Annotated in this window: 53 protein-coding genes, 1 tRNA gene and 1 riboswitch (2 of these 55 running past the window's edge); of the genes, 24 read left to right on the top strand and 30 right to left on the bottom strand. The window is 56.2% G+C overall.

Annotated elements, in window-relative coordinates; all coding sequences use genetic code 11:
- On the bottom strand, positions 1-1,854 hold the 5' portion of the coding sequence (gene recQ / locus C1A08_RS08005; RefSeq protein WP_055204859.1) for a DNA helicase RecQ. 339 nt of this gene lie to the left of the window's left edge; the window shows 1,854 of its 2,193 coding nt (coding positions 1-1,854); its start codon is at positions 1,852-1,854; its stop codon lies off the left edge, out of view.
- A 112-nt stretch (positions 1,855-1,966) separates the two neighbouring features.
- Between recQ and lptB the strand changes: the two genes are divergently transcribed.
- From lptB to C1A08_RS07965, 8 genes are all read left to right on the top strand, one after another.
- Positions 1,967-2,689, top strand: coding sequence for an LPS export ABC transporter ATP-binding protein (lptB, locus tag C1A08_RS08000; RefSeq protein ID WP_055204857.1), 723 nt, complete (start codon positions 1,967-1,969; stop codon positions 2,687-2,689).
- Between the two features lie 3 nt (positions 2,690-2,692).
- The gene (gene aroA, locus C1A08_RS07995; RefSeq protein WP_101572614.1) at positions 2,693-3,955 is read left to right on the top strand and encodes a 3-phosphoshikimate 1-carboxyvinyltransferase; all 1,263 of its coding nucleotides are present in this window, start codon (positions 2,693-2,695) and stop codon (positions 3,953-3,955) included.
- Positions 3,956-4,019: 64 nt separating this feature from the next.
- On the top strand, positions 4,020-5,015 hold the full coding sequence (locus C1A08_RS07990) for a chorismate synthase (protein WP_101572612.1): 996 nt from the start codon (positions 4,020-4,022) through the stop codon (positions 5,013-5,015).
- Between the two features lie 162 nt (positions 5,016-5,177).
- Positions 5,178-5,729 carry a YceD family protein gene (locus C1A08_RS07985; RefSeq protein WP_101572610.1) on the top strand — a complete coding sequence of 184 codons (552 nt, stop codon included), beginning with the start codon at positions 5,178-5,180 and terminating at the stop codon, positions 5,727-5,729.
- Positions 5,730-5,763: 34 nt separating this feature from the next.
- Positions 5,764-5,946 carry a 50S ribosomal protein L32 gene (rpmF, locus tag C1A08_RS07980; protein WP_081032593.1) on the top strand — a complete coding sequence of 61 codons (183 nt, stop codon included), beginning with the start codon at positions 5,764-5,766 and terminating at the stop codon, positions 5,944-5,946.
- 20 nt (positions 5,947-5,966) lie between these two features.
- Positions 5,967-6,911: a phosphate acyltransferase PlsX gene (gene plsX / locus C1A08_RS07975; protein ID WP_081032592.1), complete on the top strand. Its 945-nt coding sequence runs from the start codon at positions 5,967-5,969 to the stop codon at positions 6,909-6,911.
- Positions 6,911-7,924 (top strand): beta-ketoacyl-ACP synthase III, encoded by a 1,014-nt coding sequence (locus tag C1A08_RS07970; protein ID WP_055204844.1) that lies wholly within the window; start codon positions 6,911-6,913, stop codon positions 7,922-7,924. The genes plsX and C1A08_RS07970 overlap by 1 nt, the downstream gene beginning before the upstream one ends.
- A gap of 42 nt (positions 7,925-7,966) precedes the next feature.
- A tRNA-Arg gene (locus tag C1A08_RS07965) sits at positions 7,967-8,038 on the top strand.
- Between the two features lie 240 nt (positions 8,039-8,278).
- On the opposite strand, the gene C1A08_RS07960 is transcribed toward C1A08_RS07965, so the two are convergent.
- Entirely contained in the window at positions 8,279-12,244 is a 3,966-nt protein-coding gene (locus tag C1A08_RS07960; RefSeq protein WP_180951544.1) for a hypothetical protein, read from the bottom strand.
- 249 nt (positions 12,245-12,493) lie between these two features.
- On the opposite strand from C1A08_RS07960, the gene C1A08_RS07950 reads away from it, so the two are divergent.
- On the top strand, positions 12,494-13,306 hold the full coding sequence (locus C1A08_RS07950) for an SDR family NAD(P)-dependent oxidoreductase (protein ID WP_101572604.1): 813 nt from the start codon (positions 12,494-12,496) through the stop codon (positions 13,304-13,306).
- A 149-nt stretch (positions 13,307-13,455) separates the two neighbouring features.
- Here C1A08_RS07950 and C1A08_RS07945 read toward each other — a convergent pair whose 3' ends face one another.
- The 26 genes from C1A08_RS07945 to C1A08_RS07820 all read right to left on the bottom strand — a co-directional run bounded on the left by C1A08_RS07945 (position 13,456) and on the right by C1A08_RS07820 (position 38,073).
- Positions 13,456-14,505, bottom strand: coding sequence for an acyltransferase family protein (locus C1A08_RS07945; RefSeq protein WP_101572602.1), 1,050 nt, complete (start codon positions 14,503-14,505; stop codon positions 13,456-13,458).
- A gap of 378 nt (positions 14,506-14,883) precedes the next feature.
- Entirely contained in the window at positions 14,884-15,141 is a 258-nt protein-coding gene (locus tag C1A08_RS07940) for a GlsB/YeaQ/YmgE family stress response membrane protein (protein ID WP_055204833.1), read from the bottom strand.
- 95 nt (positions 15,142-15,236) lie between these two features.
- Positions 15,237-15,764, bottom strand: a complete 528-nt coding sequence (gene cobC, locus C1A08_RS07935; RefSeq protein ID WP_101572600.1) for an alpha-ribazole phosphatase family protein — start codon at positions 15,762-15,764, stop codon at positions 15,237-15,239.
- Entirely contained in the window at positions 15,730-16,509 is a 780-nt protein-coding gene (locus C1A08_RS07930) for an adenosylcobinamide-GDP ribazoletransferase (RefSeq protein WP_101572598.1), read from the bottom strand. The genes cobC and C1A08_RS07930 overlap by 35 nt, the downstream gene beginning before the upstream one ends.
- A 91-nt stretch (positions 16,510-16,600) precedes the next feature.
- Positions 16,601-17,638 (bottom strand): nicotinate-nucleotide--dimethylbenzimidazole phosphoribosyltransferase, encoded by a 1,038-nt coding sequence (gene cobT / locus C1A08_RS07925; RefSeq protein WP_101572596.1) that lies wholly within the window; start codon positions 17,636-17,638, stop codon positions 16,601-16,603.
- 3 nt (positions 17,639-17,641) lie between these two features.
- A complete protein-coding gene (locus tag C1A08_RS07920) occupies positions 17,642-18,151 on the bottom strand; it encodes a bifunctional adenosylcobinamide kinase/adenosylcobinamide-phosphate guanylyltransferase (protein ID WP_101572594.1) in 510 nt (169 codons plus the stop codon).
- Complete coding sequence (locus C1A08_RS07915; RefSeq protein WP_101572592.1) at positions 18,144-19,169, bottom strand: ABC transporter ATP-binding protein; 1,026 nt, start codon at positions 19,167-19,169, stop codon at positions 18,144-18,146. Before C1A08_RS07915 ends, C1A08_RS07920 begins: the two co-directional genes overlap by 8 nt.
- Entirely contained in the window at positions 19,169-20,200 is a 1,032-nt protein-coding gene (locus tag C1A08_RS07910; protein ID WP_101572590.1) for an iron ABC transporter permease, read from the bottom strand. Before C1A08_RS07910 ends, C1A08_RS07915 begins: the two co-directional genes overlap by 1 nt.
- Positions 20,197-21,315, bottom strand: a complete 1,119-nt coding sequence (locus C1A08_RS07905; protein WP_101572744.1) for an ABC transporter substrate-binding protein — start codon at positions 21,313-21,315, stop codon at positions 20,197-20,199. The genes C1A08_RS07910 and C1A08_RS07905 overlap by 4 nt, the downstream gene beginning before the upstream one ends.
- Before the next feature lie 314 nt (positions 21,316-21,629).
- Positions 21,630-21,841: riboswitch (cobalamin riboswitch) on the bottom strand.
- 125 nt (positions 21,842-21,966) lie between these two features.
- Positions 21,967-23,388, bottom strand: coding sequence for an NADH-quinone oxidoreductase subunit N (locus tag C1A08_RS07900; RefSeq protein WP_101572588.1), 1,422 nt, complete (start codon positions 23,386-23,388; stop codon positions 21,967-21,969).
- A 10-nt stretch (positions 23,389-23,398) separates the two neighbouring features.
- Positions 23,399-24,892 (bottom strand): complex I subunit 4 family protein, encoded by a 1,494-nt coding sequence (locus tag C1A08_RS07895; protein ID WP_055204819.1) that lies wholly within the window; start codon positions 24,890-24,892, stop codon positions 23,399-23,401.
- 21 nt (positions 24,893-24,913) lie between these two features.
- Positions 24,914-26,815, bottom strand: coding sequence for an NADH-quinone oxidoreductase subunit L (nuoL, locus tag C1A08_RS07890; RefSeq protein WP_101572586.1), 1,902 nt, complete (start codon positions 26,813-26,815; stop codon positions 24,914-24,916).
- A 27-nt stretch (positions 26,816-26,842) separates the two neighbouring features.
- Complete coding sequence (nuoK, locus tag C1A08_RS07885) at positions 26,843-27,154, bottom strand: NADH-quinone oxidoreductase subunit NuoK (RefSeq protein WP_055204816.1); 312 nt, start codon at positions 27,152-27,154, stop codon at positions 26,843-26,845.
- Positions 27,155-27,158: 4 nt separating this feature from the next.
- Positions 27,159-27,671: an NADH-quinone oxidoreductase subunit J family protein gene (locus tag C1A08_RS07880; RefSeq protein WP_055204813.1), complete on the bottom strand. Its 513-nt coding sequence runs from the start codon at positions 27,669-27,671 to the stop codon at positions 27,159-27,161.
- 6 nt (positions 27,672-27,677) lie between these two features.
- Positions 27,678-28,145: a 4Fe-4S binding protein gene (locus tag C1A08_RS07875; protein ID WP_101572582.1), complete on the bottom strand. Its 468-nt coding sequence runs from the start codon at positions 28,143-28,145 to the stop codon at positions 27,678-27,680.
- 30 nt (positions 28,146-28,175) lie between these two features.
- Positions 28,176-29,276, bottom strand: a complete 1,101-nt coding sequence (gene nuoH / locus C1A08_RS07870) for an NADH-quinone oxidoreductase subunit NuoH (protein WP_055204809.1) — start codon at positions 29,274-29,276, stop codon at positions 28,176-28,178.
- A gap of 22 nt (positions 29,277-29,298) precedes the next feature.
- A complete protein-coding gene (locus C1A08_RS07865) occupies positions 29,299-30,924 on the bottom strand; it encodes an NADH-quinone oxidoreductase subunit D (RefSeq protein WP_055204807.1) in 1,626 nt (541 codons plus the stop codon).
- Complete coding sequence (locus tag C1A08_RS07860) at positions 30,917-31,498, bottom strand: NADH-quinone oxidoreductase subunit B (protein WP_055204806.1); 582 nt, start codon at positions 31,496-31,498, stop codon at positions 30,917-30,919. The genes C1A08_RS07865 and C1A08_RS07860 overlap by 8 nt, the downstream gene beginning before the upstream one ends.
- A complete protein-coding gene (locus tag C1A08_RS07855; protein WP_055204804.1) occupies positions 31,489-31,839 on the bottom strand; it encodes an NADH-quinone oxidoreductase subunit A in 351 nt (116 codons plus the stop codon). The genes C1A08_RS07860 and C1A08_RS07855 overlap by 10 nt, the downstream gene beginning before the upstream one ends.
- A 278-nt stretch (positions 31,840-32,117) precedes the next feature.
- Positions 32,118-33,740, bottom strand: a complete 1,623-nt coding sequence (locus C1A08_RS07850) for a tetratricopeptide repeat protein (protein WP_147387368.1) — start codon at positions 33,738-33,740, stop codon at positions 32,118-32,120.
- Between the two features lie 50 nt (positions 33,741-33,790).
- A complete protein-coding gene (locus tag C1A08_RS07845; RefSeq protein WP_055204799.1) occupies positions 33,791-34,753 on the bottom strand; it encodes a PstS family phosphate ABC transporter substrate-binding protein in 963 nt (320 codons plus the stop codon).
- 13 nt (positions 34,754-34,766) lie between these two features.
- Entirely contained in the window at positions 34,767-34,988 is a 222-nt protein-coding gene (locus tag C1A08_RS07840; protein ID WP_228385796.1) for a hypothetical protein, read from the bottom strand.
- A 96-nt stretch (positions 34,989-35,084) separates the two neighbouring features.
- Positions 35,085-35,912 (bottom strand): energy transducer TonB, encoded by an 828-nt coding sequence (locus C1A08_RS07835; RefSeq protein WP_101572578.1) that lies wholly within the window; start codon positions 35,910-35,912, stop codon positions 35,085-35,087.
- Between the two features lie 24 nt (positions 35,913-35,936).
- Complete coding sequence (locus C1A08_RS07830; RefSeq protein ID WP_101572576.1) at positions 35,937-36,596, bottom strand: ExbD/TolR family protein; 660 nt, start codon at positions 36,594-36,596, stop codon at positions 35,937-35,939.
- Between the two features lie 25 nt (positions 36,597-36,621).
- Positions 36,622-37,230 carry an ExbD/TolR family protein gene (locus tag C1A08_RS07825; protein ID WP_055204793.1) on the bottom strand — a complete coding sequence of 203 codons (609 nt, stop codon included), beginning with the start codon at positions 37,228-37,230 and terminating at the stop codon, positions 36,622-36,624.
- Positions 37,231-37,257: 27 nt separating this feature from the next.
- Complete coding sequence (locus C1A08_RS07820) at positions 37,258-38,073, bottom strand: MotA/TolQ/ExbB proton channel family protein (protein ID WP_055204790.1); 816 nt, start codon at positions 38,071-38,073, stop codon at positions 37,258-37,260.
- 812 nt (positions 38,074-38,885) lie between these two features.
- Here C1A08_RS07820 and C1A08_RS07815 point away from each other — a divergent pair.
- From C1A08_RS07815 to C1A08_RS07790, 6 genes are read left to right on the top strand one after another with little or no spacing between them, the layout of a single operon-like run.
- Positions 38,886-39,617, top strand: coding sequence for a DUF1295 domain-containing protein (locus tag C1A08_RS07815; RefSeq protein WP_055205139.1), 732 nt, complete (start codon positions 38,886-38,888; stop codon positions 39,615-39,617).
- 9 nt (positions 39,618-39,626) lie between these two features.
- Positions 39,627-40,850: an NADH:flavin oxidoreductase gene (locus C1A08_RS07810; RefSeq protein WP_055204786.1), complete on the top strand. Its 1,224-nt coding sequence runs from the start codon at positions 39,627-39,629 to the stop codon at positions 40,848-40,850.
- On the top strand, positions 40,847-41,653 hold the full coding sequence (locus tag C1A08_RS07805; protein WP_101572574.1) for an SDR family NAD(P)-dependent oxidoreductase: 807 nt from the start codon (positions 40,847-40,849) through the stop codon (positions 41,651-41,653). Before C1A08_RS07810 ends, C1A08_RS07805 begins: the two co-directional genes overlap by 4 nt.
- The gene (locus tag C1A08_RS07800) at positions 41,643-42,521 is read left to right on the top strand and encodes an SDR family NAD(P)-dependent oxidoreductase (protein ID WP_101572573.1); all 879 of its coding nucleotides are present in this window, start codon (positions 41,643-41,645) and stop codon (positions 42,519-42,521) included. The genes C1A08_RS07805 and C1A08_RS07800 overlap by 11 nt, the downstream gene beginning before the upstream one ends.
- Positions 42,522-42,533: 12 nt before the next feature.
- Entirely contained in the window at positions 42,534-43,445 is a 912-nt protein-coding gene (locus C1A08_RS07795; RefSeq protein ID WP_081032590.1) for a mechanosensitive ion channel family protein, read from the top strand.
- A gap of 21 nt (positions 43,446-43,466) precedes the next feature.
- Positions 43,467-44,513, top strand: coding sequence for a BF3164 family lipoprotein (locus C1A08_RS07790; protein WP_101572571.1), 1,047 nt, complete (start codon positions 43,467-43,469; stop codon positions 44,511-44,513).
- A 624-nt stretch (positions 44,514-45,137) separates the two neighbouring features.
- Here C1A08_RS07790 and C1A08_RS07780 read toward each other — a convergent pair.
- Complete coding sequence (locus C1A08_RS07780; RefSeq protein WP_101572567.1) at positions 45,138-46,508, bottom strand: TrpB-like pyridoxal phosphate-dependent enzyme; 1,371 nt, start codon at positions 46,506-46,508, stop codon at positions 45,138-45,140.
- Between the two features lie 317 nt (positions 46,509-46,825).
- On the opposite strand from C1A08_RS07780, the gene C1A08_RS07775 reads away from it, so the two are divergent.
- Positions 46,826-47,650: an alpha/beta hydrolase gene (locus tag C1A08_RS07775; protein WP_101572566.1), complete on the top strand. Its 825-nt coding sequence runs from the start codon at positions 46,826-46,828 to the stop codon at positions 47,648-47,650.
- A 131-nt stretch (positions 47,651-47,781) separates the two neighbouring features.
- Here the strand turns inward: C1A08_RS07775 and C1A08_RS13110 are convergent, their stop codons facing one another.
- Positions 47,782-48,213: a hypothetical protein gene (locus C1A08_RS13110; protein ID WP_145996540.1), complete on the bottom strand. Its 432-nt coding sequence runs from the start codon at positions 48,211-48,213 to the stop codon at positions 47,782-47,784.
- Between the two features lie 685 nt (positions 48,214-48,898).
- Between C1A08_RS13110 and C1A08_RS07765 the strand changes: the two genes are divergently transcribed.
- The 8 genes from C1A08_RS07765 to zwf form a co-directional block, all read left to right on the top strand.
- Entirely contained in the window at positions 48,899-50,254 is a 1,356-nt protein-coding gene (locus C1A08_RS07765; RefSeq protein WP_101572562.1) for a 3-keto-disaccharide hydrolase, read from the top strand.
- A 41-nt stretch (positions 50,255-50,295) separates the two neighbouring features.
- Positions 50,296-51,156: a sugar phosphate isomerase/epimerase family protein gene (locus tag C1A08_RS07760; RefSeq protein ID WP_101572560.1), complete on the top strand. Its 861-nt coding sequence runs from the start codon at positions 50,296-50,298 to the stop codon at positions 51,154-51,156.
- Between the two features lie 25 nt (positions 51,157-51,181).
- Positions 51,182-52,543, top strand: coding sequence for a Gfo/Idh/MocA family protein (locus C1A08_RS07755; RefSeq protein ID WP_101572558.1), 1,362 nt, complete (start codon positions 51,182-51,184; stop codon positions 52,541-52,543).
- Positions 52,544-52,606: 63 nt separating this feature from the next.
- Entirely contained in the window at positions 52,607-53,881 is a 1,275-nt protein-coding gene (locus C1A08_RS07750) for a Gfo/Idh/MocA family protein (RefSeq protein ID WP_101572555.1), read from the top strand.
- Between the two features lie 18 nt (positions 53,882-53,899).
- Complete coding sequence (locus C1A08_RS07745; protein WP_055204764.1) at positions 53,900-54,172, top strand: hypothetical protein; 273 nt, start codon at positions 53,900-53,902, stop codon at positions 54,170-54,172.
- A gap of 3 nt (positions 54,173-54,175) precedes the next feature.
- Positions 54,176-55,051 (top strand): FAD:protein FMN transferase, encoded by an 876-nt coding sequence (locus tag C1A08_RS07740; RefSeq protein ID WP_101572553.1) that lies wholly within the window; start codon positions 54,176-54,178, stop codon positions 55,049-55,051.
- A 196-nt stretch (positions 55,052-55,247) separates the two neighbouring features.
- Positions 55,248-56,735 carry a decarboxylating NADP(+)-dependent phosphogluconate dehydrogenase gene (gnd, locus tag C1A08_RS07735; protein ID WP_101572551.1) on the top strand — a complete coding sequence of 496 codons (1,488 nt, stop codon included), beginning with the start codon at positions 55,248-55,250 and terminating at the stop codon, positions 56,733-56,735.
- Positions 56,736-56,746: 11 nt separating this feature from the next.
- A protein-coding gene (gene zwf / locus C1A08_RS07730) for a glucose-6-phosphate dehydrogenase (protein WP_101572549.1) crosses the window boundary here: on the top strand, positions 56,747-57,671 show its 5' portion. Its footprint extends 596 nt past the window's final position; the window shows 925 of its 1,521 coding nt (coding positions 1-925); the start codon lies at positions 56,747-56,749; its stop codon lies off the right edge, out of view.

The raw sequence follows: 57,671 nt of genomic DNA, 5'->3' as shown, positions 1-57,671 counted from the left end.
CACCATGTCCTGCGGACGGACGATGTCTTTTTCATCGACGTATTTCTTGATCAGTTCGACGAACGGCTTGCCGAACTTCTTTGCCTTGCCGACGCCGACGCCCGTGATGTTCTGCATCTCCTCAAGCGTAACCGGGTACTGAATCGACATGTCTTCGAGCGACGGATCCTGGAATACCACGAACGGCGGCAACTCCATCTGCCGGGCCACCTTCTTGCGCAGGTCCTTCAGCATCGCGAAAAGTTCCTCGTCGGCTACCCCGCCTTTGCCGGCCGGCGGCGAAACCGACTCGTCGTCGTCCGTATCATCGTACTCGTGGTCGGCGGTCATCATCACCGAATAGGGATTCTCGATATACTCCTCGCCCGCCTCGTTGATCGACAGCAGGCCGTAATTCTCGATGTTGCGGTCGACCAGCCCGAGGATCAACGCCTGGCGCACTACGGCTCCCCAGAAACGGTCGTTGTGATCGTCGCCGATGCCGAACCACTCGCTCTTATGGTGATTATAAGACTTGATCAGGGCGTTGTTGCGACCGACCAACATGTTGACCAGGTAGTCGGCCTTGAACTTATCGCCGATGGCCTGCAACACGCGCAGCAGCAACCGCAGGTGGTCGCGTCCCTCGAAACGCGGCTTCGGATTGACGCAGTTGTCGCAGCAACCGCAGTTCTCCTCGGGAAACTCCTCGCCGAAATAGTGCAGCAACGTCTTGCGGCGACACACCGAACTCTCGGCATAGGAGACCGTCTCCTGCAACAACAGCTTGCCGATCTCTTGCTCGGCCAACGGTTTGCCCTGCATGAATTTTTCGAGCTTCTGGATATCCTTGTAACTGTAAAAGGCGATGCACTGCCCGCCCCCGCCGTCGCGGCCGGCGCGGCCGGTCTCCTGATAATACCCTTCGAGACTTTTCGGAATGTCGTAATGGATCACATAACGCACGTCGGGCTTGTCGATCCCCATCCCGAACGCGATGGTCGCCACGATTACGTCGACCTGTTCGTGCAAGAACTTGTCTTGGTTGCCGGCCCGCGTCGCGGCATCCATCCCGGCATGGTACGGAGCAACCTTGATGTTGTTGGCGGCCAGCAGTTCGGCCAGTTCCTCGACCTTCTTGCGGCTCAGGCAGTAAATGATCCCGGACTGTCCCTCGTGGTTTTTGATATAACGGATAATATCCTTCGTGGCATTCGCCTTCGAACGGATCTCGTAGAAAAGATTCGGCCGGTTGAACGACGACTTGAATACCGAAGCGTCGAGCATACCGAGGTTCTTCTGAATGTCCATCTGTACTTTCGGCGTAGCCGTCGCGGTCAGCGCGATCAGCGGCGCCTGCCCGATCTCGTTGATGATCGGACGAATGCGGCGGTACTCCGGGCGGAAATCGTGTCCCCATTCCGAAATACAGTGCGCCTCGTCGATCGCATAGAACGATATTTTGATTTTCCGCAGGAAATTGACGTTATCCTCTTTGGTAAGCGATTCGGGAGCGAAATACAGCAATTTGGTTTTCCCGGCCAGCACGTCCTCTTTGACCTTCGTGACGGCCGCCTTGTTCAGCGACGAATTCAAAAAATGGGCGACGCCGTCCACCATGCTGAACGTGCGCATCGCATCGACCTGATTTTTCATCAACGCGATCAACGGCGAAATGACGATAGCCACGCCGTCCATCATCAGCGCGGGAAGTTGATAACACAGCGATTTGCCGCCTCCGGTAGGCATCAGCACGAACGTATCGTTCCCATCCAGCACGTTGCGGATCACCGCCTCCTGATTTCCTTTGAAATTATCGAATCCGAAATACTCCTTTAAGCAATGATATAGCTTAGAAACCTCTTTATCAGACATCTACATCCAATATTATTTGACAACAAACCTATTTAATAAAGGAAAGATAAGAATAATTTCCGAATTTAACTAACTTTGTAGAAAATTTTTCGCACACTGCGTATCCAACCCTATGAGACTATACACGAAAGACCTGGTAAAACGCTATAAAACCCGCACGGTGGTCGACCATGTGTCGATCGAAGTCAACCAGGGGGAGATCGTCGGACTGCTCGGCCCGAACGGCGCCGGCAAGACCACGACGTTCTACATGATCGTCGGACTGATCAAGCCCAACGAGGGTTCGATTTTCCTCGAAGACCAGGAACTGACCAACGAGCCGGTCTACAAACGCGCCCAGAAGGGGGTCGGCTACCTGGCTCAGGAAGCTTCGGTATTCCGCCGACTGTCGGTCGAGGACAACATCCGGGCCGTCCTGCAGATGACCAATTTCACGAAAGAGTATCAGAAAGAACGACTCGAAAACCTGATCGAAGAGTTCCGGCTGACCAAAGTGCGCAAAAGCCTTGGCATCCAACTTTCGGGCGGCGAACGACGACGCACCGAGATCGCCCGGGCGGTGGCGATCAACCCGAAGTTCATCCTGCTCGACGAACCGTTCGCCGGGGTCGACCCGATCGCCGTCGAAGACATACAGAGCATCGTGGCAACCCTGAAAAACAAGAACATCGGCGTTATCATCACCGACCACAACGTGCACGAAACCCTGTCGATTACCGACCGCACCTACCTGTTGTTCGAGGGACGCATCCTGAAAGCCGGCACGGCCGAAGACCTGGCCAACGACGAAATGGTGCGCAAGGTCTATCTGGGACAAGACTTTAAACTGCGTTAACACATGGACATCACCCTATCCGAAGGAACCGTATCGGGCAGCGTTACCGCCCCCGCATCGAAAAGCTACGCGCAGCGGGCGATCGCCGCCGCGCTGCTGTGCGAGGGCGAAAGCGTCCTGTCGAATATGGTGCAGTGCAACGACACCCGCGCCGCGCTGCAAGTCGCCGCCGACCTCGGCGCGAAAATATCGGCTCACGAAGACACATACACGCTGCACGGCGGCCTGCATCCGCGCAAACGCCAACTGAACATCGGCGAATCGGGCCTGGCGACCCGCCTATTCACGCCGATCACGGCGCTCTGCACCGAAACCATCACGCTGACCGGCAAAGGATCGATCCTCAAACGCCCGATCTCGATGATGGAAGAACCGCTGCGGCAACTCGGCGCGACGGTCAGTTCGCAAGGAGGCTACCTGCCGATCCACATCCGGGGAGCCATCCGCGGCGGCAACATTACGGTCGACGGTTCGCTCAGTTCGCAGTTCATCACCGGGCTGCTGATGGCGCTGCCGCTGGCCGCACAGGACACGACCCTGACGGTCAACGACCTCAAAAGCCGGCCGTACATCGACATGACGATCGGACTGCTGAAAAATTTCGGCATCGACATCAAACACAACGACTACCGGCAGTTCTTCATCGAAGGAGGCCAACGCTACGTCCCGACGCGCTACCGCATCGAAGGCGACTGGAGCGGCGCCTCGTGCCTGCTGGTCGCAGGAGCCACGGCCGGTCGGATCACGGTCGAAAACCTGAATCCGCTGTCGCTACAAGCCGACACGGCCATCATCGACGCCCTGACCCGGGCCGGGGCCGAAATCACGACGACGGCCGATTCGGTCACCGTCCGCCGTAACGAACTGCACGCGTTCGAATTCGACGCGACGCACTGCCCCGACCTTTTCCCGGCGCTCGCCGCGCTCGCCGCCAACTGCGACGGCACTTCGATCATCCGAGGCACACACCGGCTCATCCACAAGGAGAGCAACCGCGCCCAAACCCTCGCCGACGTTTTCGGCGGCATGGGAGTTGCGGTGGACATCGAGACGGAGAACGAGATGCGGATCATCGGCGGAACGATTCACGGCGCTACGGTCAGCAGCCACAACGACCACCGGATCGCCATGGCGGCGGCGGTAGCGGCGCTGAACAGCGACGGGGCCGTCACGATCCGCGGAGCCGAAGCGGTCGACAAATCCTATCCGGAATTCTGGGACGATTTCAGAAATCTGGCCGGACGCGAGGCGGAAGATAAATTGTAAATAATTACGGATACGCACAGGCTTTTTCACTTTGCGACGGGCCTGATCCTAAAAATAAACCGAAATGAACAGTTTTGGCAGATTATTCAGAATTTCCATATTCGGAGAGTCGCACGGCGAAGCGGTCGGCGTGACCCTCGACGGAGTACCCGCGGGACTCGAACTCGACGAGACCTCTTTCGAAAAAGACCTCGGCCGCCGCAAAAGCGGCAAACGCGGCACGACGCCGCGTAAGGAGAGCGATACGCCGCACCTGCTGACGGGCGTCTTCAACGGCCGCACGACCGGCGCGCCGTTGACCATCCTGTTCCACAACGAAAACACGCTGTCGGGCGACTACAAAAACCTGATCACGCATCCGCGCCCGTCGCATTCGGACTGGGTGGCGATACAAAAGTTCAGGGGATTCGCCGATTACCGCGGCGGCGGACACTTCTCCGGCCGGCTGACCCTCGGGCTGGTCGCGGCCGGCGTGGTAGCAAAAAAAATACTGGGCGGCAAGATCCGGATCGAAAGCCGCATCCTTGAGATCGACAACTGCAACAACCCGGACGATTTCCCGAAAGTCGTCGAAGCCGCGCTGCGTTCGCAGGATTCGGTGGGCGGTATCGTCGAATGCACGGCCACCGGCGTACCGCACTCGCTCGGCGAACCGTTTTTCGATTCGGCGGAGAGCGTCATCAGCCACCTGTTCTTCTCGATCCCGGCCGTCAAAGGCGTGGAATTCGGCGCCGGATTCGAAGCGGCCCGGATGCGCGGCAGCGAGCACAACGACCCGATCATTTCGCCGGACGGAACCACGGCCACGAACAACGCCGGAGGAATTACCGGCGGGATCACCAACGGCAATCCGGTCGTGGCGCGGGTCGTCGTCAAACCGACCTCCAGCATCTCGTCGCCGCAAATCACGCTGAACACGGAAACCGGGAAACCCGAAGAGTTGAAGATCAAGGGCCGTCACGACGCCTGCATCGCGCTGCGCGCACCGGTCGTCGTCGAAGCGGCGATGGCCATCGCGTTGTGCGACCTGACATTAATCGCAAAGTCGCAACGTCCATAGCGCGGACGATCGGCGGAAACGGGATTCCGTACCTTCCGGCCGGCACTCCGGACAATACGGAAGGTACGTTTCCCGTTAGCACGGATAGGATACTCTATTATTCACGGAAGGTTTGGCAATTACGTTTAAATTATATACCTTTGCGGTCTGTTTTAGCATAGGATGAGTACGCTTACAAAATGTTCCATAGCCCATAAGGCGCTGAGTGTCGGGACACACCGATTCGATTTCAAAATCGGCGATCGCTTTTTCGAAGCTTTCGAAGGATCTGAAATCCATCGGGGAAAAGCCGATGTACAGGTCGTGCTGAACAAGCAAAGCAACCTGCTGACCCTCGATTTCAGGATCGAAGGGGAAGTCTGCGTGACCTGCGACCGCTGCCTCGAAGAGTTCATGATGCCGGTCGGCTATACGGGAACGCTTGCCGTCCGCTACAGCGAAACGGAGCAGGAAAGCGACGGCGAGGTGATGTGGATCGGCCCGTCCGAAACCGAGATCGACTTGTCGCAGTACATCTACGAAAGCATCTGTTTGAGCTTGCCTTACCAGCGGGTGCACCCTGTCGGCAGCGATGGTAAAAGCGGTTGCGATCCGGACATGCTGGCGCGGTTCAACATCGTAAGCGAAGAGGAATTCGACCGGCTCACCGGCAACGAGCAGACCGAAACGCTACAAGACAAACTAAAAACGAAAAAGTCTACAAACGAAAAATAAACGAGAATACTAACAGTAGTAAATATCTTTAAAAATGGCACATCCTAAACGTAAGATCTCGAGCACGAGACGGGACAAAAGAAGAACTCATTACAAAGCCGAAGCACCTACGATTTCTACCTGCTCGAACTGCGGAGCAGCCGTGCTTTACCACCGGGTATGTCCCGAATGCGGATTCTACAGAGGCCGCTTAGCGATCGAAAAGAAAGCCGAATAGAGTCCTAAAGTCATAACCGTATGACGAAAATAGGAATTGACGCAATGGGCGGAGATTATGCTCCGCAGGCGGTGGTGTCGGGTGCCATCAAAGCGTCCGGCCTCATCGGCAGGGACAGCAAAATCGTCCTGTTCGGAGACAAAGTCCGGATCGAGGAGATTCTGTCGCGCGAGAACTGCCCGCCCGACACGTTCGAAATCGTACCGACAACCGAGGTTATCGGCATGGGAGACAATCCGTCGCAGGCATTCCGCCAGAAACCCGATTCCAGCATCGCGGTCGGCTTCCGTTACCTGATGGAACAGAAAATCGACGGTTTCGCGAGCGCCGGCAGCACCGGGGCGATGATGGTCGGCTGTATGTGCACCGTCAAGCAGATCGAAGGAATCATCCGCCCGGCCATCTCGTCGGTCATCCCGACCATTGACGGCGGCGAAGTGATGCTCCTCGATGTCGGACTGAACGTGGATTGCAAGCCCGAAGTGTTGTGCCAATACGGTACGATCGGCAACCTGTATGCGCAGGGGGTCATGCACAAGGAAAACCCGCGCATCGCCCTGCTGAACATCGGAGAAGAGAAGGAGAAGGGCAACCAGCAGACCAAAGCCGCCTACGAGATGATGGAAAACTGCCACGATTTCAATTTCGTCGGCAACATCGAAGCCAAACACCTGTTTTCCGGTGAAGTGGCCGACGTGGTGGTATGCGACGGGTTCGTCGGCAATACGATCATCAAACAGGTGGAAGGCGTCTATTCGATGGCCCTGCACGACGGTCTGAAAAACAGCTATTTCAACAAACTCAATTACGAAACGGTAGGCGGAACCCCGGTACTGGGCATCAACGCTCCGGTGCTGATCGGTCACGGCTGTTCGAGCGCCGAAGCGATCAAGAACATGGTGCTCCAGACCGAAAAAACCATCAAGGCTCAGTTGGATTCCAAACTACGAGAAAGATTTAGTTAATGGCAAAAAAGAAAACCGCAGCAATAACTGGCGTCGGCGCATATTTGCCCGATTACATTCTGGACAATATCGAGTTGAGCCAGATGGTCGATACATCCGACGAATGGATCATGTCGCGTATCGGCATCAAGACCCGCCACATCCTGAAAGGAGAAGGGCTGGGCACCTCGTTTATGGGCGAAAAAGCCGTCCTCGACCTGCTCGAAAAGACCAATACCGACCCGATGGATATCGAAATGGTGATCTGCGCAACGGTCACCCCCGACATGTTCTTTCCGTCGACGGCCAATCTGATCTGTTACAAGACCGGGATGAAACAGGCGTTCGGGTTCGACTTGTCCGCAGCCTGCAGCGGCTTCCTGTTTGCACTGAACACGGCTTCCAAATACATCGAAGCCGGTACGCATAAAAAAGTGATCGTGATCGGCGCCGACAAAATGTCGTCGATCATCAACTACAAAGACCGCAACACCTGCCCGATCTTCGGGGACGGCGCGGCAGCCGTGCTGCTGGAGCCTTCGACCGAAGGCTACGGCGTACAGGACGCTATCCTGCACTCGGACGGCGGCGGCGGCCAACACCTCTACATGAAGGCGGGCGGCTCGGCCTATCCGGCCACGCACGAAACCGTCGAAAACAACTGGCACTACGTCTATCAGGAAGGACAGGCCGTATTCAAAGCCGCCGTATCGAACATGGCGGATACGTCGGTCGAAATCATGGAACGCAATAAGCTGACTCCGGACGACATCGCCTACCTGGTTCCACATCAGGCCAACCTGCGCATCATCGAAGCGACGGCCCACCGCATGGGACTCGCCAAAGAGAAGTGCATGATCAACATCAACAAGTTCGGCAATACAACTGCGGGTACTATTCCGCTCTGCCTGTGGGACTACGAATCGCGGCTGCGCAAAGGCGACAATCTGATCCTTTCGGCTTTCGGCGGCGGTTACACTTGGGGCTCCATTTACGTCAAATGGGCCTATAACGGCGGCGATTTTTCGAAATAACCGGATAACTTTTATTCCCTTTTACGGAGAGGATAAATGGACGGTCTCATAGTTCAAGGGATAGAACGGAAGTTTCCTAAACTTTAAATGCAGGTTCGAGTCCTGCTGGGACCACAAGCAGGCTGACAATCATTAGATTGTCAGCCTGCTTTATTTCAACAAAGGGCTACGGTCTTTTAAAAGCCCCCTGGCCCCGTTTGAAGACGAAACCGGAATATCCCGCACGTCCCGATCGCCGGTATGCTCTACGATCGCACAAAATTTTCGCGTGACGACCGGAGTACGATCATCACGCGAAAAGAATCGAATAACCGACGACCGTGCGGCATCAACCGCGCTTTCGGCCGACTGTCGCTACGGCATCATACAAACCCTCCGCAGGCCGATCCATGCATAAGAAGTCCGGGTGTTCCGATCGACCAGTTCGAGTCGCAGATTGCGGCCGGAAAAGGCCGAAACGTCCATGTATCGGTGCGTAAGACTGTGTACCCCGGCCGACAGCATGACAGCCAGCTCGCGGCCGGTATCGGCGTCCAGCAGCCGAATACAGAGCGTTTCGTTCCCGTCGGGATCTTTCATCGCCGTTCCTCCCTGGGTGTCGAAGTCGAGCTTCGCACACCACTCCGGCAACCGGAACGCCGGCGACAATGCCCGGCCCACGGCGGTTTCTCCGTTTTTGGCCAGCGAATTCAGGGTCGCTTCGTTGAACAAGGCAGGCACCGGAGCGACCGAGAACGCATCTCCTTCGATCTGCCACCGGGACAGCGAATCGGGAGCCGTCAGATCGAACAACGGCACCGGGGGCAACCGGCGGGCGGGCGGAAACCACGGCGTACCGGCCAGCGCGCCGAAACGGTCGGCCGAATAACCGGTAACGGCCACCAGTCCCAGCGCGGAAATATCGTCCAGCGCTTCCAAGTCGATCCACGCCAATTCGCGGATACGTTCCAAATCGAGCTCGACCACCGCGAAGACACCCGAACGGGTGACCGCTGCCGCGCTGCCGCTCCACCATACCGGCTGCGGAAAAGCCGGAGCCCGGCCCTCGGGCCGATCGGCCTGAACCGGAGAAAGCAGCGACAACGGAGGAGCCGTCAACGAACGGTTCTGCTGCGTCGTCGCGAACTTTCCCACGGCCGACGGCGGGCACGACCAATCCAGATCGCCCGGAAAACTCAGCGTCCGCGTCACCTCGCCCCCTTCCGCATCGCGCACGGTGATACGCGCCACGCGGGTGAACATATCGGCATTATCGAGCAACGGCACGAACAGGAAATAAAGTTTTTTACAATGCAAACCGTCGCCCGGAATCCGGATAAACGGAGTTCCGTTGCTGCGCGACAAAGCCGCGAAGCGGTGCGACGGAACCCGGAACGATAGCCCAGGAATCTGCGGCACACGGAACTCGCGAGTCGTATCGAGCGCCTCCATCGGCGGCGGGCAGGAGTGCCAGGGCGGATGATAAAAGGCCTGGTATTTCCGGACTTTCTGCCACGATTTGTCGGGCGTATCGAGCAATCCGTCGATCGCGATCGGACGCAGATTCTCTTTCAGGAACGAATCGAACGGCCCGGCTTCCGGCAGGTCGCCGAACGCCAGCCTCAGCGGAAGCGACTCTCCGCCGGGCAAGGTCAATTCGGCACAATTGACGCCCGGCGCAAAGAGCGTTGCGTCGCCCGCTCCGAAAGCGATATTCCGCCGGCACTCGCTGCGCGGCGCCAGATCGACGCAGAACGGGAAAGCGGCTTCTCCGACACGCAGCACGGCCCGGCCCGTCACGGCCCGGTCGGTATTGTTTCGCAGCAATACGTCCGCCGACAAAGAGTCCGTAAACTTCAATCCGCCGAGCGGTACGGCCTCGAACCGGGGCAATACGGTCAGGTCGACCGGAATGTAAAACCCGACGCCCTCGCCGGTCTGGGCGCGCACGAACAGCGTACGCCGGCTGAAATTCAGTTCGCCCAACGCCCCGAACGACCGGTACTCGTCGAGCAATCCCTTTTTCAGAGTCCCCCGCAGAACATTTCCGTCGGTGCATACCGACGCCAATAAGCCGCCGCGGTCCTCGATTCCGAGCAATTCGGCGCCCTGCAGCGCGACCTGTAACGATTCGCCTTCGGCCACCGATCCGGGAACCGAAAGGTTCAACGGCACGGGATCGAACGTCACGACAATCCGCGAATGATTCTCGGCTGGCAGTTCGGCTTCGGCGAACACGCCGTCGATACCGGACCGCAGGCGAACCGGAATCGGTTCGCCGTGATCGGTCAGCCGCACGTTCGTGCAAACAGGTAACGACCATCGGATTTTCCGGGCGAGTTTCGCGGTCGTATGCAGGTCGTATTCGAGCCGGTTTCCGGATCGCCGGAAATCGACCCGATGGTTTTTCAGCCGCATCGAAGCGGAAGGCCAATCGTCCGGAAAATTGGGCGACACCCGGATATACCCCTCCGGAGCGTGCATTTCCAGGCCGAAAAGCGCCTCGACCACAGCCGCCACATACAACCCTGCCGGAGCCGAGAAATAAGCCGGAACCGCTTCGGTCGAAACTTCGGGCCACGATCCCCGGTGGTTGTCGTCCATTACCCAGCCGGCCAGCGCATGCAACGGATCGGACACCCGGTTGCGCAACCCGGCGGCCGCGTATCCCCACGCGCCCCACGGCTGCTGAGCGGCTCCGGCCTGCATTCCCCAGGTCCCGACCGCATGATACGGAAAATTATTGGAACAATAAATCGCTCCGGAGCTGTCGGTCAGCCGGTCGGACAGGTGTCGGAGCGACGTATAGGAATCCAACAGGTCGGTTATCCCGAAAATAGCCGGATAGGTCAGCGTATGGTACTGTCCGTCGAGCCGGGGATTGCCCTGCAGATCGTCGAAATAGACGAACCGCCCGAGATCGGAACGCCACAATTTCGCGCGCAGCCGCGAGACGGTCTCGTCGGCGCGGGCGCGCCACAGCAGCGACGCGGTAGTATCCCCGAGTCCGGCGGCCAGTTCGCTGCGAGTACGCATCATGTTGATCCCTTCGACCGACGGGGTCGTTCCGTCGCCGGCGGTAGCCACGTAATCTTCCTGATTGCCGATCTGCAGACCCCAGCCGAGCAGCAAATTGTCATTCCTGTCGTATTCGGCGAACGTCTGGCCGATTACCCGGTCGAGCACGGGCGCCGTCGCGGCGGCAAAATCGAGGTCGCCGGTAAAATTCCAGTAACGGCGCACCTGCCATGCCCAGAACTGGTTCGTCCCGCCGAAATCGCGACGCGTAAAACCGAACGGCGCGAAATGCGGGATCGACCCGTCGGAATTGATCATCTCGGCCTGTTTGAGCGTCGTGGCGCGCGAACGGTCGGTCTGACCGAGCCACTCGGCCGCCGCAGTCTGCTGCATGTGCCACAGCGAAGTCCAGTGATGGATGCACTCGACCCAGCCGTACGGATCGACCCAGGTATATTCGAGCGTGGTCAGCGCGCTGCCGAAGGCCCGGTCGAGCAGCGAATCGGGAGTCTCGATCCGGTTCGCAAGCAATTCCCCGTAATGACAGTCGACATCGGCCAACGCCCGGGATATATCGAGTCCGGAGATCTTCGCCACCCGGGCCCGGTCTTCGGCAAAGGCGAGCAACACTTCGCCCGACCCGCCGGCGAAAGCGCAGTCGAGGTACTCTCCCCCGCCCTCGCCGCGCCGGACATCGACGACGGCGGAAGTTCGCACTCCGGTAATCGCGCTATGTTCGCCGGTGGCGATCAAGTAGGTTTTACCCTGCTTGTCGATCCGGTTGTCGCGCGGGTCGAGCGACTCGAACGGCACTTTGTTCATATCCTCGAAAGCCGACCGTTGCCAGAACGATTCGCCGATCATCAGGCGCACCGTCGCTTTCGGTTCGGTGCGGATACTGTACACGGCGGCCCCGACCCGGGTGGATTCGCCCGTACCGACCATCAACGGCGTAAACCGGCTCTCGACCTCGACGCCGCCGAGCCGGAAACGCGCCTCGACGCCGCCCGGAAAATCCTCCACGCGGATATCGGTCGCCTCGGCCGCGGTATAAATGCGGCCGTCCACCTCGACCTGCGGCACGATGCGCGCGAGGGCCGTATATTGAATCCCGTAATTCTCGCGCACGTAAGTCAACAGGCGCGATACCGGAGCCCGTTCGTAAGTGCGTACCAGCGCATAGTTCCAGGCCGCCATCCGGTCCATCGGCTGCCGTTCGAAATGTTCGGGAGCCAAGGATTGCGTTCGTGCGAGAGATCCCGTTCCCAACACAACCGCCGTTAGAAAAAGCTGCGCAAAGCGCAAAAGTCGTATTCGTTTCATAAGCAGGTTAGGTTAGAACTGTAAAGGTACGTATTTTACTGGATTTCCGATCTCGATCTGCACGGAATTTCTTCCGACACAACCGTTTGCCGCTTCCGAACTATTATCTATCTTGCAGAAGAAAATCCCGACGGGAACGAATTTTGCAGACACCGGGAGAAGGTCTGCGGCGGGGATCGCCATCGTCCATTTTCCGCCCGAACCGTCCGGATCGTCCGGCTGCATGAAAATTTATTAAAACATAATCTGATGAAAAGATTCGAAAACAAAGTAGCGCTCGTAACCGGAGCGGCCAAAGGAATCGGTTTTGCCACGGCCGAGCGGCTATGCGCCGAAGGGGCCTCGGTCGTCGTGGCCGACTACGACCTGGAAGGAGCTAAAAAGGCCTGCCAAACCCTGAACGACGCCGGAGGAAACGCCGTCGCCGTCTATTTCAATGCGGCGGAACTGGAAAGTTCGCGCGACCTGGCGGCGCATACGCTGAAAAATTTCGGCCGGATCGACGTGGTCGTCAACAACGCCGGGTATGCCGATCCCAAACGGGACGCCGACCTGCTGCACGCCGACCTGGATTATTTCGACGAAGTGTTCCATGTGATGGTTCGCAGCATGATGGTCATTACGCAGCAGGCAGTCGCCTGGATGACGGCCAACGGCGGCGGCGCGATCGTCAACGTCGCGTCGATCGGAGGGTTGACCGGCAACCTGACGGGCTGCTATTACGGCATCTGCAAAGCCGGTTCGGTCAACTTCACGCGGTACGTAGCCACGCAGTACGGCAAAGCCGGCGTGCGATGCAACTGCGTCGCGCCGGGACTGGTGTTGACCCCGGCGGCCGAACGGTCGCTGACCGACGAGTACAAGGAACTGTTCATCGCGCACAATGCGGTGGATTACGCCGGGCAGTCGGAAGACATCGCCGGAGTGATCGCCTTCCTCGCTTCCGACGACGCCCGTTACGTGACCGGGCAGACGGTCGTGGCAGACGGCGGCTGCACCTGCCACAATCCGACGGTCAGAGACATGCGCGCTTTTGCGGAAGGACAGACTACGTTCAAATAAAGGAAAATACGGTGCAGGCCAAGGCCCCGCAGACCGTAAGCATAACGGCAGGGACGACACAACAGCCGTCCCTGTCGGTTTTTACAGCACTGTATGTTGAAACTGGGAAAAGAATCCGTCGTCCGGTGAAACGAATATGACATGCCCCATCACAATACCCGTTTCATCCCCGGAATACTCCGCACCAGATAAACCAGCGCGAACGACACGACCGTCGCGCATATTCCGATAAAAAGAAACTTGACCGTTCCGCTTCCCATATCGAACCCGTCGAATGCATATTGCAATCCGATGATGACGAACAGGTGGAAAAAATAAACGCCGTACGCCTGATCGGCCAGCCATCGGCGGAAAGGAGACGTCCGATTGAATCTTACTCTGTACAGATAGATCAGACCGAAACTCAGCGACAGACAGAGGAGCGCTTCATACCACCACCAATTCTTCCAGATATTGTTTCCCAGAAAAGGGTAAACCGGACGCAAATAAACCAATAAAACCATCAATCCCGCCACCGCGAGCAGTACCTTCCCCACCGACGGAGACAATGATCCGAACCAATCGTTCCGGTAAGCGACAATTCCCAGCGCAAACATCAGAACGTATTGGGGAAGATGGGCGGGTTCGCTACTCAAAAAACCTCCCAGCATTTTCCAGTGGTCGATCGGATTTTCCAACCGGACATAATAAGTAACGGCGGATAACCCGGCTGCCAAAAGCAAAACACGCAGTAAATTCAACCGCCTGTCCCGTTTCAGTCCCCATTCGTATTTTCTGCACGCTTCGTAAATGCAAACATAGGCCAGCGAATAAAACAACAGATGTTCCAGAAACCACGTATGAGCGAATTCCGCTTTTCCGGTAACCGATAACGACAATATCAGCACGACCAGCATGGGAACGCCCAAGCGGATCGCCCTTTTGCGAACAAATTGCTTCGTACCGCTTCTATCCAGGCTTCCGGGTATAAAATAAGCCGAAATCAGAAAAAACAACCCCATAAAAAAAGCCGCGTTCACCGGAAAGAAATTTCCGAGCCAACCGACATATTCATGCGATAAGGAAGGGGAGTAAGGCCACGCTCCTCCGTCGCCGTACGCCTGACCGGCATGATGAAATACGACCAGTACCGTGAGAAGCACTTTCAAATTATCAAGGTAATGGCATCGTGTAACGGAAGGAAGCGCAGTAGTCGGCATAAAAAGATCAATATTCGGGTCAGTATTTATAAAGATACGAAAAATTTTTCCCTATTCCAAATTGAAAAGGCGGGGACTTCCGGAATCGGGATGATTCCCTGAAGTCTCCGCCTTTTGTTACGAGGCAGAATCTGCCGTTTGCAGGTTACCGGGAACGGAAAGCCGTTCCCGTCGGAACATCGCGCGAAGTAAAAACTTACCCCCGGATCGAAAAATTTATTTCTTATCCGTCTTCGACGAGCTCTTCCCGTCCATCGTTTTTTTCTTCATGTCGTCCGAATCTTTGGGGCGTGATGACGATCCGCATCCGCATCCCCCTTTCTTAGTGCTTTCCATAATACGATAATTTATAAGTGAAACATTCTTTACTTTTTTCGGTTATTGCTGTCTTTGTTTTTTATGGCTCAGCAGCGAAGCGATCCACAGCAACACGATCGCCCCGACGAGCGACGCGATCAGGCTGCCCAGCGTCCCGACGGCGACCAGCCCGAACAGGCTCAGCAGCCATCCGCCGAGCACCCCGCCGACGATACCGATCACGATATTGAGCAACAGGCCCGAACCGCTGCCCTTGACGATCAGACTGGCGATGTAGCCCACGATGAGCCCGATCAATAAATACCACAGAAAATACATAATTCCGTTTTTTATGTTCTACGAACGTTTCCCGGAATACATCAATACCCGTGCCATGTCGGCCGGGAAAAGAGCGGAAAACCGTAGGAAAAAGGTCAGAATTGCAGCGTGACGACGCCCCCGTATGGGGCAGGCTCCGCAAACGCCTGTTCGACAGAACACGAGCCGGCGACCGTGCGCGCGCAGGCGATCACCCCGCCGTGCGTAAAAAACAACACGCGACTCAGGCCGGCCGCTTTCAACCGGCCGATAAAAGAACCGACGCGGCCGCACATCCCGTCGAACGACTCGCCGCCGGCCGTCGGCGCATACATCCAGTCGGCGAACCATACTTTCAGCCGGGGATCGGAGATCGCCGTCCACGGCCGCATCTCCCACGCCCCGAAATCCATTTCCAACAGGCTGGATTCCCGCACGGCGTCCGGCCAACCGCAGAAAGCCGCCAGCCGCTCGCAACGGCTGAGCGGACTGGTGTAAACGGCATCGAACGGCGGCGTCGGCAAAGCCGCCGCAACGGCGGTCGCCTCCTGCGGAAACGTCGCCTTCAGCGGCACATCCGTCCGTCCGTAGCAAACGCCCGGCGGAACGTCAACCGAGGTATGCCGCACCAGTACCGCTTCCATAATATCGGTATAAAACGACCAAAGCCACATAAAACGAGCCCTCGCACAACAGGAATGCCGCACCGCAGCAATCCCCCGTGTACCCGCCGATACGGCGTCGCATCTGTCGAATAAGCCACGCAATGCACGCGAACGGCGCAAGCCCGGCAAGCCAGTAAGGCGGATAAAACAGCGACAGCATCGGCAGCACACCGAACGCCGCGCCGCAAACTATTTCGCCGACGCGCATCGGTGCATACACCACGCCGGATTTGCTCTGAGCCGCCGGACGCGCGTAAGGCAGGAAATTGATCGTCATCGACGCGACGAACTTGCAGAACGGATCGCCGCAAAGCACTGCCGCACACGCCACCGGAACCGGCAGCGAAGCGAGCAGCGCGACGAGCAGCCCGAAATAGAGAATCAACCCGATGATTCCGTAACTGCCTGTACGGGAGTCTTTCATAATGGCCAGCGTCTGCTCCCGGGTTCTACCTCCGCCGAAACCGTCCAGAAAATCGGAAAGCCCGTCTTCGTGCAACGCCCCGGTCAGCAGCACCCGCGCGATAACCGCCGCCAGCACGGCCGCCGGCACCGGCAGTAGGAACGCCGCACCATACAACACCCCCGCCGTCACGGCAGCGGTCAGCCACCCGGTCGCGGACCAATAAGCCACCACCCGCCGGTAACAGGCGTCCGGAACCCGCACGACCCGCCACAGGGGCAGGCGTGTGAAAAAGATCAATGCGGCGGCAAGCTGTTTCATTTCAAAATCCGTATTAAAATCGAGGGCGGAATTTCGTCCGGAACGTTCCGCTGCAATCACCCGCAGACATCGCAGCGCGCACTCCCCTCTTCTAAAAATATTTGGTAACGCCGGCGTCGCCGAACGAAGCCATTTCGGCGAGCATCCGCACGGCCGATTCGACGATCGGATAAGCGCACACGGCGCCGGTTCCCTCGCCCAGACGCAGGCCGAGGTCGAGCAGCGGTTTCGCTCCCATCGCATCCAGCAACAGGGCGTGTCCCGACTCGTCTCCCCGGTGCGCGAACACCGCATAGTTCAACACTTCGGGATAAAGCTTCGATGCGGCGAGCATACAGTTGGTCATAATGAATCCGTCGACGAGGATCACCATTCCCAGCTCGGCGGCCTGCAATATCGCCCCGACTGCCATCACCATCTCGTAGCCGCCGAACCAGCGCATCACGTCCTCCACCGAACGATCGCCCGCATATCCGTCGAGCGCCTGCCGCAATACATGGCATTTACGGCGCACCCCGGCCGAACCGAGTCCGCTGCCGGCCCCGACGCACTGTTCGAGCGGAGTACCGGTCAGGCAGGTCATCCACATCGACGAAGCCGACGTATTGCCGATCCCCATTTCGCCGAAACTGATGACGTTGCAACCGTCGTCGCGGCACATCGCAGCGACCGAAGCGCCGCGTTCGACGGCCAGTTCCATCTCCTCGCGCGTCATGGCCGCCGTATCGACGAAATTACGCGTCCCGCGGCGAATCTTCAGGTCGATCAGTCCGTCGGCGGCAGGCAGCTCGGCGTCGACGCCGGCATCGACCACTCTCAGCCGGAAACCGTGCTGCCGACACAGGAAACTGATCCCCGCCCCGCCTTTCAAGAAGTTATCGACCATCTGCCGAGTCACTTCTTTCGGCGACAGGCTGACTTTCTCTTCGGCAACCCCGTGATCGCCGGCAAAAACGATGTTGTACGGCCTGTCGAGCGACGGGGTAAGCGTCTGCTGTATCCACCCGATCTGCAAAGCCAGTTCTTCGAGACGGCCGAGCGATCCGAGCGGCTTGGTCAGCCCGTCAATCTTCTGTTGCAACGCCGTACGAATCTCCGCATCGGGCGTCTTTATCGCAAAGTTTTTCATCACCTATTTAACTTTTATCGGTATGCCGGACACCATCAGTACGACGCTTCCGGCACGTTGTGCAATGTATTGGTTGACCCACCCCTGCAAGTCGGTAAAACGGCGCTGCAACGGATCGGTCGATACGCCGCCGAGCCCGATCTCGTTGGTCACGAAAATAAAGTCGGCATCCTGCGCGGCCAACCGGTCGAACTCGCTTTTGACCGCGTCCAGCGCCCGGTCGACATCCGAATCGAAATCGTAAAAAAAATTCGTGCACCACAGCGTCACGCAGTCCACCACCACCGTCCGGCCGCGAAAATCACGGCGGCTCAAGTTTTTCGGTTCCTCGACCGTCTCCCACTGCGGCCCCCGGTCGGCACGATGGCGTTCGATCCGGAGTCGGTGCTCCTGGTCCCATACGCGCGAAGTCGCCAGGTAGACCGGACGATCCGAACGCTCCAGCGCCAACCGCTGCGCATACGAACTCTTCCCCGAACGGGCGCCTCCCGTTATCAAAGTAATACTACCCACAATCGGTTTCGTTTAATAATTCTATCCATTCGGCGAACGATGCACAGCGTACCGCAACACCGTCCGGACGGAAAAATTCGATATTGTCCGCCGCATGTACCCTGAGCCGCATTCCGTCATTACCGTCCGCGCCGGACTGCGCCGCGTAGCCGTTTCGCATCAGCGCATTCCGGGCCCACAGTAGCAACCGATCGTCGGCAGCCTCGACGGACACGGTCCGCCCCACCCCGCCGCAATGCCGAAAACGGCCGTTGTCCGGATCGAATTCCACGTCGCCCCGGCTGAAAAAACGGTTCAGCGAACCGTTCAGCACCAGGTCTTCGGTCGTTCCACACAACAATCCGTTCTGCTGCGACATCAGCCACAGGCTGTCGGCCAACAGCAGCGCCTGATCGACGTCGTGCGTCGACAGCAGCACGGCCTTATGCTCCTCGCGCGCCAGGCGGTGCAGCAGGTTCATCACCTCGATCCGGCTGATAATATCCAGAAAAGCGGTCGGCTCGTCGAGCAGGATGACCGGGCACTGCTGCGCCAGCGCCTTGGCGATCATCGCTTTCTGACGTTCCCCGTCCGACAGTTCGGCTACGTAGCTTCCGGCTTTGCCTGCTATTCCGACCGCTTCCATCGCCCAATCGACGACCCGCCGGTCCTCCGCGCCGAGATTTCCGAAAAAACCCGTATAGGGATACCGACCGAGAGCGACCAACTGATGCACCCTCAGTCCCCCGGCATACACCTTATCGGTCAACACCACGCCGACCAACCGCGAACGACGGGTCTCGGAATACTTCCCGAACGGCTCGCCGCACAAGCGGAGCTCGCCGTCCAACAGCGTCCGCCCGCCGCCGAGCGTCTTCAGCAACGTCGATTTACCGGCGCCGTTCGGGCCGAGCAGGCAGGTCAACTCGCCGGCACGCAGCGAAAACGACAGACCCTCGTGCACACGCCGGACGCCGCGCCCGCCGAGGCGGTAGCCGATCGAGAGGCGCTCTCCGGTTATCACGCAACGACGCTCCATCAGTTGAAATATTGTATCCGTTTCTGGTTCACGATCACATAGATAACCACCGGAGCGCCGACCAGCGGAGTGATCGCGTTCAGCGGAATCACGCCCGATGCGCCGGGCAGCAGGCTGATCAGGTTGCACAGCAGCGCGACGCAGGAACCGGTCAGCATCACCGCCGGCAGCAACAGCCGGTGATCGGCCGAACCGGTCATCAACCGCGCCAAATGCGGTACGGACAACCCGATAAAGGCAATCGGCCCGCAAAACGCCGTCGAAACGGCCGTCAACACCCCCGTACAGATCAACAGCAAGATCCGCACGCGCTGTACGCGCACCCCGAGATTCTCGGCATAGCGTTCGCCGAGCAGCAATGCGTTCAGCGGCTTCATCAGCAGTAGCGCGACGAACAGTCCCGCCCCGATCAGCAGCGCGAACAGCGGCATCTGCCGCAACGAAACGCCCGAAAAATCGCCCATTCCCCACAGCATGTAGGAATACACGCCGTCCGACGTCGCGAAAAAATTCAGCAGCGAGATCATCGACGAGGCCAGGTAGCCGACCATAATCCCGATAATCAGCAACATCACGTTGCTGCGCACCAGGGTCGAAAAAAAGATGATGATGCACAACACCGCCGTCGCTCCGACGAATGCGCCCGATACGACGGCCATATAACCGCTGAGCATGAAACCGCCCGTACCGCCGACCGTCCCTCCCAGCATCAGCATCACCAACGCCACGCCGAGACTCGCCCCCGTATCGATCCCGAGAATCGACGGGCCGGCCAACGGATTGTTGAACACGGTTTGCAACATCAGTCCGGAAGTAGCCAGCGCCGCACCGGCCAACAGCGCGGTCACGGCCTGCGGCAACCTCGATTCGAGCACGATAAACGACCACGAAGCCTGTCCGGCCTCCCCGCCCGTCAGGATGCCGAGCACCGCCCGCAACGGAATCGGCACCGACCCCAGGAACAGGCTGGCCGCAAACAGCACCGCGACACAGCAAGCCGCCGCAACGATATACCGCACCGAAATGCTCACTGCCGCATCCTGTTAAAATACCGCAACCGGTATCCGGGTATCGTCCCCGGATGAAAAATCTCGATCAGGTCGCCCAACACCCGGTCGGGATGCATCGGCATTTCTTCGTAATAAGGCGTTTTCCCGGTATTGCAGACGAAAATATTCCGTTTTTTAAAAGCGTCGAAATGCCGGTAAGGTTCGTACTCCGTCTGCAGTTCCGCATAGGTCAGTTCCTGCGGCGCATTGTATTTAATAAGCCAGAAATCGGCTCCCTGTCCCTTTTCGAACACCGTCTCGAACGCCAACGGCACCGAACCGGTAGTCGGGTCGTCGGCCCAGATGTAATCGGCCCCGGCATCGCGGTACAAGTTGGCAATGTAACTGCGGCCCCCGGGAACATACCATGCCGATCCGTATTTTTTCTCGGACAGTACGGTCGGACGCACGCCCACCGTATCCGTCATCCTGCACAGCGAATCGTATGCCGCCGCCGTCTGCCGGAATAGCGAATCGGCCCGCTGTCCTCTGTCGAAAAACAACGCCATGAAACGCATCCATTCGGCCCTTCCGAGCGGCGTAACCTCCATATAATCGACGCATTCCATGATCGGAATCGCCGTTTTTTCGATCCGTCCGTAACCGACGTTCTTGAACGGCGAAGCGATGATGATGTCGGGCGCCAGGTCGATCACCTTTTCGACATCCGGCGACGAAGCCTCGCCCAGGTCGGCAATAGCACCCCGGGCCACCCCGTCGCGAATAAAATCCAGGTCGATATAACGGGGCTCGCAAACCCCTACGATCCGGTCGCCCACCCCCAGTTCGTCCAGCATACCGCAGTGCACGGCCGAATAAACCACGACCCGCTGCAACGGCGTCCGTACGATATTTCCTTCCGGAAGTCCAACCGGCAGCGGCCTCTCGCGGTCGACGAGCACATAACGACGCAGCAACCGGAGGCTGTCCCACGGACTGAGCACGTCGACGAGCGTATAATCCCGGAAATGCTCGACCCGATAATGCCGGGCATATTCTATCCGGAACGCTTCGCCGGCGCCTTCGCCGGATTTCCGGCCCGATCCGCACCCCGCTCCCAGCAGTATGACGGACAAAAAAAGAAAAAACGATCGAATCAATCTCATCGGAATACCCATATTTTCCGGTTGAACTTACAAAGTTACGCAAATTACCGATCCCCTACAAACCGAAACAAGGACAGATGAGCACCTTATTCAGATCCTCATCCGTCACTCAGGGGGAAAACTACTTATCATATTCGTAAAAAACGTCGTTCGCAGGGCGTCGATCCTGTAAAACCGTTTTTCCGTAATATTCGTCCGGCTGCTCCGAAATAAAATAAAAGAGGAAGAAAAAACGCGAACCCGGACAACTCCCGTCCGACCCCCGCAAAGAATCAACCCATTCCGCTTTTTACCCGAAGCACAAATGTTTCAAACGAATCGAGGCAGGTCTTCTGGCTCGCCTCACATCCGGCAGTCTTCCCATCCTTACGACAGTGACTTTCAGAATCGCCGGACATTTTCCGAGGCTTACAGCTGCGGGTACAGCTCCGGGATTGAAACGACGTTTCGCACCGGATTCCCTATTACGGCCATTCCGCGTCGCTGCGGTCGGGCCACCTTGATTCAACTGGAAGCAAAGGTAAAGCGTTTTTACGAACAATCAAACGTTCCCGACGGTTTCCGGTAATTTTTTTTGCACATTTTGTACACAAACGAAAAAGCCGGCGAGTTTCACCGGCTTTTATAGGATTCGATCCCACGCTACATTCCGTAGCTCAGCAACGAGATCCGATCGTACACCACGCTCAGGACTCCCAACAGCAGGATACCCATGCTACAAGCCACCAGACTGGCACGCATGTACCCGTCGCTGCGGAACGCGGCGATCGGCGCCTCGTTCTTGTTGATGAACATGGCCCTGACCACGAGCAGATAATAGTACAGCGAAATAATCGTATTGATCAGCGCGATCAACACAAGGATGTAATACCCTTGCTGGGCGGCGGCTGCGAAGATGAAGAACTTGCTGAAGAATCCGGCGAACGGCGGAATCCCGGCCAGCGAGAACATCGCCAGCGTCATCACCAGCACCAGTTTCGGATTCGTTGCGTACAATCCGTTGTAATCGTCGATCGTCACCTTGCCGGAGCGGTTCTCAATCGCCGAAATCACGCCGAAAGCGGCCAAGTTGGACACCATGTAAACCAATATGTAATAAACCAGCGAAGTCATACCGAGAGCCGATGCGCTGATCACTCCCAGCACGATGTAACCGGCCTGCGAAATCGACGAATAAGCCAGGAAACGTTTGATATTGCGCTGTCGAATCGCGAACAAGTTGGCGATCGTGATCGTCGCGATGATTACGCCGTAGAGCACGCCCTGCCACTGGGCTGCGATCGGAGAGAACACCTTCATCAGGATCGTCATCAGCACAAACACGGCAGCCCCTTTCGAGATGACCGACAGGTAAGAGGTAACGGTCGTCGGAGCGCCCTGGTAAACGTCGGGCGTCCACTGGTGGAACGGCACGAGCGAAATTTTGAAGAACAGCCCCACGACGAAGAACAGGAAAGCCATGATCTGCAACGGCGAACCGTTCACGGCGGCCGGGATGTCGTCGAAATAGAGCGTTCCGGTCGTACCGTAGATCAGCGACATACCGTACAGCGACAGCCCCGATGCAAAGACGGCGTTCAGGATGTATTTGGCTCCGGCTTCGGCCGATTCGCGTTTGAACTTATCGAAAGCGACCAACGTAGCCATCGGGATCGACGCGGTTTCCAGTCCGATAAAGAAGAACAGGAAGTTGCCGGCCGAGATCATGAAGTACATGCCCAGCAGCGTGGTCAGCGTCAAGAAATAGAATTCGCCGCGCTTGTGGACGGTCGTATCGCTTTTGAGCCAGCCCTCGGCCTGCATCAGCACGATCAGCGTCCCGACGTTCAGGATGCTTTTGACGACGCCCATCATCGGCGTGTACTGGTACATGCCGCCGAATGCTTCGCCAGCGACTCCCGGCACGATGTTCAGCAACGTATGTACGCCGAACAGAATGCACGCTACGGGCTGGAAATACCGCAAACCGTTCTTCGAAGCCATCAAATCGTAGAGCAGCAGGATCACCATCACGGCGATCAGCGACAGCTCCTCTTTCATCATCAGAAAATTACTGTAATCCATATAGCGTCCTCTATTTCATTAACTGTTGTACAACGGGCAGCAAACTGTCGTTGATCATATTCGACACCCACAACGGCGCCATACCGAGTCCGGCGATCGCCACGATCAGCACGACGACCGACAGGCGTTCGAACCACACGGCGTCGGTCAGCGCCAGGTGATCCTTATTCAGTACCGAACCGTAAAACACCTTGCCCACCATCCGCAGGATATAAACCGCCGTAATCACGATCGACGAGCAGGCGACGATCGTAAAGACGCGGTGGAACGTATCGGTATGCTCGAACGAGCCGACGAACACGGTCATCTCGGCTACGAATCCGCTGAGTCCCGGAAGCCCCAGCGACGCCAGTCCGGCGATTACGAAGCAGACGCTCAAAAACGGCATCACCTTCATCAGACCGCCCATCTCGCGGACATCCCGCGTATGGGTGCGTCCGTATATCATCCCGATCAACGCAAAGAACAAGGCCGTCATCAGTCCGTGCGACAGCATTTGCAACACGGCGCCGGTCATCGCGGTCTGGTTCAGCATCAGGATCGCGAACAGCACCAGTCCGCAGTGGCTGACCGAAGAGTAGGCGTTGATGTATTTCAGGTCGGTCTGCTTGATTGCCGAGAACGCTCCGTAGACCACGCTGATACCGGTCAGCGTCAGGAAAATCCATGCCAGTTCGTTGGCCGCCTCGGGCATCAGGAAGATCGCCACGCGAAAACAACCGTATCCGCCGAGTTTCATCAGCACCCCAGCATGCAGCATCGAAACGGCCGTAGGCGCCGAAGCGTGACCGTCCGGCGACCACGTGTGGAACGGAAACATCGCGCCGAGCACCCCGAAGCCGACGAACGTCAGCGGGAAGAACAGGTACTGCGCGCTCATCGGAATCGTATGTTTGGAGATTTCGAGAATATTCATCGACAGTTGACCGCCTTCGGGCGCCGAATGGAAATAGATGCCGAGGATGCCGACCAGCAGCAGCGCCGAACCTCCCATCAACATCAGCGTCAGTTTCATCGCCGAATACTCTTTCCGGCCGGTTCCCCACACGCCGATCAGCAGGTACATCGGGATCAGCGCCACCTCGTAAAACATGAACATCGTGAACAGATCAATCGAAATGAAGAATCCGAACACCCCGATCGACAGCAGCGAGAACCATGCGAAAAACTCCCGCGGTAGCGGCGACATTTTCCACGAAGCGAACACCCCGGTAAAGACGATCACCGACGACAGCAGCAACATCGCCACCGAAATACCGTCAACGCCGACCGAATAGTGGATATTCAGCGGAGCGTACCACACCGCATCGGCCGTGAACAGCATTTCGGCGCCGTTCCCCGCGCTGCGTTCTCCCAGATACATCGCCACCAGCGCCACGGACAGGCCCAGCAACAGCGAGGCGCCGACTACCATGATCGCACGGATGCGGCGGATGTCCTTCGTGAGGAACATCGCGCAGGTCATCAGCAGCGGTATCAGTACAAATAAAGATAAAAAGTTCATATCCGTATCAACTTATTTTATTCAACAAAACAGCACCAGTACGGTAATCAGCAACAATCCCACGAGAAATACGAACGCATACTGCTGCACCTGTCCGGACTGCAATCCGCGAATCGCCAGCGACATCCGGTTTGTCACCAGCGCCAGCCCGTTCATCGCGCCGTCGATCACATGCCGGTCGAACCACGCGATCGAACGCGAAACGCCGTTGAAAATGATCCTCTTGGTAATGAAAAGATATACCTCGTCGATGTAGAAGCGATGGCTAGCCGCACGGTGCAGGCCGCTGAACGTACGCGCCAGACGATCCGGAATCGGACTGTGCTTGCGGTAAAACACCGTAGCGACGGCGATCGAGATCAGCGCAATCGCGATGCTCGTTCCGGCTACCGTCCAGTCGAGGTGGATGATGTAGTCGGCCCCGTCGCTGCTGACGAACTTGCCGAACGGGATGAACCCGGCAACGCAGGTGACGGCGGCGAGGATAATCAGCGGCGTCGTCATTACGCCGGGGGCCTCGTGCGGCTCATGCTCGTGCTTGGCCGGAGTTCCCCAGAAAATATTGTAGTACAGACGGAACATATAGAACGCCGTCAGCGCGGCGATAAAGCTCATCACCCATCCCATAGCGGGCGCGAACATGAATGCCGCGGTCAGGATCTCGTCCTTGCTGAAGAAGCCCGAGAACGGCGGAATACCCGAAATCGCGAGGCAGGCGACGAGGAACGTGATATGCGTAATCGGCATCTGCTTGTGCAGGCCGCCCATATGGCTCATCTCGTTGCTGTGCACCGCATGGATAATCGCGCCGGCCCCGAGGAACAGCAGGGCCTTGAACATCGCGTGCGTAAACAGGTGGAACATGCCGGCCATGTAACCGAGCCCTTCGTGTCCGCCGTAGCCCGACACGCCGAGGGCCACCATCATGAAACCGATCTGCGATATAGTCGAAAAGGCCAGCACGCGCTTGATATCGGTCTGCACGCACGCGATCGTGGCGGCAAACAGCGCGGTAAACGCGCCGACGTAGGCAATGCCGTGCAGCACCTCCGGGGTTTCGAAATAGTAGACCGGGAAGAGCCGCGCCACCAGATAGACGCCGGCCACGACCATCGTCGCGGCATGGATCAGCGCCGACACCGGGGTCGGGCCTTCCATCGCATCGGGCAGCCAGATATGCAGCGGGAACATCGCCGACTTACCGGCGCCGCCGATAAAGATCAGCGCCATCGCCCATGCCAACGCCGAAGCGCCCATGAAGGTCGTCCCGGCAGCTTGGGAGAAGATCGCACGGTCGCCCGAAGTCAGCAGTCCGAAATCGAACGTCTGCGTAAAGAACGACAGCAACAGGATGCCGATCAAAAATCCGAGATCGGCGAACCGCGTCACGATGAACGCCTTTTTCGAAGCGGCGATCGCTTCGGGCTTCGTATAGTAGAACCCGATCAACAGGTAGGACGAAACGCCCACCAGCTCCCAGAAGATATACATTTGGAAAATATTGGTCGCCACGACCAATCCGAGCATCGAGCAACTGAACAGCGACAGGAAAGCATAGTAGCGTTCGAAACCGCGTTCGCCCTTCATGTAACCGAGGCTGTAAACGTGCACCATCAGCGACACGGTCGTAATCACGACCAGCATCATCACCGAGATCGGGTCGAGCAATACGCCCAGGTCGATGTGCAGGTTATCGGTAAAACGCAGCCACTCGATGTTGAACGGCACCCATTTCTGGTAAATGCCGTCCACCTTGGCCGTCGTGAAGTACTGCCAGGCCGTCCCGTAAGCGAGCGCGGTCGTCACGGCCATCGACAGGGTGCCGACGAGTCCCGACGCGCATGCTTTCAGTTTCATGCCCAGCAGACCGAGCACCAGGAACGTCAGCAGCGGCAACAGTACGATCAGTATCGTGTATTCCATATTGCGTAGTTTTTTCTGTCCTTAAAGTTAGTCTTTCAGTTCGTCGAGGTTTTTGACCTCGATGTTACGCAGGTTGCGGTAGATGTTGATGATGATCGCGATGGCGACGGCGGTTTCGGCCGCTGCGATGGCGATCGCGAAGATCGTGAAGAAAAACCCTTCGAGCTGTCCGGGGAACAGGTAACGGTTGAACACGGCGAAATTGATATCCACCGCATTCAGGATCAACTCGATGGAGATCAGCACGGCGATCAGGTTGCGCCGGGTGATGAACCCGTACACGCCGGCGAAAAACATCACGGCGCTGACGATCAGGTAATATTCCATTTGTATTTCCATAGCGCTATTTCCGTTTACGTGCAATCAACAAACCTCCGACGATACAAGCCAGCAACAGCACGCTGACCGCCTCGAAAGGCAACAAATACTGGTATTTCCCGGTTCCCATCATCGCGTGGCCGATCGTGTGCATGTCGATCTCCCCACCGGCGAACTGCGACGGGCCGAACGAATGGGTCACGAGCAGGAAGATGCAGAGCACCGCGCCGGCCACCGAAGCGGCCAAGCCCGCGACGACGCGGCGGTTGCGCAGCGGCGTCTTCTTCTCCTCGTCGGAACTGGTCAGCAAGATCGAGAAAACATACAGGACGACGACGCCGCCGGCATAAATCAGCAGTTGCACGGCGCCGAGGAACGAATAGTTAAGCTGAAAATAGATGCCCGCCGTGGCGAAAAGCACGAAAAGCAGATATGTGGCAGCTCGCAGAATCCGCTTCGTGGTCACCGTCATCACCGAAAAGACGACGATCACCGCAGCGAGAAACGCAAAACCGGCCTGTTGCAAGGTAATTTCCATTTCCGTCTATTTTTTTTCTAACGTTGAACCTTCGTGATTGAGCTGACGCACCAGTTTGTCGCGCGTGAAGACCGCATGCTCGAACTTGTTGTCGAACTCGATCGCTCCGTGCGGGCAGGTGCGCACGCAAAGCTGGCAGTAGAGACAGCTTCCGATGTCGTACACGTATTTGGTAAGCACCCGCTTCTTCTTACCCTCCTCGTCGGTTACGGTCTCGGAGATCACCTTGATCGATCCGTTCGGGCAGTTCATCTGACAGATCCCGCAGGCTACGCACTTGTGCTCGTTGTTCGCATTGTGCGGCATGACCAACTCCCCGCGGAAACGGTCGAAGATCTGCAGCGTATCGCGGTTTTCGGGATACTGCTCGGTCGTCTTCTTACGGAAGAAAACCCGTATCGTAACGCGCATCCCCTTCAACAGCGACGACAGCCCGCTGAAAAAGGAACTTATGTAATTCTTAAAAGCATTCATATTCCGTTTGTTTATAGGCCGGTTCGGCGGTTAAAAATGCAATCCGAACGCAACGATAATCACCATCAGCAGCAGGTTCAGCAGGTTCAGCGGCAACAGGTATTTCCATTCGAGCTTCAGCAGTTGGTCGATCCTCAGTCGCGGGAACGTCCACTTGAACCACATGATGACGAAAATAACCACGCCCACCTTCACCAGAAACCATACGATCGACGGAATAAAATCCATCACGGCGTTGAAGCCTTCCCAACCGGCGATGTGCAGCGGCATCCATCCGCCGAGGAACATCGTCGTAGCGACCCCCGCGACGATAAACAGGTTCAGGTACTCGGCCAGGTAGAAAAAACCGAAGTGCATCCCCGAATATTCGGTATGGTAACCGGCCGTCAGTTCCGAGTCGGCCTCGGGCAGGTCGAACGGCCCCCGGTTCGTCTCGGCGGTACCGGCCACCAGGTAGATCAAAAAAGCGATCACCGCCGGAATGTGCCCCGTAAAGAGGAACCAACCGTCGGCCTGGCGTTCGACGATCTCGGAAAGCTGCATCGTTCCGGCGAACACGACCATCGTCATCAACGACAGTCCGATCGACAATTCGTAACTGATCATCTGCGCGCCGCTTCGCATCGCGCCGATCAGCGAATATTTGTTGTTACTCGACCAACCGGCCAGCAGGATGCCGACGATCCCGATCGACGACACCGCCATCAGAAAAAAGATCCCGACGTTGAAATCGAGCACTTCGAAACCTTTGGCGAACGGCAGGCAGCCGAATGCCAGCACCGACGAAATAATCACGATGTACGGCGCGAGGTTGAACAGGAAACGGTCGATATGGTTGATCGTGATCAGCTCCTTGATCAGCATCTTGATCATATCGGCTACGCTCTGCACGGTTCCGTAAGGCCCCACCCGGTTCGGCCCGAGGCGGCACTGGAAAAAAGCACAGACTTTGCGTTCGACGTAGATCAGCGCCAGCGCGATCACCGCATAACCGAGCAACAGGCACAGGCCGATCAGCACGCACTCGGTGAGCGTCACGCCCCAGGCCGGCATCATCCCGCTCAGCGTATCGTGCACCCATCCGGTCACCGCGTTGAAATCAATACTGTCTGTATATGTATTCAATAACATATCGTTGTTGGATTAAAGTTTGTTATCTGTCGATATCGGGTACCACGTAGTCGAGCGAACCGCCGATCGCGATCAGGTCGGCGATCTTGCTGCCGCTGGCCAGGTAATCAACCACCGATACGAGCGGCAGTCCCGGCGAGCGGAACTTCATGCGGTACGGGAACTTGTCGCCCCGGCTTTCGATGTAAACGCCGAATTCTCCGCGGCTCGCCTCCACGCTGCTGAAGAACTGTCCTTCCGGCAGACGGATGATCGGCTTGGTCTTCACGGCGTAGTCGCCGGCAGGAATGTTGTCGATCAATTGTTCGAGAATATGCAGCGACTGGCGGATTTCATCGACGCGCACCAAGTAACGGTCGAACGAATCGCCACCGGTGCGGATCACTTCGTCGAACTGCACCTTGTCGTACACGCCGTATGGTTTCAGCTTGCGCACGTCGCAGCTCCACCCCGAAGCGCGGCCCGACGGACCCGTCACGCCGTACGAAACCGCCACCTCTTTGGGCAGGATGCCGATCCCCTTCAGACGCTGCTGCGCGATCACGTTGCCGGTAAACACTTCGTCGTACTCGTCCAGCATCTTCGGCAGGTATTTTATGAAATCCTTTACCCGTTTAACAAGGTTCGGATGGATATCGGCAGCCACGCCGCCGATCATGTTGTAGTTCTGGATCAACCGGCCGCCGGTGGTCTCCTCCATCATGTCCAGCACGATCTCACGGTCGCGGAACCCGTAGAAGAACGCCGTCAGCGCACCGAGGTCCATGCACAGCGTCGACCAGAACAACAGGTGCGACGACAGACGGTTCAACTCGTCCATGATCGTGCGGATGTACTGCACCCGTTCCGGGATTTCGATCCCCATCGCCTGCTCGATGCACATGCACAGCGCATGGCGGTTCTGATGCGCGGACAGGTAGTCGAGCCGGTCGGTCAGCGCCAAAGTTTGCGGATAAGTAAGGCTCTCGCACATCTTTTCGATGCCGCGGTGAATGTAACCGCAGTGGACGTCCACCTTCTGCACCGTTTCGCCGGCCAGCGAAACCCGGAAACGCAACACGCCGTGCGTAGCCGGGTGCTGCGGCCCGATATTGACCACGTATTCGTCGTTCTCGAACAGCACGTTTTCGTGCTTTTCGACCTTGCCGTCTTTCAGCTCGTAAGCCGGAGCCGTGTCGAGCGTTTCGTCGGAATCCAGTCTGACCGGATTGACGTCCGGCGAAGCGTTGTAATCCTTGCGGAACGGATAGCCGACCCAGTCGTTGCGCAGGTACAGCCGGCGCATATCGGGGTGCCCGATAAAGCGGATGCCGAAAAAATCGTACACTTCGCGTTCGTTCAGGTTGGCCGATTCCCACAGGTCGTACACGCTCTGCAATTCCGGGTTCTCGCGGTCGGCGGTCTCCGTCCGGAGCACGATTTCGTGTCCCAATTCGGTCGAACGCAGGTGGTAAACCACGCCGAGCGTTTCGCCCCAGTCCATCCCGGTCATGCACAGCAGCAGGTCGAACCGCATCTGCGGATCGTCCCGCAGGCTTTTCGCCACGTCGCGGAATTGCCCGGCAGGCACGGTCACCGTCAACGGCTCCCCTTCCCCGAACACGAGCGACGGAGCCATAAGCGCTAACTTATCTTTGATATTATTCATGGTCTGCGGATTCTTTCTTTTCCTTTCTGTTCACCTCGCCGAAGAAATGTTCGGCCTTGACCTTACGCTGCAACTGCATCATACCGTACAGCAACGCTTCCGGACGCGGCGGGCACCCCGGCACGTACACATCGACCGGAATGATCTTGTCGACCCCTTCCAGCACGTGGTACGATCCTTTGAACGGGCCGCCGGAAATGGCGCAGGCGCCCATTGCGATCACGTATTTCGGCTCGGCCATCTGGTCGTACAGCCGTTTGAGCACCGGGGCCATCTTATGCACGATCGTGCCGGCCACGACGATCACATCGGCCTGGCGCGGACTGGCCCGAGTCACTTCGAACCCGAACCGGGCAAAGTCATAGCGCGCCGCACCGACCGCCATGAACTCGATACCGCAGCAACTGGTCGCGAACGTCAGCGGCCACAGCGAATTGGAACGCCCCCAGTTGATCAGTTGATCCAGCTTGCCGACGACGACGTTCACTCCGCCCGCTCTGAGCTGTTCAATGTACTCGTTGTCATTGAACGCGTCGTATTTCATCGACTTGATGTTGACTCCTTTTATTTCCATTCCAAAGCTCCTTTTTTCCACGCATAGGCGAGACCCAATACCAAAATCAACAAAAAGAACAGGATGTTCAGCAAGCCGTCGACACCCATTTCGCGCACGATAACGGCCCACGGGAACATGAACATCGCCTCCACGTCGAAAATCAGGAACAAAATCGCGAACAGGTAATACCCTACCCGGAACTGCATCCACGATTTACCGCGCGTCGGGATGCCGCATTCGTAGGCCTCCCCTTTTTGTTTGTTGAACGATCGCGGCGAGAGCCATTTGTCGAGACTGAGTGCCGCCACTACAAGAAATACTGCCGTAATAATAACGACCAGCAATAAAGTCAGATCCATAGTTATTTGCTTTGATAACCAAAAAGGCCTCTAAACGGTATCGGTATACTATTTACAGGCACAAATGATAAATGGATTAAAAACGATGCAAAAATAGCTGAATTTGTTTAGAGAAAAAATTATATCCCTTTTTTATTCCTAATTTTTACAAATTTTTATTAACATTCCGAAACGACCGTTCCGGACGGCCCGTACGACCGGACGCGGCGGGGAAACGCGAAAAACGAAAATCCCGTCCGGATACCCGGACGGGATTTGAGTGATTGTCACGCTAAAAATTACTGCTGAATGTACTGCGGCAACACCTCCGCCATCCGTTTGGCTTCCGCATTGTCGGGATTCAGTTCGAGAATCTTTTTCCAGTACTCGAGCGATGCCGGATAGTCCTCCAGCCCGATGTAGTGTACCCCCATGAAGCGATAAGCCTCGATCAGACCGGCCGCATTCTTCTGCGGATCTTTTTCCATAACGGCAATCGCCTGTTCGTAGAACGGCTTGGCCAGCTTCGGAGCCTGCGGATTATCGATGGCCCAGTTGGCGCGTCCGCGGAACAGGTAACCCAGATAGCTTTCCGGAGCCTTTTCCACGACATGCGCGAACAGACTGTCGGCCCCTTTCAGGTAATCGACCATACGCATCGAATCGCTTTCGGTCATAACCACTCCGTCTTCGGTCGGACGAATCGACGCGCCGGCCGTATAATAGACTTTACCGAGGTTGAAATAATCGTTCAGCTTGACGTCCTTGGCCTGATCGATATAGCGTTTGTAAGCGCCGATCGCCTTGTCGTAATCCTTCACGGCCTCGTATTCGCTACCCATCTCCTTGAGCAGTTCCACGCGCGCCGTGTCCATGTTTACCGCCTTTTCGAAAACTTCGGCGGCTTCCTTATGCAGGTCGTTCTTGGAAAGCGTCCGCGCGAAATACATATAATCCCGCGTAATCAGCTTCGAGCTGTCTTCCACCTGTCCCATCAGCGTTTTGGCAAGCTCCAGGCTCTTCGCATAGTCGCCCTTGTCGTAATTGATGTACATGTTAAGACGGCGCAGAACCGTGTTGTTCGGCTCTCGCTGCGACACCTTCGTTACCAGTTCCAAGGCTTTGTCCTGATCGCCGCTGAAGTACAGCAGCGTCGCATAACGCGCCAGATCCTTCATATCCGAAGTCTCGACGTTCACGTATTTCGAAAAAGCGTCCGCCGCTTTGGCAAACTCTTCGTTCTTGTAATATACGTCGGCCAACTCCCCGTAGGCGACCGTATATTCCGGATCCATCTCGATCAGCTTGTTCAGCATATCGATCGCATACTGCGGATTGGAACGGCTGTAAATCTTGGCGTATTTGAAATAAGCCTCCTTGCATTTGTTATCGAAATAGATAGCCTGCTCGTAGCGGCTCGCCGCATCGCCGTACTGCTTTTTAGCGGCCAGGATGTCTCCTTCGAGAATGAAAACATCCGGAGATTTCGGAGCGACGGCGCGCGCCTGCTCCATGTATTCCATCGCCTTGGCGGTCGAAACCGGCAGATAAGCCCTTGCAATCGCAATGTAAACGGCGGGATTCTTCTTATTCTTACCGGTCAGAAAACCGCTGAAAGCCTTGTCGGCGTTCGGGTTGTTCGCCAGGTCGAGTTTCAGTTCGCCGATCGAATTCAATACGTAATCGGGATCGGCCACGATCCCTTCCTTATAGTAATAAGCCGCCGAATCCTTCATGTTCTGGGCCGAATAGAGCTCGCCCAGGTAATAGCACACTTCGGCCTTGTCCGTCTTTCCGCTCTGCAGATTCGCCAACAACTCCTTTTTGGCTTCGCCGTACATGCCTACCTTGTAGTAATCGATCGCTTTTCCATTATCTTCTGCGAAAAGCGAAGTCGCCCCCATCATCAAAGCGAGGGTCAAAACACTAATTTTAGAACCCATTTTTAATCAGTTAGTTAAGCTATTTTTAATTACAAATTTTCGCGTACATTTACGATCCGCACATTTTGCGTCGCAGGTACGATGCCGGAACGGAGAATGATCCGCTGGCCGCGATCGGACGCCATGAACGTGGCGAATCCCGACGCCAACCCGCTGCGCGGATCGGTCAGCAGTACGTACATATTCCGAACCAGCGGATACTGTCCCAATGCGATATAGGCCTGAAAAGGCTTGTAGCTGTTTTCTCGCGTCGCTTTGGTTTCGCGGCTGACGCTCATCACCGTCACCAGCTCCGAGAACGTCATCCGGGTCGAATCGCTCTTGTTGCCCACCCACGTAACGCCGATCACGCCGATCGCGCCAGGCGTTTTCGACACGTAATCGATCACGGCCGCATTGTCGTGCTGGGCGCTCAGGTTGCCTGCCAGCGAATCGCCGCGGCAGATCGAATCGATCGCAAAACGTACCGTACTCGAATTCTGGTTGTCGAAAACCAATTGCAGGTCGCCGAGCTTGGAACCGGGATTCAACTGATTCCACCGGGTAATCCGTCCGGTCAGAATCTCCCGCAGGTCGGGAATCGAGATCATCGAATCCGCATTCTGCTTATTGACGATCAGCGCGATGCCGTCCGTAGCGATCTTGATCTCCTTCGGGAACAGTTTTTTCTGGGCGAGCCCTTCCTTTTCGGCCTCGGTCAGTTGACGCGACGCGACCGCCAGGCGCACGCTGTCTTTCAGCAACAGGTTGATCGCGTCCACCTCGCTGGCATAAATCGGCATGATTCCGGCCTGTACGTAAATACTCTCGAACACGTCGATCTCCTGCTGCACGATGTCCCGGAAACTTTCGTCGGCGCTGATCTGTATCACTCCGGAAGTAGCCGTATCCGTATGTTTGTCTTTCGCTTTATTTCCCCAGCAAGAGGTAAAAATCCACGCAGCCGCAATTGCCACCGAAACGATCCCTAAAAACTTACCTGCCTTTGACATAATTCATTCGATATTACCGGTCCTTGATCTGCCGGTATGCTCTGAAAATACCGTACAGAAAAAAGAGCGCTCCCATCCCGTAACGCAGCGGAGCCGATATGCGTTCTACAAATATAGGCGAAAATATCATAATATACGCCATACCGACGTAAAATATTATCATGAACAACCCGAAAACGTAATAAATTTTACTCATGCCGCCGGGCTTGCGTTCTTCATCATTTTGTTTTTTCATACGACATATTTTGATATCAAAAACCGGACCTGCCTTAAAAAACAAAAACCCTGTTTAAATTGAAATTTAAGCAGGGTTTTTGATAAATAAAGATGATTACTGCTGTCCCAGCACGAACGTAACCGGAAGCGTGTAGTACACCGCTACGGCGTTTCCGTTCTGCTTACCGGGAACCCATGCGGGCATGGATTTCACCACGCGAACCGCTTCCTCGTCGAGCGCGCGGTCTACGGGGCCGAGTACTTCGACGTTCTCGATCTTACCGCTTTTCGATACGACGAAACGCAGTACGACCCTTCCCGAAACGCCGTTTTCGGCGGCAATCGTCGGATACCTCAGGTTATCTTTCAGGTACTTGTTCAGCGCCTGCATACCGCCGGGGAACGAAGGCATCTGCTCGACCGTCTGGAATACGGTCTCCTGCACTTCTTCCTGCGGCGTGTCGATCGCGATCTCCTTCAAGTCCTGGATGTCCGTACCGAACAGGTCGTCGTTACCCTTCACGTCGGCCACGGAAACCGCAACTTTCGCACTGATAATTTCTTCCTGCGTCTTCACGTCCTCCCGATCCGCGTCCTCGTCTTTCACGATCTTCGGAGCGGTAAACTTGATAGAGCTCTTCAACGGCGGTGGGGGCGGAGCGTCCACCTTCTTGATCACATCGTTATTCTTCACTTCCGGGGGCGGCAGTTTGGTCAACTGCGTCACTTCGGTCATTTTGACTTCTTCCTGTTTTTTCGGAGCAATGTAGCGGAACAGCGCGGGCAGCGTGATAATCAGCACGACCAGGATCGCTACGATAATCATTGCCTTGTTATGACGGGACGTCGACTCCTGACGCATCTGGAATGCGCCGAATTCGGTATTTTTCCCGTCGAAAACTAATTCGCACCATTGCTTCGAATTCAAATCCAAATCACTCATTTTTTTTCGATTTAATGTGTACTATTAGTTTTGCGCCATTTCACTGTTCTTGCCGAGATCGCCGGCAGATTTCAGGTTCTTGATCAGCCACAGGTCGCCTTCGGCTATCGGCACGATAGCGTAACGGCTGATGTTGCAGATCTGCATTTCGTCCAGCGCGTCGATCAGGTTTTTATAGGTCGACTCGTCGGTTCCCTTGATCGAAACGACGGGAGCGTTCTCGTCTTTCTTGATCTCGGTGGACTGCGTCTTGAACTCCTCTTCGGTGATCTCTCCGTCCAGCTTCTTTTTCTTCAATTCGTTGATCCGTGCCACGACGTTGGCATTACGCGCCAGCAGAACCGCACGCAGGCCGTCCGGAGTGTAAGTCGTCTCCTTGAGCGACGTATAGTCCTGATAATTAGGTTCTCCCAGGTAATAATAAACCTTGTCGTCTTCTCCCAAAAGGAGCGTAATGGCACGGGATGCCGCCACTTTCGTCTGCATATCTTCCTGCGTATCTTTGGTCGGCATACTAATTTCCATCGTCTGAGGCTTGCTCAACGAGGTACAAAGCATAAAGAACGTAATGAGCAACATGTTCATATCCACCATCGGGGTAAAATCGACCCGGATGGTCATCTTTTTCTGTTTGCCCTTACCCTCCTTACCTTTGCCGCTGTTGTTTTCTTGTATTTCAGCCATAATATTTAAATCTTATGCGACGGCATTAATTGTCTGTACTGACCACTTTCAACGTGGTGATCAGGTTGTACCGGTTTTCCCGGATATCCTGAAGCGACGTCATAATGGTATTGATGATAGGATAAGGCGTAGCCTGATCCGCCTTGATGGCGATCCGCAGATCCCTGTTCTGTAACCGGGCATTCTTGACCCACGACTTCAACTGATTGTCGGTGCTGTCGGTCGGAATCCCGTAGTCTTTCAAAATCTTGTCCTGCTCGTCTTCGGGCAGCGCCAAGAAAGACCTCATCTGACCGATGGGCACCCCGAACGACGGAGCCAACCTGAATTTGTTGACTTCTTCGGGCGTGAACGCGATCCCGTACTCTTCACCCATTTTCTCCAGAACCGCCACGCGGTCTTCCTGCTTGTCCATGCTCATGAACACCTTGCCGTCGTTATCCACCAAAATCTGGAGAATATCGGTTTCGGGTATCTTGATCTCCATCACGGAAGCCGGGGTCGAAACCTGTATCGGCTCCTTCTGGATGAAAGTGGACGTAAGCATAAAGAAAGTAAGCAAGAGCACCGTCACATCGCTCATCGCGGTCATGTCGATGAATGTACTCTGTTTTTTTACTTTTACTCTAGCCATAACGAGAAGTAATTTTTTTTTTAAAAGTTAGGCTTTATGCGTTGCAGCATAAGTCTGAACAATGGTAAACCCTACTTCGTCGATGCTATAGGTGAGTTTGTCGATTTTGCTGGTGAAGAAGTTGTAAGAGATAACGGCCAGAGCACCGGTTGCGATACCGAAGGCGGTGTTGATAAGGGCCTCGGAAATACCGGCGGACAGCGCTACGGAGTCCGGAGAACCGGCGGTTGCCAGTGCGGCGAACGACTTGATCATACCGATAACGGTTCCGAGCAGACCGATCAGGGTACCCAGCGTGGTCATGGTCGCGATAACCACCAGATTCTGTTGCAGCGACGGCATTTCCAATGCGGTAGCTTCGTCGAGCTCTTTCTGGATGTTCATCAGTTTCTGCTCTTTGGCCAGCGTGGTGTCTTTTTCCATCTCTTCGTACTTGGTCAGCGTAGAGTAAACGACGCTTGCAACGCAACCTTTCTGCTTCACGCAAAGTTCGCGGGCTTTAGCGGTATCGTTCTTGTCGAGAGCTTCCTTCACGTTCTTGACGAATTTGGTGACGTTGCCTTTTCCTTTGGCCTTGGTGATGGCGAACGCGCGTTCGATACTGAGCACGATCACGGTCAAAAACAACGTCTGGAGAACCGGCACGATCACGCCCCCTTTATAAATGGTACCCTTGAAGTTACCCGGCAGCGGGTGGTTGTTCGGGTCGTTATTCATAAAGTTCGCGGGATCACCCAGTACGAAGTGAAACACGCATACAGCTAAAATAAAGCAACATACAATAACCAGGAATGCTGATTTAATGCCTTTTGCCGTTTTAAAATTTACTGCCTTGGCTTCCATAATGAATAAAGTTTTGAGTTTTGTTGTTAAAATTTAGTTTTATGTTAAAATTAGTTGAAAATTTCACCCCCTCGCCGACCGGTACGTTCTCGCGATTCAACACAAATGATGGCAACATGCTTCCGCTCTCCAATTCCGCCGCTTCCAGCCCCGCACATTGTCATCACTCTAAAATCCCGCAACCCCGTTTTTCATGGTCAAGTACCTGCGCCTGTATTGCTTTCGTTAAAAAAACTTACGATTCCCTTTCCGCACCATACCTGTTTTCATCCTTTCAATAACGTTTAACGCGCTGTCGGCTCGTCGGAAACCGCACGAAACGCATGAAATTTTGAATCATCACAACTTCAAAAGTACTAAAATTTTCAAACTACACAAAAAAAGATATCTTATTTTACAAAGCCCTGACGCTGACACAAAACGGCCGTTCCTCTCCAAACGGAGCATAAGATACTACAAATAAGAACGATAAACACTTCCGTCCCATACCTTCCGAAGTGCTTCCGTAATAGAAAATTTACAATTACCCGTACCGCCGCCACAGGTTCCGGCATATTATTCGAACGAAAAATACCGTCGAAATATTTCGGATATTCGGTGAAATTTATACGGCGCGACGAGTCGCCGTCGCCGGTCGCCGTGCAACGGCCGGCATGAGGAGTTTCGTACCCCGGATGCTCGGAAAGCGCCGGCTTTCCGAAAAATCCGGTCGCCGCCATTTAAAAAAAATTTGTATCTTGGGTGCTGTTTTCCATAATCATCCGAAGAATATGACCGATCTTTCACACTATTACGACCTCTTTCTGGCAGGGATGACGGCGCTGGCCGTCGTGGTTTTCATCGCGCTGTTTTTCGTCCGGGCCGGGTACGGCATGTTGCGCGACGGGAAATGGGGTCCGAAAATCGACAACCGGCTCGGCTGGATCGCGATGGAAGCCCCTGTTTTCATCGCCATGTGTATCCTCTGCCTCTGCTCCCCGCGCCGCGGCGATGCGGTATGTCTGGTCTTTTTCGGGCTGTTCCAGCTCCACTACCTGAACCGGGCGTTCGTCTACCCGCTGTTGTTGAAAGGGCGTAGCACGATGCCGCTCGGGATCGTACTGATGGGCGTGACGTTCAACGTGCTGAACGCTCTGATGCAGGGCGGCTGGATCTTTTACATAGCTCCGGAAGGCTACTACACGCCGCAATGGCTGCTGTCGCCGCAGTTCATCGTCGGCACGCTGATCTTTTTCGCAGGAATGGCCGTCAACATCCACTCCGACCGGATCATCCGCCGCCTGCGCAAGCCGGGCGACCGCAACCACTACCTGCCGCAGGGCGGCATGTTCCGTTACGTAACCTCGGCCAACTATTTCGGCGAGATCGTCGAATGGATCGGATTCGCCGTGCTGACCTGGTCGGCCGCCGGAGCGGTATTCGCGATCTGGACGTTCGCGAACCTCGTACCGCGCGCCGACGCCATCTACAAACGTTACAACGAACTATTCGGCGAACAACTGCGCACGCAGCGCCGCAAACGGATTATCCCTTATATTTATTAGCACAACGAAATGAAAGAATCGCTGTTGTTCACTCCGTGCAAGATCGGACCGCTGACCCTCCGCAACCGCACGATTCGCGCCGCCGCCTTCGAAGGCATGTGCGCGGGCAACTCGCCGACCGACCTGCTGTACGACTACCACCGCAGCGTCGCGCGCGGCGGCATCGGAATGACGACGTTGGCCTATGCTTCGGTAACGCGCAACGGTCTGTCGTTTCCGCATCAGTTGTGGCTGCGTCCGGAGATCGTGCCGGGTCTGCGCCGGATCACCGACGCCATCCACGCCGAAGGCGCCGCCGCCGGAATCCAGATCGGACACTGCGGCAACATGTCGCACCGGGGCATCTGCGGCTGCACGCCGCTGTCCGCTTCGTCCGGATTCAACATCTACTCCCCCACCTTCGTGCGGGGGCTGCGCAAAAACGAAATCCCCGGAATAGCTAAAGCGTTCGGCACGGCCGTGAAACTGGCCCGCGAAGCCGGATTCGACGCCGTCGAAGTACACGCCGGACACGGCTACCTGATCAGCCAATTCCTGTCGCCGTACACGAACCGGCGGCGCGACGAATACGGCGGATCGCTCGAAAACCGGATGCGCTTCATGAAAATATGTATGCAAGAGGCGATGGAAGCTGCCGGCAGCGATATGGCGGTGCTGGTCAAGACAAACATGCGCGACGGCTTCCGCGGCGGGCTCGAAATCGACGACTGCATCGAAGTGGCGCGCAATCTCGAAGCGTGCGGGGCGCATGCGCTGGTACTCAGCGGCGGATTCGTCAGCCGCGCGCCGATGTACGTAATGCGTGGACAGATGCCGATCCGCACGCTGACTTACTACATGAAACAGTTATGGCTCAAAGCGGGCGTCAAATTGGCCGGACGCTGGATGATCCCGTCGGTACCGTTCCGCGAAGCTTATTTTTACGAAGATGCGCTGCAATTCCGCAAAGCGCTGAAACTGCCGCTGGTCTATGTCGGCGGCCTCGTGTCGCGTGAAAAGATCGACATGGTGCTCGACAGCGGATTCGAATGCGTGGCGATGGCTCGCGCGCTGATCAACGAACCGGATTTCGTCAATCGGATGAAAGAGCGGGGCGAGTTGCGCTGCGGTTGCGAGCACACGAACTACTGCATCGCCCGGATGTACTCGGTCGAAATGGCCTGCCACCGACACCTGCAAGGGCTGCCGAAATGCCTGCAACACGAAATCGAACGAATCAACGCACGACGATGAACGCACAGCAACGCCCGACGCCCCTGGCCCTGGTCACCGGGGCGAGTTCCGGAATCGGCTACCAATACGCCCGGCTGCTCGCCGAAAAAGGCTACGACCTGCTGCTCGTAAGCAACGAGGAGCTACGGATCGCCGAAGTGGCGCGGGAACTCCGTCGGCAGTTCGGGGTACGGGCCGACGGGCTTTGCCGCGACCTGTCGCTCGCGGACGCCGCCGACTCGCTTTTCGAATACACCCGGCAGCAGGGGTTCGAAGTGGAGGTACTGGTCAACAACGCCGGCGTATTCTTTTTCGACGATCTGACCGAAACGGACAGCCGCCGGATCGAACGGATGATCGGCCTGCACGTACAAACCGTAACGATGCTTTGCCGCTATTTCGGCGCGGCGATGAAAGCGCGCGGCAAAGGCTACATACTGAACATGTCGTCGATGTCGGCCGGTATGCCGTTCCCGGGCATTTCGGTCTATGCGGCGACCAAAAGCTACCTGAAACAATTTTCGAAAGCGATTCATAACGAACTCTACGATTACGGCGTACGCGTGACGGCGGTTTGTCCGGGCGCGGTAGCCACCGACCTCTACAACCTCAGCGGGCATTATCAGCGGCTCGGACTGCGGCTCGGCATCCTGATGCGGCCCGAACGGCTGGCCCGCAAAGGATTGCGCGCGCTGTTCGCCGGACGCCGGTGTGTCACGCCGGGCGCGGTCAACCACCTGTTCATGCCGCTCGCGGCGCTCGTTCCGTCGCGGCTGATCCGGCTGATCAAACGTCGTGCAAAATTTTACCGCTATGGAAGATAAGCCGTTACACATCGTCACCGGAGCCAGCGGCGGCATCGGCCAGGCGTTGACCGAACGACTCGCAAAGCAGGGATACCGCGTACTGATGGCCTGCCGCAATCCGGAAAAATCGGAACCGATCCTCACGCGCATCCGCAAGCGGAGCGGCAACCCGGAAATCTCGCTGCTGCCGCTGGATCTGGGTTCGCTGGATTCGATCGCCCGCTTCGCCGCAGAACTGAAAGCGCGGGGACAAAGAATCGACGTCCTACTGAACAACGCCGGAACGATGAACGGCACGTTCGGTCTGACGGCCGACGGCTTCGAACAAACCGTCGGCGTCAACTGCGTCGGAACGGCCGCGCTGACGCTCGCCCTGCTGCCGCTGATGCACCCCGGCAGCCGCATCGTAAATACGCTGTCGTGCACCTACCGGATCGGCCGAGTCGACGACCGACTGCTCGAACCCGATCCGGAGCGTTACGCTCGTTTCCGAGCTTACGGCACTTCGAAACTGGCCCTGCTGCTGTTCTCGCTCGAATTGCGCGAGCGGGTCGCCCGCCAGGGCATCGGCGTTTTCGCAGCCGATCCGGGCATCGTCGACACAAACATGATTACGATGCACCGCTGGTTCGACCCGATCGCCGACCTGCTGTTCCGTCCGCTGATCAAGACGCCCGAACAAGGTGCCGAAACGGCTCTGCAACTGGCCTGCGGAAAGCTCCCGGTCAGCGGAAACAGCCTCTACTGGCGGAACGGCAAGGCACGCCGGATTTCGGATTCGGTCGTGAATCACCCCTGTCGGAAACATCTCTGGAAACAGATTTTGCAACTGACGACACGAGCGATTCCCGAAACAGAAACTTATTTTCGATCTTTAAAATACTAAAATCAATCGAATATGACTCTTTCATCGCTATGGATGTCGGCGCAAACGATCGTGGCCGACTCGACGCACAAAGAAAAAATCGCGGAAAAACTGACCGCCCTGTCCCACATGTCGGGAGAAGAAGTCATTAGCATGATCATCCGGGGCGCCCTCGACATCTCGGCCCGTATCCTGATCGCCCTGGTCATCCTGGCGATCGGCCGCTGGATCATCCGCTACCTGAAAAACATCCTGCGCAAAATGCTGACCAAACGAGAGGTAGACGCTTCGCTCAAAAGTTTCCTGATGAGCCTGGTGAGCATCTCGCTGACGCTGTTTCTGATTATCACGATCATCAGCATCCTCGGTATCGACACCACGTCGTTCGTCGCGATCTTCGCATCGGCCGGTCTGGCGATCGGCATGGCGTTGAGCGGTACGTTGCAGAACTTCGCAGGAGGCGTTATGATCCTTATATTCAAGCCATTCCATGTAGGCGATTTCATCGAAGCGCAGGGACAGACCGGCACGGTCAAAGAGATCCAACTATTCAACACGATCATCAACACGCCGGACAACAAAACGATCATGATTCCGAACGGCGGCATATCGACCGGCATTATCAACAACTATTCGAAGGAGAACCGGCGGCGCGTGGAGTGGACGTTCGGCATCGGTTACGGCGACGACTACGACAAGGCGAAAGCCACGATCGCCGAGTTGCTCGAACAGGACGACCGGATACTTCCCGAACCGGCCCATTTCATCGCGCTGTCGAGCCTCGGCGACAGTTCGGTTAACATCGTCGTACGCGTATGGACCAGCACCGACAATTTCTGGAGCGTCTTTTTCGACATGAACGAAAAAGTATACAAGCGCTTCGCCGAAGTCGGGCTGAACATTCCGTTCCCGCAGATGGACGTACACCTGCATCAGAAAAGTTAATCAACATATTATTAAATCGTTATGCTAAAAAAATGGTCGATATTGCTATTGCTCGTTGCAATAGTGACCGGTTGCAAAAATTCCAAGGAATTCCGACAAATCAAAAGTTTTTCGGAATTTCCTTTAACTGATTCGATTCGACTGACCTCTTTGCAAATAGCCGATTCGTTAAGTTATCCCACACGCATCTACGATTACGATTCGCTGTTCGCATTCAAGGATCTGAGCAGGGAAAACCAAGTTATCCTTTTTTCAAAGAAAACAGGGCGACAGCAAACCATCGTCGCAAAAGGCCGGGGACCTTATGAACTATTGGGAGCTTGGTCATTATCAGCTCCGGATTCGTCAGGCAATTTTTATATTCACGACGTGGTTACCTCTGAAATCATGCGGGTCAATTTGCCCGAAGCTTTACAACGAGCAACCGGTTATGCACAAAAAATGCAGTTAAGGGAAGATCTGCTACCGATGGAATGCATCGCTCGAACGGAAGACTCTTTGTTTGTCGGCACGGGTCGTTTCGAAGATTGCCGGGTAATCAAATTCAACCAAAAGGGAGAAATCAAAGCGAAAATAGGCTGTTCTCCGCAAATATCTTCTGCCCGAACAGCCAACCCGCAGGTTAATCAGGCTTATATAGGCGTCGTCAAGGCAAGTCCCAACAACCGGTCGTATGCAATTGCATGTAGATATGCCGATCAAATAGAGGTTTTTCATTCAAATGATACGACTCAGGCTTTTTTTATCAAAGGACCCATGCTTTTCGAACCTAAAACAAAAATTGTCAAAGGGAATGTCGGACTGGAAGCCGAATGTATGTACGGTTATGTAGATCTTGCCGTTACGGATCAATGGATCATCGGATTGTTTTCCGGACGCACCTTATCGGAAAAGCGAGCCAACCAAGGAAATGCACTGCATATTTTTACATGGGACGGCACACCGGTAGCACGTTATTTTATGGATCAAGATTGCATTTCGATCGATATGGCAAATGACAGCACATTATACGCACTTTCTATTGCTCCGCAACCGGAAGTTTTTTCTTACAAAATGACTGACAAGTGAAATGGATCTTAGCCATTTGCCTCTTAAGTTACTTGAATAGTTGTGCAAAAGGAACCGAATTGATAGCTCCTGCCGATGAATCGTGTTGTCTGATGAGTGTCATATACGATACGGTACATCAAGGAAATATCATATGCGACAGTACTTCATATTTATTTGCATGTTATAATTTCGACTGTTCCTCCTGCATTGCAGCAATGGAAGAAACGGAGAAATTTCTGAAATCATACTCTAACGTGTGCTATATCGTTTATTCTCAAGATTCCATTACGTTATCATACTATATTCAAAAAATAGCGCCTCGCGCCACCGTTTTATATGACAAAAACAATGCTTTTTTCATAGCCAACAGACACCGGTATAATCTCGCCAGAGATTTTCCGGTTTTTATCATAAAAAAAGGACATTTGATTTATGCGAATAATCCTTTAAAAAACGGATTGCAAAAGATTATATTTAAACGAAAAGCAAAAGATTTCCTCAAACAGAAGAATAAATAAAAATTGAATTTGATTACCAAAATCGATAATCGTCAAACCGTGCAATTGATTCTCCAATAAAAGAAATGCCCTCCAAACGAAAATAGGAGGGCATCTCAGTATTCTCTTATAAACTATTTTCGAATCACAATTTCATCGTGTCGAGCTCCTTGATGTTCTCGGCGATTTGCTCGTCGGTCAGCGTGTAGTTCATCAGGTCGCCGGCGATGTATTTGTCGTACGACGCCATGTCGATCAGACCGTGTCCGGACAGGTTGAACAGGATCACCTTCTGTTCGCCGCTCTCCTTGCATTTGTTAGCTTCGTCGACGGCCGCCGCGATCGCATGGCACGATTCGGGAGCGGGGATGATGCCTTCGGTCTGCGCGAACAGGCAGCCCGCCTCGAAGCTGTCCAACTGCGCGATATCGACCGCTTCCATCATCTTGTCTTTCAGCAGTTGCGATACGATCACGCCCGCTCCGTGGTAGCGCAGTCCGCCGGCATGAATGTTGGCCGGGGCGAAATTATGTCCGAGCGTGAACATCGGCAGCAGCGGCGTGTAGCCTGCCTCGTCGCCAAAATCGTAGCGGAACACGCCGCGCGTCAGTTTCGGACACGAGTTCGGTTCGGCGGCGATGAAACGCGTCTTTTTGCCCGACAGGATGTTGTGCCGCATGAACGGGAACGAAATGCCGCCGAAATTCGATCCGCCGCCGAAACAGCCGATCACGATGTCGGGATATTCGCCGGCCATCGCCATCTGTTTCTCGGCTTCGAGGCCGATAATCGTCTGGTGCAGCGTCACGTGGCTCAATACCGAGCCGAGCGTATATTTGCAGTTCGGCGTGCTCATCGCCAGTTCGATCGCCTCGGAAATAGCCGTCCCGAGCGAACCCTGGTAGTTCGGATGGTCGGTCAGGATCTTGCGGCCCGCCTTGGTCGACATCGACGGCGAAGCGGTCACCTGCGCGCCGAACGTCTGCATGATCGAACGGCGGTAAGGCTTCTGTTCGTAACTGATTTTGACCATGTAGACAGCCAATTCGAGACCGAACGCCTTGGCCGCGTACGACAGCGCGGCGCCCCACTGGCCCGCGCCGGTTTCGGTCGTGATGTTGGTAATCCCCTCCTGTTTGCAGAAATAAGCCTGCGCGATGGCCGAATTCAGCTTGTGCGACCCTACCGGGCTGACGCTTTCGTTCTTAAAATAGATATGCGCCGGAGTGCCCAACGCCTTTTCCAGCTCGTAAGCCCGTACCAGCGGCGTACAACGGTAGTTCTTGTACTGCTCCCGGACCGCCTCCGGAATGTCGATCCACGCGTCGGTCTGGTTCATCTCCTGATCGGCCAGCGCTTTGGCGAAGATCGGATAGAGATCCGAAGCGCGCAGCGGCTCGCGGGTCTGCGGATTGAGCGGCGGCATCGGCTTGTTCGGCATGTCGGCCGCGATATTGTACCATTGGGTCGGAATTTCGCTTTCCGGAAGGATAAATCGTTTCGTTCTCGTGCTCATATCTTTTATGTTTTGAATGTTTGTCGTACCGAAAAAACAAGGGCTGTCGTGAGTTCGACAGCCCTATGCATTATGTTGCGGATCCTTTCCTCGCACGGTGAAGCCTCTCACGATCGTTTCAGATGCGAGCGCCACCAAAATTTATCGTTCACCGGAAGATCCATGAAAATCATCGTTTACCGACCGCAAATGTAACGAAAAAAACGGAAACCCCGCAAAATCAGGCAAAATATTTTTAACTTTGAACGACCGTTTCGCCCGGATTTTCCGTGAACAAAATTCTATTTCCAACATAAATCGGTGAAAAACAAAAAATTATGAAAGTAAGGAATTTGATCTTGCTGTCGGTTGCGTTATTTTCGGCCGCTTTCGCGCAGGCCGCGACCGTGGATACGCTGTCGGTCTGGAGCGCGTCGATGAACAAAGGAGTCGAAGTGGTGGTAGTCGTACCCGACGGCGCCCGGACGAAAACGGGGCCGGCCTACCCGGTGCTCTACCTGCTGCACGGTTACAGCGGCTATGCCGCCAATTGGCTGCAGGTGAAACCCGAACTGGTGCAGTTGGCCGAACGCGACAGCGTGATCGTCGTATGCCCGGACGGCAAGAACAGCTGGTACTGGGACAGCCCCGTCGATCCGTCGATGCGTTACGAAACCTTCGTATCGCAGGAATTGCTCCGCGACATAGACGCCCGTTACCATACGCGCGCCGATCGCAGCGGACGGGCCATCACCGGTCTGAGCATGGGCGGGCACGGCGCCATGTGGCTTTCGCTGCGCCATAAAGACCGCTTCGGGGCCGCCGGATCGACCAGCGGGGGATTGGACATCCGCCCGTTCCCGGACAACTGGGAGATGAAAAAAGCGCTGGGCGAAAAGGCCGACAATCCGAAGCGCTGGGACGACTACGCGGCGATCAACCAGATCGACAGCATCGCCAACGGCGACCTGGCGTTGATCATCGACTGCGGTTACGGCGACTTTTTCGCCGAAGTAAACCGCAACTTCCACGACAAGCTGATGGAGCGCGGGATCGACCACGACTACATCGTGCGGCCGGGCGTGCACGACGGCCTCTACTGGAACAACTCGATCGACTACCAGTGGCTCTTTTTCAAAAAATTCTTCGACCGGGGACGCTAATCCGCCGCCCGTCCGGAATACGATAAAACCGGCTCCCCGTCTTCCGGCCGGGGAGAAAACAAGAACATTCCCCTGTCCGCGCAGACGAAAACCGCACGGGCAGGGGGATATTTATTTCGGAAGAAAAATCGTCAATCGCCCAACCGTTCCAGATACTTCGCCTCGTCCAGGCGGCCCGCGACGGCATCCGCGATAATCTCCCGGCAAAGGTCGGACAGCGCGACGGCGTCGGCCGTGAATTCGTCGTTTAAGGACAGCGTCCAGACTTCGTTATCGACCACGCAGCGGAAAGTCGCCCAATACCCTACGGAGGGGCCTTCCGCCTTGCTGTCGAAACGGTCGATCCAGTTCACGAACTTATTATACAACGCCTCCGCGAACCGGTCGCCGATGCGAAACGTTCGGGTCTCGACCCGATAGCGCTTCGGGGCCTCCTCCTGACATTTTGCGTACATAGCTAAGTTGTGTTCGACCGATTGACGAATCATACTGTCGGTTACCGTATCCAGATCCTTTAGCGGGGTTCCGATCGAAGGATACTCTTTTTCTAACGCTCTGTTCACTTCCTGAAATTTAGGAATACTTTTAACTTCAAGCAAGTAATACCGATCCGATGAATCCCTCACAATCCGAAGACCTAAAACTTCTATGAATTCTCGTTCGAAGAAATATTCCACGGGCGCGTTGAAATCTTCGAAAAAAAGGTTTTCGATATCGGTTTTTCCGTCCAGATTGGAAAACGGTTTGATCGAGCCGTCCGGCTGGACATTCTCCAGCCGGCTTTTGATATAGTTGTTTTCGATCCTCTTCGAAAACTGAACGGGATAATCCCGGGCCGAAACAGTCTGCAATAGTAATATTGCAAAAAAAGCCGTTATTATTTTATTCATAAAACCGTATGATTGTTCAACGATAAACCTTCTTCCGACCCCGAAAAAGTTGCAACGTTTCGCTTCGGATCACTGAAATATAAGCCAAAATATTTCATATTCAAAAGATTTTACAAACTATCTTCAATTCGTCCCCCGAAAAGAACGAATGCGCTACGAAGTACGGCCTTTACTGTCCCGGAGGAAAACCAACCTCTGTTATTTTCAGTTATATCATTTAAAATCAAGCAAATACTAATTAAAGTCGTAAATTTTCAGACGCCGTTTTCTTTTTTAAAAATAATTCCTACCTTTGACATATTAAAGTCGTGCCCGTGCACGGAGATTTGTTTTTAACCCAAAAAATCATAAAAGCCTGATGAAAAAACTGTTTATAGCGCTCGGAATGCTCTGTTTCTGCGCGACCGTATCCGCCCAGGGCAACTGGGAGCCCTTGTTCAACGGCAAAAGCCTGAAAGGATGGAAAAAGCTGAACGGCGCGGCCGAATACCGCATCGAAGACGGCGCGATCGTCGGCGTCAGCCGGGTCAATACGCCCAATACGTTCCTTTGCACCGATAAGACATACGGAGATTTCATCCTCGAACTCAGCTTCAAGGTGGACGAAGGGCTGAACTCCGGCGTGCAGTTCCGCAGCAACTCGAAACCCGATTACCGCAACGGACAGGTGCACGGCTACCAGTACGAAATCGACCCTTCGGTGCGGGCATGGAGCGGCGGCATCTACGACGAAGGACGCCGCGGATGGCTCTATCCGATGACAAAAAACCCGTGCGCGCAAAAAGCGTTCAAACCGGGCGAGTGGAACAAACTGCGCATCGAGGCGATCGGCGACCGCATCCGCACGTGGCTGAACGGCATTCCGACGGCCGACATCCTCGACAACGCCGACGCTGCAGGTTTCATCGCCTTGCAGGTGCACGGTATCGGCGATAACGCCGCAATGGAAGGCAAAACCGTCCGCTGGAAAAACATCCGCATCTGCACGACCGATCTCGAAACCGAAAAGATGCCCGAAATCTGCTGTCTGCCGCAGATCAACTGCATCCCGAACACGATCTCCGAGCGCGAAGCGGCCCAGGGATGGACGCTGCTCTGGGACGGTAAAACCACCGACGGATGGCGCGGCGCGAAACGCGCCGACTTCCCTCCTTCGGGCTGGGAAATCCGCAACGACATGCTGTGCGTGCAGAAATCCGACGGCCGCGAATCGGCTAACGGCGGCGATATCGTCACGACGCGCAAATACAAAGACTTCGAACTGGTCGCAGACTTCGAGATCACCGAAGGGGCCAACAGCGGCATCAAATATTTCGTCGATCCGGATATGAACAAAGGCGAAGGCTCGGCCATCGGCTGCGAATTCCAAATCCTCGACGACCAGCGCCACCCGGACGCCAAACTCGGCGTAAAGGGAAATCGCAAGCTCGGTTCGCTGTACGACCTGATCCCTGCGCCGGACAACAAGCCGTTCCGTCCCGGACAGTTCAACACGGCGCGAATCGTCGTGAAGGGCAACCACGTAGAACACTGGCTCAACGACGTGAAACTGATCGAATACGATCGCAACAACCAGGAGTGGAATGCGCTGGTAGCATACAGCAAATACCGCGACTGGCCGAACTTCGGCAATTCCGAAAGCGGATATATCCTGTTGCAGGATCACGGCGACGAAGTACACTTCAAGAACATCAAGATCCGCGAGTTGAAATAACCGCAACCCGCCCTGCCCCGCTGCCTGAAAACTTCAAAACCATGAAAACACGGATCCTCTGTATAGCAGGACTGCTCGTCTTCGGATGCGGCGGCCTTCGGGCCAAAAAGCCGCAATCGCTAAACGCACGAATCGGAGTATGTTCCGACGTTCGCAACGCGCAGCGGCTCAAAGCCGCCGGAGCCGACTGCCTCGAGGCCGGCGTCTCCGCTTTCCTGGTTCCGGACAAGCCGGAAGAGGCATTCGACAAAAACCTCGCCCTGCTGCGGGAATCCGGCTCGGAGATCGTTAGCTGCAACGGTTTCCTGCCGGCTTCGATGATCGTGGTAGGCCCTTCGACCGACCACGACAAGATCCTGGCATGGGCCGAAACGACTTTTCGCAGAGCCGAACGGGCCGGTATCCGGTACATCGTTTTCGGCAGCGGAAAATCGCGCAAAGTGCCCGACGGATTCTCGCGCGAAACGGCCGAAGAACAATTCGTGCGACTATGCAAACGGCTCGGTCCGGTCGCCGCGCGCTACCGCGTGACGGTCGTAATCGAACCGCTGAACAGCCGCGAAACGAACCTGATCAATTCGGTGTCGGAAGGCGCTTCGATCGTCGAACGCGTGAATCACAAAAACATCCGGCTGCTGTGCGACCTATTTCACATGACGGCCGACGGAGAGCCGCCGCAGGCTATCGTCGACGCGGGAAAGCATATCCGGCACTGCCACATCGCCGAAGCCGCCGAACGGACGGCCCCCGGCACCGACGGGGACGATTTTCGTCCCTACCTGCGCGCGCTGAAAAAAATCGGCTACAAAGGCTGCGTATCGATCGAATGCATGTGGAAAGATTTCGGAGCGCAACTGCCGACGGCTGTCGCGGAGCTCCGCAAACAAATGAACGACTTATAACTGAAACAACTAACCTAAAACGATCATGAACGAAAAAATATCCAGGCGGGAATTTCTGAAGAAAGCGGGTCTCGTATCGGCCGGAGCCGTAATGGGCAATTTCATCCTCAGTCCGAAAAGCTATGCGCGCGTCAAAGGCGCTAACGACCGCGTCAACGTGGCGGTGGTCGGTTTCTCCGACCGGTTCCGCAGTTCGCTGTTGCCCGGTTTTACGGATCACCGCGAGGAACTGAACTTCGACATGATCGGCGTGTCGGACATCTGGAGCCTGCGCCGCGATGAAGGCGTGCAGGTCGTGGGAGAGAAAATCGGGCACAAGGTCAAAGGATACCGCAACAACGAAGAGATGTACAAAGACAAGGACATCGACGCGGTAATCATCTCCACGCCGGATTTCGCGCACGCCACGCACACCGTCGAGGCGGCCGAACACGGCAAGCATATCTACGTCGAAAAACCGTTCGCCGAAACGATGGAGGACAACCGCCGCGCGAGAGCCGCCGTCGAAAAGGCGGGCGTCGTATTCCAGGTCGGTTCGCAACGTCGCAGCGCGCCGAATTACCACGCGGCGAACGACTACATCCGCTCGGGCCAATTCGGCGACATCGTGATGTGCGAAATGACGTGGAACGTCAACCAGCCGGGCCGCTGGCGCCGTCCGTCGCTCGTTCCGAAGTGCAGGGAAGAAGACCTCGACTGGATTCGCTTCCTGTGCAACCGCCCGTTCGAAGCGTTCGACCCGCGCAAGTACCTCGAATATCGGTTGTTCTGGCCCTATTCGTCGGGAATCCCCGGCCAGTGGATGGCGCACCAGATCGACACGGTGCACTGGTTCACCGGACTGAAACACCCGCGCAGCGTAACGGCCAACGGCGGCATCTACCTGTGGCACGACGGCCGCACGAATTTCGACACGATGACCGCCGTGATGGACTACGGTCCGGCCGACGACCCGCAGAAAGGATTCCTCGTACAATACACCTCGCGTTTTACGAACAGCGCCGGCAGCGTCAAGGAGATCTACTACTCGAACGGCGGCGAGCTGAACCTCGACACCAACAAGATCACCCCGAACGGCGGTCTGACCGAAGGGGAAGCCAAAGCGATGGGTATGCATGCGAATCAGCTCGCGCCGCTCGATCTGAAATCGACGATGAAAGTGGCCACGGCCGGAGTAACCGGCGTAGACCCGATGACCTCGGTTCACGTCCGCAACTGGATGGAGTGCATCCGTAGCGGCGAAAAAACGAACGCTCCGGTCGAAGCGGCCTACGACCATTCGTCGGCCTGCATCATGGTCAATGCCGCGCTGCGCACCAAACAATACGTCACGTTCGACGAAGAGCACCAGGAAGTGCTGGCAGGCGGCAAAGTTTTTAAATTTTAATAAAAAAAGTACATTTGTAATCGGGGCCGATACAATAGGCCCCCCCTGCAATCCGAAGAAACCATGAACAACGAGAAAATAAACCGCCGGGACTTCCTGAAAGAGCTCGGATTCGTCGCGGGCACCACAGCCCTGCTCTCCTCTTTCCCGTGGCTGTCGGGAATGGCCGAGGACAAGCGGAAAGCCACGACGGGACACAAAGCCCGGATCGCGGTGATCGGCACCGGCGACCGGGGACGCTACCTGCTCAATTTCCTGGTAATGAACCCGAAGGCCGAAGTCGTATGGCTGTGCGACAATTACGAGCCGTGGCTCGAACTGGGCCGTCAGATCGCGCCGAGCGCGAAAACCTGCGCGGATTACCGGCAAGTGATCGACGACCCGAACGTAGACGGCGTGATAATCGCCACCCCGTTGCATACGCACCTCGAAATCGCCGGCGCCGCGATGGAAGCGGGCAAGCACGTTTTCTGCGAAAAATCAATGACCCGGACGCTGCCGGACACACTGACGATGTACCAAACCCATAAACGGACGGGGCACGTTTTTTTCGTCGACCAACAGCGGCTTTTCGACCCGGTCTACCTGAAGGCGATCGAAATGATCCGTTCGGGAATGTTCGGCGAAATACAGGGGATCAAAACGTTCTGGAACCGCAACGGCGACTGGCGCAGGCCCGTCCCGTCGCCCGAACTGGAGCGTAAAATCAACTGGCGGCACTACAAGGAATACTCCGGCGGCCTGATGACCGAGTTGGGCTGCCACCAGATCCAAATGGGAACGTGGATCTGGCGCGAGCTGCCCGAACGGATCTACGGACAGGGGGGAATCACCTACTGGAAAGACGGCCGCGAAGTGGAGGACAATGTCGGCGTGATGTATACGTACAAAAACGGCAAGCGGATGTCCTTCGACTCGATCATATCAAACCAGTTCTACGGGCTCGAAGAGCAGATTATGGGCAACCTGGGAACCATCGAACCCGAAGTCGGCAAATACTATTTCGAAAAGACGCCGCCGATGCCCGGATTCTTGCAGATGATCAACAACATCGAGAAGGATATTTTCAGTTCCGTCTCTTTCGCCGGCCCGAGCTGGGACCCCGAGATCGCCCGCAAGAACCACGGCGAATACATCATCGGCAAGAAACGCGACTTCCTGGACGGCACCGGCTTCACGGTCGATGCGTTCGTCGAAGCCGCGATCACCGGAGAACAACCGCCGATGATCGCCGAGGAGGGCTACTACGCGACCGTGCTGTCGCTGCTCGGGCTGCAAGCCATCGAAGAAAAACGGGAAATTCTGTTCCCGGAAGAGTACCGCATCGACTATCTGTAACCGCAAAAGCGACGAACTATGAAAGATATCGTAATCAAGGGGCGGCAAATCCGCCGGGAAATAATCGTATGGATCTGCTGCGTAGCCGCGCTGACGGCATGGAACGCTTATGCCATCGTCCAGTACGGAACCAGTTGGAGCGAACTTCTGTCGTTGTGGTACGTAATCTTGCCGTTGTCCGTGCTGCTTTACGCCGTGCTGATCCCGATCCGCTGGGCAGGCAGGCTCGTCCTGCGACTCGTGTGCGGGAAAGGCGGCTGCCGCAAACGTAACGAAAAAGCGAAAGCGTAACGGATGGGAGATGCGGTCAGCCATACGTTCCGGCAAATGCAGAACGGAACGGGTCTGTTCTACGGATGGTTCGAAGCGATGCACAGCCGGTTCGACCTGTTGACGGTCGGCCCGACTGAAAATGAAGCTGCAGCATTGTGCCGCGACATCGCCGCGGAGATCCGGAGGATCGAGAACCGCCTGAACCGGTTCGACGAAGCGAGCGACGTGTGGCAGATCAATCAGAACACGTTCTATGACAAATGCCCGGCCGATCCGGAGTTGCTCGGGATTTTCGCCGATGCGCTGCGTTACCGCGAAATGACCGGCGGGGCGTTCGATATTGCGATCCAAACGCCGGAATACTTGCCGGGGGAGTCCTGTTTCGCGGTCGACCCCGCCTGCGAAGCGGTCGTCAAACTGCGTCCGGACGCAATTTTCGATTTCGGGGGATACGGCAAGGGATACGCGTTGCAACAGGCGCTCGGCATGTTGAAAAACGCCGGAATCACGACCGCGTTGGTCAATTTCGGCAATAGTTCGGTCTGCGGGATCGGGCGCCACCCGTCCGGCGACAGTTGGCAGGTCGGCGTAGAGAACCCGTTACGGCGCGGCGAGAACATGACCTTCTTCGGACTGAACGACCTCTGCCTCTCCTCGTCGGGCAACCTGCCGTCGAACCGCGGACACATCCGTTCGCCGCGAACCGGAAAACCGGTCACCGACAACCGGATCGTCTCGGTAGCGGCTCCGTCCGCCCTCGACAGCGAGGTGCTCTCCACCGCGTTGTTCGTCGCCGATGCCGCACAGCGGCAGACCGTCCTGCGGCATTTCGCGCTCGCGCGCGTCGCCGAGATGGATTTCACGACCGCCGGTCACACGACCCGCGAAGCGGTCTGAATCCGCCGTTCCATAATTCACACGAATTCGCGCAAGTCCCGACGGCATCGTTCCACCGGGACTTTATTTTGCTATCGAATTGAGAATCCGCCGTTTTTTCTGAAAGATCAGAAGGTTTGATCCGAAAAAAGTATGATATTTGTATAGAAACGCTATGCGGCCGCAAGGCTTCGCAAATTCAAAACTCACGAAAACTATGGAAAAAACGGATATCGGACTGATCGGCCTGGCCGTAATGGGTGAAAACCTCGCGCTGAACATGGAAAGCAAAGGATTCAGCGTGTCGGTCTACAACCGGACGGCGCCGGGCGAAAAAGGCGTCGTCGACCGTTTCGTCGCAGGACGCGGCAACGGGAAACGGTTCACGGGCACGCACTCGATTCGCGAGTTGGTCGGATCGGTCAGGCGTCCGCGCCGGATCATGATGATGGTGCGGGCCGGGGAAGCGGTCGACGAACTGATCGCGCAATTGACGCCGCTGATGGAACCGGGAGACGTAATTATCGACGGAGGCAACTCCGCCTTTCAGGATACGGCCCGGCGCGTGAAAGAGGTCGAAAACCGGGGACTGTATTTCGTCGGAGCGGGGATCTCCGGCGGGGAGGAAGGGGCCCTGCACGGCCCGTCGATCATGCCGGGAGGTACGCCGGAAGCATGGCCGCTGGTCAAAGACGTATTGCAGGGCATCGCCGCGAAGCTGGACGACGGCACCCCGTGCTGCGAATGGATCGGCAGCGGCGGAGCCGGGCACTTCGTCAAAACGGTGCATAACGGCATCGAGTACGGCGATATGCAGCTAATCGCGGAGGCTTACGCACTGCTGAAAAACAGCTTGCAGCTCGATCCCGAAACGATGCACCGCGTATTCGCCGAATGGAACCGAGGCGAACTGAACAGCTTTCTGATCGAAATCACCGCCCGGATCGTCCATTTTAAAGACCCGAAAGGAGGCTATCTGATCGACCGCATACTCGACGTGGCGGGACAGAAAGGCACCGGCAAGTGGAGCGTCGTCACGGCTGTCGACGAAAACGACCCGCTCACGCTGATTACCGAAGCGGTCTACGCGCGGCTGATCTCGTCGATGAAAGAAGCGCGGATCACGGCGAGCGGGCTCTATCCGGACGCGCGTACCGACCTCAACGCGATGACCGGCCGCGAACCGGACGACGAGAAAGCCGTCCAGGCGGAAGCGATACGCGACGCGCTGTATGCCGCCAAGCTGATCTCTTATGCGCAGGGATTCTCGCTGATGCAACGCGCTTCGGCCCATTACCGGTGGGATCTCGACTGCGGCACGATCGCCCGGATCTGGCGCAAGGGATGCATCATCCGTTCGGCGTTCCTCGAAAAGATCACCGAAGCCTACGACCGAAACCCGCTGCTCGAAAACCTGCTTTTCGACGACTTTTTCCGCGACAAAATCACCGCCGCGCTGCCCGCATGGCGCAGCGTCGTCGCAGCGGGGGCTCTCGGCGGAACGGCGCTGCCGTGCATGGGCTCGGCGCTCAGCTATTTCGACGGCCTGCGGACGGCCGACTCGCCGGCCAGTCTGATCCAGGCGCAGCGCGACTACTTCGGCGCGCACACCTTCGAACGCACCGACGCGCCGCGCGGGGAGTTTTTCCACAACGACTGGACCGGCCGGGGCGGCAAGACCTCGTCGGGCAGTTACAACGTATAGCACAAGACACTATGAAAAAAGCGGATAACCAACTACTCGTCATCTTCGGGGCATCGGGCGACCTGACCCGGCGCAAGCTGATGCCGTCGCTGTTCGAACTCTACGTGCGGGGGCTGTTGCCGAAACGGTTCGCGATCCTGGGCGCCTCGCGCAGCGAATATACCGACGACACGTTCCGGCAGCAGCAGCGCGAAGGCATCCGCCGGAGCGCCAAAGGCGCGTCGTACGACGACGGACAGATCGACGAATTTCTCCGGATGATTCATTACGTCAGTTTCGAACCGACCGAATACGCCACTTACGGCAACCTGAAAAACCGCATCGGCGAACTGCTGGAAACGCTCGGCTCGCCCGACCGGGTCGTCTATTACCTGGCCACGCCGCCGGTACTGTACGAAACGATCCCGGCCGGACTGAAAGAAGCCGGGCTGAACGTCGCCGCAACGAAAAAAGGATGGCGACGGATCGTTGTCGAAAAGCCGTTCGGCACCGACCTCGAATCGGCGCGCCGGCTCAGCGAACTGCTGCGCGGGGTATTCGAAGAAAACGGAATCTACCGGATCGACCACTATCTCGGCAAAGAGACGGTGCAAAACATCCTGGTGCTGCGTTTCTCGAACGGCATTTTCGAGCCGCTGTGGAACCGCAACTACATCGACTACGTCGAGATCAGCGCGACCGAAACCCTCGGCGTCGAAAACCGGGGCCCGTATTACGAAAGCGCCGGAGCGCTGCGCGACATGATCCAGAACCACCTGCTGCAGTTGATGGCTTTCGTCGCGATGGAGCCGCCGGCCGTTTTCGAACCGGAACCGATCCGCAACGAGATCGTCAAAGTGTTCCGCGCCATCCGCCGTTACACGCCGGCCGAAATCGGGCGCAACGTGCTGCGGGCTCAATACACCGGATGCGAAATCGACGGGCAATACGTCCCGG

Source organism: Alistipes sp. cv1, assembly GCF_900240235.1.
Taxonomy (GTDB): Bacteria; Bacteroidota; Bacteroidia; order Bacteroidales; family Rikenellaceae; genus Alistipes_A; species Alistipes_A hominis.
This window is presented reverse-complemented; position numbering and strand designations above follow the sequence as displayed.

Coding starts and splice junctions, on each gene's coding strand:
- lptB (WP_055204857.1), top strand. CDS start 1,967: ATGAGACTATACACGAAAGACCTGGTAAAACGCTATAAAACCCGCACG.
- aroA (WP_101572614.1), top strand. CDS start 2,693: ATGGACATCACCCTATCCGAAGGAACCGTATCGGGCAGCGTTACCGCC.
- C1A08_RS07990 (WP_101572612.1), top strand. CDS start 4,020: ATGAACAGTTTTGGCAGATTATTCAGAATTTCCATATTCGGAGAGTCG.
- C1A08_RS07985 (WP_101572610.1), top strand. CDS start 5,178: ATGAGTACGCTTACAAAATGTTCCATAGCCCATAAGGCGCTGAGTGTC.
- rpmF (WP_081032593.1), top strand. CDS start 5,764: ATGGCACATCCTAAACGTAAGATCTCGAGCACGAGACGGGACAAAAGA.
- plsX (WP_081032592.1), top strand. CDS start 5,967: ATGACGAAAATAGGAATTGACGCAATGGGCGGAGATTATGCTCCGCAG.
- C1A08_RS07970 (WP_055204844.1), top strand. CDS start 6,911: ATGGCAAAAAAGAAAACCGCAGCAATAACTGGCGTCGGCGCATATTTG.
- C1A08_RS07960 (WP_180951544.1), bottom strand. CDS start 12,244: ATGAAACGAATACGACTTTTGCGCTTTGCGCAGCTTTTTCTAACGGCG.
- C1A08_RS07950 (WP_101572604.1), top strand. CDS start 12,494: ATGAAAAGATTCGAAAACAAAGTAGCGCTCGTAACCGGAGCGGCCAAA.
- C1A08_RS07945 (WP_101572602.1), bottom strand. CDS start 14,505: ATGCCGACTACTGCGCTTCCTTCCGTTACACGATGCCATTACCTTGAT.
- C1A08_RS07940 (WP_055204833.1), bottom strand. CDS start 15,141: ATGTATTTTCTGTGGTATTTATTGATCGGGCTCATCGTGGGCTACATC.
- cobC (WP_101572600.1), bottom strand. CDS start 15,764: ATGGAAGCGGTACTGGTGCGGCATACCTCGGTTGACGTTCCGCCGGGC.
- C1A08_RS07930 (WP_101572598.1), bottom strand. CDS start 16,509: ATGAAACAGCTTGCCGCCGCATTGATCTTTTTCACACGCCTGCCCCTG.
- cobT (WP_101572596.1), bottom strand. CDS start 17,638: ATGAAAAACTTTGCGATAAAGACGCCCGATGCGGAGATTCGTACGGCG.
- C1A08_RS07915 (WP_101572592.1), bottom strand. CDS start 19,169: ATGGAGCGTCGTTGCGTGATAACCGGAGAGCGCCTCTCGATCGGCTAC.
- C1A08_RS07900 (WP_101572588.1), bottom strand. CDS start 23,388: ATGGATTACAGTAATTTTCTGATGATGAAAGAGGAGCTGTCGCTGATC.
- C1A08_RS07895 (WP_055204819.1), bottom strand. CDS start 24,892: ATGAACTTTTTATCTTTATTTGTACTGATACCGCTGCTGATGACCTGC.
- nuoL (WP_101572586.1), bottom strand. CDS start 26,815: ATGGAATACACGATACTGATCGTACTGTTGCCGCTGCTGACGTTCCTG.
- nuoK (WP_055204816.1), bottom strand. CDS start 27,154: ATGGAAATACAAATGGAATATTACCTGATCGTCAGCGCCGTGATGTTT.
- C1A08_RS07880 (WP_055204813.1), bottom strand. CDS start 27,671: ATGGAAATTACCTTGCAACAGGCCGGTTTTGCGTTTCTCGCTGCGGTG.
- C1A08_RS07875 (WP_101572582.1), bottom strand. CDS start 28,145: ATGAATGCTTTTAAGAATTACATAAGTTCCTTTTTCAGCGGGCTGTCG.
- nuoH (WP_055204809.1), bottom strand. CDS start 29,276: ATGTTATTGAATACATATACAGACAGTATTGATTTCAACGCGGTGACC.
- C1A08_RS07865 (WP_055204807.1), bottom strand. CDS start 30,924: ATGAATAATATCAAAGATAAGTTAGCGCTTATGGCTCCGTCGCTCGTG.
- C1A08_RS07860 (WP_055204806.1), bottom strand. CDS start 31,498: ATGGAAATAAAAGGAGTCAACATCAAGTCGATGAAATACGACGCGTTC.
- C1A08_RS07855 (WP_055204804.1), bottom strand. CDS start 31,839: ATGGATCTGACTTTATTGCTGGTCGTTATTATTACGGCAGTATTTCTT.
- C1A08_RS07845 (WP_055204799.1), bottom strand. CDS start 34,753: ATGTCAAAGGCAGGTAAGTTTTTAGGGATCGTTTCGGTGGCAATTGCG.
- C1A08_RS07840 (WP_228385796.1), bottom strand. CDS start 34,988: ATGAAAAAACAAAATGATGAAGAACGCAAGCCCGGCGGCATGAGTAAA.
- C1A08_RS07835 (WP_101572578.1), bottom strand. CDS start 35,912: ATGAGTGATTTGGATTTGAATTCGAAGCAATGGTGCGAATTAGTTTTC.
- C1A08_RS07830 (WP_101572576.1), bottom strand. CDS start 36,596: ATGGCTGAAATACAAGAAAACAACAGCGGCAAAGGTAAGGAGGGTAAG.
- C1A08_RS07825 (WP_055204793.1), bottom strand. CDS start 37,230: ATGGCTAGAGTAAAAGTAAAAAAACAGAGTACATTCATCGACATGACC.
- C1A08_RS07820 (WP_055204790.1), bottom strand. CDS start 38,073: ATGGAAGCCAAGGCAGTAAATTTTAAAACGGCAAAAGGCATTAAATCA.
- C1A08_RS07815 (WP_055205139.1), top strand. CDS start 38,886: ATGACGGCGCTGGCCGTCGTGGTTTTCATCGCGCTGTTTTTCGTCCGG.
- C1A08_RS07810 (WP_055204786.1), top strand. CDS start 39,627: ATGAAAGAATCGCTGTTGTTCACTCCGTGCAAGATCGGACCGCTGACC.
- C1A08_RS07805 (WP_101572574.1), top strand. CDS start 40,847: ATGAACGCACAGCAACGCCCGACGCCCCTGGCCCTGGTCACCGGGGCG.
- C1A08_RS07800 (WP_101572573.1), top strand. CDS start 41,643: ATGGAAGATAAGCCGTTACACATCGTCACCGGAGCCAGCGGCGGCATC.
- C1A08_RS07795 (WP_081032590.1), top strand. CDS start 42,534: ATGACTCTTTCATCGCTATGGATGTCGGCGCAAACGATCGTGGCCGAC.
- C1A08_RS07790 (WP_101572571.1), top strand. CDS start 43,467: ATGCTAAAAAAATGGTCGATATTGCTATTGCTCGTTGCAATAGTGACC.
- C1A08_RS07780 (WP_101572567.1), bottom strand. CDS start 46,508: ATGAGCACGAGAACGAAACGATTTATCCTTCCGGAAAGCGAAATTCCG.
- C1A08_RS07775 (WP_101572566.1), top strand. CDS start 46,826: ATGAAAGTAAGGAATTTGATCTTGCTGTCGGTTGCGTTATTTTCGGCC.
- C1A08_RS07765 (WP_101572562.1), top strand. CDS start 48,899: ATGAAAAAACTGTTTATAGCGCTCGGAATGCTCTGTTTCTGCGCGACC.
- C1A08_RS07760 (WP_101572560.1), top strand. CDS start 50,296: ATGAAAACACGGATCCTCTGTATAGCAGGACTGCTCGTCTTCGGATGC.
- C1A08_RS07755 (WP_101572558.1), top strand. CDS start 51,182: ATGAACGAAAAAATATCCAGGCGGGAATTTCTGAAGAAAGCGGGTCTC.
- C1A08_RS07750 (WP_101572555.1), top strand. CDS start 52,607: ATGAACAACGAGAAAATAAACCGCCGGGACTTCCTGAAAGAGCTCGGA.
- C1A08_RS07745 (WP_055204764.1), top strand. CDS start 53,900: ATGAAAGATATCGTAATCAAGGGGCGGCAAATCCGCCGGGAAATAATC.
- C1A08_RS07740 (WP_101572553.1), top strand. CDS start 54,176: ATGGGAGATGCGGTCAGCCATACGTTCCGGCAAATGCAGAACGGAACG.
- gnd (WP_101572551.1), top strand. CDS start 55,248: ATGGAAAAAACGGATATCGGACTGATCGGCCTGGCCGTAATGGGTGAA.